Annotated in this window: 46 protein-coding genes (1 of these 46 cut by a window edge); 18 read left to right on the top strand and 28 right to left on the bottom strand. The window is 66.7% G+C overall.

Annotation, left to right across the window (positions count from 1 at the left end; genetic code table 11):
* The 4 genes in view from AC5JJ2_RS04285 to AC5JJ2_RS04270 are tightly spaced (at most 34 nt apart) and all read right to left on the bottom strand, a layout consistent with a single transcriptional unit that may run on beyond the window.
* Positions 1–1899, bottom strand: partial view of a DUF4340 domain-containing protein gene (locus AC5JJ2_RS04285; protein ID WP_495856721.1) — the 5' portion only. Its footprint begins 534 nt before the window's first position; only the first 1899 of its 2433 coding nucleotides appear in the window; its start codon is at positions 1897–1899; the stop codon falls past the left edge of the window.
* Between the two features lie 32 nt (positions 1900–1931).
* Positions 1932–4073: a hypothetical protein gene (locus tag AC5JJ2_RS04280; RefSeq protein ID WP_495856720.1), complete on the bottom strand. Its 2142-nt coding sequence runs from the start codon at positions 4071–4073 to the stop codon at positions 1932–1934.
* Positions 4074–4107: 34 nt separating this feature from the next.
* Complete coding sequence (locus AC5JJ2_RS04275; RefSeq protein WP_495856719.1) at positions 4108–5883, bottom strand: ABC transporter permease; 1776 nt, start codon at positions 5881–5883, stop codon at positions 4108–4110.
* A 26-nt stretch (positions 5884–5909) separates the two neighbouring features.
* Positions 5910–6857 carry an ABC transporter ATP-binding protein gene (locus AC5JJ2_RS04270; protein ID WP_495856718.1) on the bottom strand — a complete coding sequence of 316 codons (948 nt, stop codon included), beginning with the start codon at positions 6855–6857 and terminating at the stop codon, positions 5910–5912.
* 148 nt (positions 6858–7005) lie between these two features.
* Here AC5JJ2_RS04270 and AC5JJ2_RS04265 point away from each other — a divergent pair, with 148 nt between their 5' ends.
* Positions 7006–7236: a hypothetical protein gene (locus tag AC5JJ2_RS04265; protein ID WP_495856717.1), complete on the top strand. Its 231-nt coding sequence runs from the start codon at positions 7006–7008 to the stop codon at positions 7234–7236.
* A 219-nt stretch (positions 7237–7455) separates the two neighbouring features.
* Here AC5JJ2_RS04265 and AC5JJ2_RS04260 read toward each other — a convergent pair whose 3' ends face one another.
* Positions 7456–9159 (bottom strand): hybrid sensor histidine kinase/response regulator, encoded by a 1704-nt coding sequence (locus AC5JJ2_RS04260; RefSeq protein ID WP_495856716.1) that lies wholly within the window; start codon positions 9157–9159, stop codon positions 7456–7458.
* 94 nt (positions 9160–9253) lie between these two features.
* On the opposite strand from AC5JJ2_RS04260, the gene AC5JJ2_RS04255 reads away from it, so the two are divergent.
* Both AC5JJ2_RS04255 and AC5JJ2_RS04250 read left to right on the top strand, forming a co-directional pair.
* Positions 9254–10105: an alpha/beta hydrolase gene (locus AC5JJ2_RS04255; RefSeq protein WP_495856715.1), complete on the top strand. Its 852-nt coding sequence runs from the start codon at positions 9254–9256 to the stop codon at positions 10103–10105.
* Positions 10102–10617 (top strand): hypothetical protein, encoded by a 516-nt coding sequence (locus AC5JJ2_RS04250; RefSeq protein ID WP_495856714.1) that lies wholly within the window; start codon positions 10102–10104, stop codon positions 10615–10617. Before AC5JJ2_RS04255 ends, AC5JJ2_RS04250 begins: the two co-directional genes overlap by 4 nt.
* A 35-nt stretch (positions 10618–10652) precedes the next feature.
* Here the strand turns inward: AC5JJ2_RS04250 and AC5JJ2_RS04245 are convergent, their stop codons facing one another.
* On the bottom strand, positions 10653–11207 hold the full coding sequence (locus AC5JJ2_RS04245) for a Uma2 family endonuclease (RefSeq protein ID WP_495856713.1): 555 nt from the start codon (positions 11205–11207) through the stop codon (positions 10653–10655).
* 75 nt (positions 11208–11282) lie between these two features.
* Here AC5JJ2_RS04245 and AC5JJ2_RS04240 point away from each other — a divergent pair, with 75 nt between their 5' ends.
* The 7 genes from AC5JJ2_RS04240 (at position 11283) to AC5JJ2_RS04210 (ending at position 22145) form a co-directional block, all read left to right on the top strand.
* Positions 11283–14252 (top strand): PVC-type heme-binding CxxCH protein, encoded by a 2970-nt coding sequence (locus AC5JJ2_RS04240; protein ID WP_495856712.1) that lies wholly within the window; start codon positions 11283–11285, stop codon positions 14250–14252.
* A gap of 169 nt (positions 14253–14421) precedes the next feature.
* Positions 14422–16011, top strand: a complete 1590-nt coding sequence (gene ggt, locus AC5JJ2_RS04235; RefSeq protein ID WP_495856711.1) for a gamma-glutamyltransferase — start codon at positions 14422–14424, stop codon at positions 16009–16011.
* A 262-nt stretch (positions 16012–16273) separates the two neighbouring features.
* Positions 16274–17155, top strand: a complete 882-nt coding sequence (locus tag AC5JJ2_RS04230) for a DUF6263 family protein (protein WP_495856710.1) — start codon at positions 16274–16276, stop codon at positions 17153–17155.
* A gap of 154 nt (positions 17156–17309) precedes the next feature.
* Positions 17310–18191, top strand: coding sequence for a DUF6263 family protein (locus tag AC5JJ2_RS04225; protein WP_495856709.1), 882 nt, complete (start codon positions 17310–17312; stop codon positions 18189–18191).
* A gap of 178 nt (positions 18192–18369) precedes the next feature.
* Complete coding sequence (locus AC5JJ2_RS04220; protein ID WP_495856708.1) at positions 18370–18924, top strand: thioredoxin family protein; 555 nt, start codon at positions 18370–18372, stop codon at positions 18922–18924.
* A 47-nt stretch (positions 18925–18971) separates the two neighbouring features.
* A complete protein-coding gene (locus tag AC5JJ2_RS04215) occupies positions 18972–20687 on the top strand; it encodes a HEAT repeat domain-containing protein (RefSeq protein WP_495856707.1) in 1716 nt (571 codons plus the stop codon).
* Between the two features lie 66 nt (positions 20688–20753).
* Positions 20754–22145, top strand: coding sequence for a DUF1501 domain-containing protein (locus AC5JJ2_RS04210; RefSeq protein ID WP_495856706.1), 1392 nt, complete (start codon positions 20754–20756; stop codon positions 22143–22145).
* A gap of 59 nt (positions 22146–22204) precedes the next feature.
* On the opposite strand, the gene AC5JJ2_RS04205 is transcribed toward AC5JJ2_RS04210, so the two are convergent.
* From AC5JJ2_RS04205 to AC5JJ2_RS04175, 7 genes are all read right to left on the bottom strand, one after another.
* Positions 22205–22678, bottom strand: coding sequence for a hypothetical protein (locus AC5JJ2_RS04205; protein WP_495856705.1), 474 nt, complete (start codon positions 22676–22678; stop codon positions 22205–22207).
* A complete protein-coding gene (locus tag AC5JJ2_RS04200) occupies positions 22641–24203 on the bottom strand; it encodes a SpoVR family protein (RefSeq protein WP_495856704.1) in 1563 nt (520 codons plus the stop codon). The genes AC5JJ2_RS04205 and AC5JJ2_RS04200 overlap by 38 nt, the downstream gene beginning before the upstream one ends.
* Before the next feature lie 9 nt (positions 24204–24212).
* On the bottom strand, positions 24213–26603 hold the full coding sequence (locus AC5JJ2_RS04195; RefSeq protein ID WP_495856703.1) for a transporter substrate-binding protein: 2391 nt from the start codon (positions 26601–26603) through the stop codon (positions 24213–24215).
* 138 nt (positions 26604–26741) lie between these two features.
* Complete coding sequence (locus AC5JJ2_RS04190) at positions 26742–27035, bottom strand: hypothetical protein (protein ID WP_495856702.1); 294 nt, start codon at positions 27033–27035, stop codon at positions 26742–26744.
* A 2-nt stretch (positions 27036–27037) separates the two neighbouring features.
* Positions 27038–27388 carry a hypothetical protein gene (locus AC5JJ2_RS04185; protein WP_495856701.1) on the bottom strand — a complete coding sequence of 117 codons (351 nt, stop codon included), beginning with the start codon at positions 27386–27388 and terminating at the stop codon, positions 27038–27040.
* A 3-nt stretch (positions 27389–27391) separates the two neighbouring features.
* Complete coding sequence (locus AC5JJ2_RS04180; protein ID WP_495856700.1) at positions 27392–28495, bottom strand: DUF444 family protein; 1104 nt, start codon at positions 28493–28495, stop codon at positions 27392–27394.
* Positions 28496–28595: 100 nt separating this feature from the next.
* Positions 28596–29657, bottom strand: coding sequence for a lipoate--protein ligase family protein (locus AC5JJ2_RS04175; RefSeq protein WP_495856699.1), 1062 nt, complete (start codon positions 29655–29657; stop codon positions 28596–28598).
* A 209-nt stretch (positions 29658–29866) separates the two neighbouring features.
* Between AC5JJ2_RS04175 and xseA the strand changes: the two genes are divergently transcribed.
* Both xseA and AC5JJ2_RS04165 read left to right on the top strand, forming a co-directional pair.
* Positions 29867–31087 carry an exodeoxyribonuclease VII large subunit gene (gene xseA / locus AC5JJ2_RS04170; RefSeq protein ID WP_495856698.1) on the top strand — a complete coding sequence of 407 codons (1221 nt, stop codon included), beginning with the start codon at positions 29867–29869 and terminating at the stop codon, positions 31085–31087.
* A gap of 10 nt (positions 31088–31097) precedes the next feature.
* On the top strand, positions 31098–31364 hold the full coding sequence (locus tag AC5JJ2_RS04165) for an exodeoxyribonuclease VII small subunit (RefSeq protein ID WP_495856697.1): 267 nt from the start codon (positions 31098–31100) through the stop codon (positions 31362–31364).
* A gap of 20 nt (positions 31365–31384) precedes the next feature.
* On the opposite strand, the gene AC5JJ2_RS04160 is transcribed toward AC5JJ2_RS04165, so the two are convergent.
* From AC5JJ2_RS04160 to AC5JJ2_RS04135, 6 genes are all read right to left on the bottom strand, one after another.
* Entirely contained in the window at positions 31385–32005 is a 621-nt protein-coding gene (locus AC5JJ2_RS04160) for an MltR family transcriptional regulator (protein ID WP_495856696.1), read from the bottom strand.
* Positions 32006–32047: 42 nt separating this feature from the next.
* Positions 32048–33607, bottom strand: a complete 1560-nt coding sequence (locus tag AC5JJ2_RS04155; protein WP_495856695.1) for an N-acyl-D-amino-acid deacylase family protein — start codon at positions 33605–33607, stop codon at positions 32048–32050.
* A 127-nt stretch (positions 33608–33734) separates the two neighbouring features.
* Complete coding sequence (locus AC5JJ2_RS04150) at positions 33735–35006, bottom strand: PQQ-binding-like beta-propeller repeat protein (protein WP_495856694.1); 1272 nt, start codon at positions 35004–35006, stop codon at positions 33735–33737.
* A gap of 117 nt (positions 35007–35123) precedes the next feature.
* Positions 35124–35675 (bottom strand): chlorite dismutase family protein, encoded by a 552-nt coding sequence (locus AC5JJ2_RS04145; protein WP_495856751.1) that lies wholly within the window; start codon positions 35673–35675, stop codon positions 35124–35126.
* A gap of 203 nt (positions 35676–35878) precedes the next feature.
* Entirely contained in the window at positions 35879–38254 is a 2376-nt protein-coding gene (locus AC5JJ2_RS04140) for a PSD1 and planctomycete cytochrome C domain-containing protein (protein WP_495856693.1), read from the bottom strand.
* Positions 38255–38370: 116 nt separating this feature from the next.
* Complete coding sequence (locus AC5JJ2_RS04135; RefSeq protein WP_495856692.1) at positions 38371–39789, bottom strand: arylsulfatase; 1419 nt, start codon at positions 39787–39789, stop codon at positions 38371–38373.
* A 236-nt stretch (positions 39790–40025) separates the two neighbouring features.
* On the opposite strand from AC5JJ2_RS04135, the gene AC5JJ2_RS04130 reads away from it, so the two are divergent.
* Entirely contained in the window at positions 40026–40721 is a 696-nt protein-coding gene (locus AC5JJ2_RS04130) for a BON domain-containing protein (RefSeq protein ID WP_495856691.1), read from the top strand.
* A 223-nt stretch (positions 40722–40944) separates the two neighbouring features.
* Here AC5JJ2_RS04130 and AC5JJ2_RS04125 read toward each other — a convergent pair whose 3' ends face one another.
* On the bottom strand, positions 40945–41841 hold the full coding sequence (locus tag AC5JJ2_RS04125; RefSeq protein WP_495856690.1) for a DUF6585 family protein: 897 nt from the start codon (positions 41839–41841) through the stop codon (positions 40945–40947).
* A gap of 84 nt (positions 41842–41925) precedes the next feature.
* Between AC5JJ2_RS04125 and aroF the strand changes: the two genes are divergently transcribed.
* Entirely contained in the window at positions 41926–42939 is a 1014-nt protein-coding gene (aroF, locus tag AC5JJ2_RS04120; RefSeq protein ID WP_495856689.1) for a 3-deoxy-7-phosphoheptulonate synthase, read from the top strand.
* A 78-nt stretch (positions 42940–43017) separates the two neighbouring features.
* Here aroF and AC5JJ2_RS04115 read toward each other — a convergent pair whose 3' ends face one another.
* From AC5JJ2_RS04115 to AC5JJ2_RS04100, 4 genes are all read right to left on the bottom strand, one after another.
* On the bottom strand, positions 43018–43770 hold the full coding sequence (locus tag AC5JJ2_RS04115) for a hypothetical protein (protein WP_495856688.1): 753 nt from the start codon (positions 43768–43770) through the stop codon (positions 43018–43020).
* Positions 43771–43857: 87 nt separating this feature from the next.
* A complete protein-coding gene (locus AC5JJ2_RS04110; RefSeq protein WP_495856687.1) occupies positions 43858–45720 on the bottom strand; it encodes an MBL fold metallo-hydrolase in 1863 nt (620 codons plus the stop codon).
* A 12-nt stretch (positions 45721–45732) separates the two neighbouring features.
* A complete protein-coding gene (locus AC5JJ2_RS04105; RefSeq protein ID WP_495856686.1) occupies positions 45733–46356 on the bottom strand; it encodes a hypothetical protein in 624 nt (207 codons plus the stop codon).
* A gap of 27 nt (positions 46357–46383) precedes the next feature.
* Positions 46384–48354, bottom strand: a complete 1971-nt coding sequence (locus AC5JJ2_RS04100) for a DUF362 domain-containing protein (RefSeq protein ID WP_495856685.1) — start codon at positions 48352–48354, stop codon at positions 46384–46386.
* A 105-nt stretch (positions 48355–48459) separates the two neighbouring features.
* Here AC5JJ2_RS04100 and larC point away from each other — a divergent pair, with 105 nt between their 5' ends.
* Positions 48460–49641 carry a nickel pincer cofactor biosynthesis protein LarC gene (gene larC, locus AC5JJ2_RS04095; RefSeq protein WP_495856684.1) on the top strand — a complete coding sequence of 394 codons (1182 nt, stop codon included), beginning with the start codon at positions 48460–48462 and terminating at the stop codon, positions 49639–49641.
* On the opposite strand, the gene AC5JJ2_RS04090 is transcribed toward larC, so the two are convergent.
* Positions 49607–49879: a hypothetical protein gene (locus AC5JJ2_RS04090; RefSeq protein ID WP_495856683.1), complete on the bottom strand. Its 273-nt coding sequence runs from the start codon at positions 49877–49879 to the stop codon at positions 49607–49609. The genes larC and AC5JJ2_RS04090 overlap by 35 nt on opposite strands.
* Before the next feature lie 104 nt (positions 49880–49983).
* Here AC5JJ2_RS04090 and alaS point away from each other — a divergent pair, with 104 nt between their 5' ends.
* On the top strand, positions 49984–52833 hold the full coding sequence (alaS, locus tag AC5JJ2_RS04085) for an alanine--tRNA ligase (RefSeq protein ID WP_495856682.1): 2850 nt from the start codon (positions 49984–49986) through the stop codon (positions 52831–52833).
* A 2-nt stretch (positions 52834–52835) separates the two neighbouring features.
* Positions 52836–53411, top strand: coding sequence for a hypothetical protein (locus AC5JJ2_RS04080; RefSeq protein ID WP_495856681.1), 576 nt, complete (start codon positions 52836–52838; stop codon positions 53409–53411).
* Here AC5JJ2_RS04080 and AC5JJ2_RS04075 read toward each other — a convergent pair.
* Genes AC5JJ2_RS04075 through AC5JJ2_RS04065 form a run of 3 tightly spaced genes read right to left on the bottom strand, consistent with a single transcriptional unit; the run spans position 53375 to position 56175 of the window.
* Entirely contained in the window at positions 53375–54322 is a 948-nt protein-coding gene (locus AC5JJ2_RS04075; RefSeq protein WP_495856680.1) for a 4-hydroxyproline epimerase, read from the bottom strand. The two genes, AC5JJ2_RS04080 and AC5JJ2_RS04075, sit on opposite strands and share 37 nt — an antisense overlap.
* A complete protein-coding gene (locus AC5JJ2_RS04070; RefSeq protein ID WP_495856679.1) occupies positions 54319–55374 on the bottom strand; it encodes an RluA family pseudouridine synthase in 1056 nt (351 codons plus the stop codon). Before AC5JJ2_RS04070 ends, AC5JJ2_RS04075 begins: the two co-directional genes overlap by 4 nt.
* A gap of 39 nt (positions 55375–55413) precedes the next feature.
* A complete protein-coding gene (locus AC5JJ2_RS04065; RefSeq protein WP_495856678.1) occupies positions 55414–56175 on the bottom strand; it encodes a hypothetical protein in 762 nt (253 codons plus the stop codon).
* Between the two features lie 142 nt (positions 56176–56317).
* Here AC5JJ2_RS04065 and AC5JJ2_RS04060 point away from each other — a divergent pair, with 142 nt between their 5' ends.
* On the top strand, positions 56318–57550 hold the full coding sequence (locus AC5JJ2_RS04060; protein ID WP_495856677.1) for a peptidylprolyl isomerase: 1233 nt from the start codon (positions 56318–56320) through the stop codon (positions 57548–57550).
* Positions 57551–57671 lie beyond the last annotated feature (121 nt).

The following is a 57671-nucleotide window of genomic DNA, read 5'->3' as shown; positions in this document are numbered from 1 at the left end:
CGCCTTGTCCTCGGCCTCGTTGCCGAACTCGTAGGTCCGCTCCGGTTCCATTCCGTCGAACGCGATGGTCAGCTTCACCTTGGCCGTCGGGCCGACGCCGTACTTCGCCAACTCGGCCTCTGCCGGGTTCTCGGCCGCCACCCGCGACGGGGTCATGATCGCCACCATGCCGACGAACTCGCCGACCTTCCCGGCGTCCGCGACCTGGCCCTTCAACCGGTCCGGGGCGGCGAACTTCCACGAGTCCGGCGTCCCCTTGCCGTCGCTTTCCACGATGAATGTCTCGCCGCCGCGGACCAGCGTGAGCTTCTTCGCGGGCACGTTCGGGAACGGCTTCAGCTTCGGGTCGAGGTACGCCAGCCGGTCCTTCGTCACGACCGGCAGCACGGCCTCCGGCAGCTTCATGTCCGTGCGGATGCCGTCGGCCGTGATGCGGCGGACGAATACGAAGTCGGCCTCCTTCTTGCCGAAGATGACCGTCAGCGACGGCTTGCCGTCGCCCTTCAGTTTCGGTTCGGCCGGCGGCTTCGTCGGGTCGGCGGACGGTGCGGGCTTCTCCGTCCCCTCGTACCAGAACCGGAGTTCAGCCTTCCGCTCCGCGTCGGCGAACACCGCGTCGTAGGGGGCCGGCAGCACCTCCTTCGCGATCCGCGGCTTCGCCAGCGCCGTCAGCAACTCCTGCACGGCGTTGCCCGCGAACTGCGGGTCGGTCGGGCCGCCGTAGAGCGCCCACCGCGACTCGGCCGCCGTCGGCACGCGGCGGAGCTTCGTCGTCGCCGGACCCTGGACGATGTCGATCGCGTCGATGGTCAGCTGCTTCGTGTCCGGGATCAACGTCCGGTCGCGGAGGTCACTGGGGTCGAGGGCCACCTTCGCCAGCGCCGCCACCCGTTCCGGCACGGCCGACACCTTCACGACGCTCGTGTCGTTCGCCAGCTTGCAGTAGAACTTGTCCGTCTTGTCATCGACCCGCCGGCCGACGAACAGCACGTCCGCCGGGCCGTCCTTCGGCTTCACCTCGATCCGCAGCACGTCCTTGTCCGTCGGGGCGAGGCCGTACTTGTCGAGCGATTCCGGCTTCTCGATGTAGTCGTCGGCGCTTTGCGCCTGAAGCGCCGTGAGCGCGTTGACGAGCGGCCGGACGCCGGTGAAGACGCCGGGCGGGGCCTGCGGGTCGCCGGCGAGGTCGGCGAGGCCGTACCCGGCGGGGGCCGCGAACGTCCAGTCGCCGGTGCCGGGGTTGCGGACGAGTTTCGTCTCCTTGCCGGCCTTCGCGAGCGCGATCGACTCGGTTTCGGTCAGCAGGTCGTTCTCGCCGCGGAAGAACGCCCGCTGGCGGTAGTCGGCCAGCCACTTCGCGAGCTGCCACGACTTGCCGTCGGCCGTGCCGGGGCGGAACAGGCCGTCGATGTCCGACCGCAGCACCGCGACCGGGACGGTCCGCGCGTCGGTCGAGACGAACGTGACCGGGTTGCGGCCGATCGTCGTGTCGCCGACGTTGAGCGTCGCCGCCTTCGACCCGCTCTTGAGCGTCACCTTCAGGCCGGGCTTGTCCAAGCCGTGGACCGTCTTGTTCTCGGTCACTTCCTTCGACGCCGTCGGCTTCAGCGCCAGTAGGTCGGCGACGAGCTTCTTGACGGCGAACTTGTCGGCCTTGCCGCGGCCGGGTTCGGTGATGAGCCAGTCGTCCTTGCCGGACCGGGTGAACACGATCTTCTCCTCGGCCGGCTCGGACCGGACGAGTTCCACCGTGTCCACGTCCGCCTCCTTCACGTTGGCGAGCGGGACGAGCAGCACCTGGCCGAGCGGCGGGTCGTCGTTCATCAGCGACGACACGAGCAGCCCGCCGACCAGGAGGAAGAGCACGGCCAGGAGAATCCACGCCAGTTTGAAGTTCATCGCGAAACCCGAAAGGGGGCCAGGACGGTCGGTCACTTCCGGCGGACGACCCAGACGCCGGCCCCGAACCCGATGATCGTCAGCGCGGCGAGCACGACCGGCAGGACGAGCAGCCGCATGGCGTCCATGCTCGGGTTCGCCTTGTACGTGCCGTAGGGCTTGTTCACCACGTCCACGGTCGGCCGGTCGCGGAGCCAGTCGATGGCGGTCGAGATCATGGCGTGGCCGATGTTCGCGTCCGGGGAGGCGGCGAACTGGGCGGCGACCTCGTCGGTGAAGTAGAACACGGTCCCGAACACGACGACCCGACCCACGCCGCCCTCGGTCGCGACGGCCGCCACCGGCCGGCGGGTCGCGCTGATCTTCTTCTTGATCTGCACCTCTTCGGATTCGAGGAGCGCGTCCAACTCCTTGTTCGGGTCGGCCGGGCGGACCGGTTCCAACCAACTCGGCATCCGGTTGCCGCCGATCGTCGTGATGAGCGGGTACGTCTCGATGGTCGCGGTCGGCTCGGCCGGCGGCGTGAGTTCGAGCGGCCGGGCCGGGCCGACGGGGAACATCCGGCCGGGCGGCGGCAGGACGCCGGCGATCGGGTTGTTGGCCGAGACCGCCCGCAGGTCGGTCGTGCAGATGATGTTGTCCGGTCCGGTCCGCTGCGTCGGGACGTTCATCAGGAACGCCTTGACTAGCTTGATGTTGAACCCGGCCAGCACGTCTTCCAGCCCGGTGTCCTGCACGCCGTCGTTCTTCACGGTCGTGGTCGGCCCGGCGATGACGATCAGCTTGCCCTTCTTCCCGTTCGCCTGCGGTTCCGAGACGTACTTCTTCAACTCGGCCGCGAACGCCGTGGCGATGGTCTGCTTCGGGTCGGCGACGATCACGACCGTCGCGTCGGCCGGGACCTTCGGGGCTTCCTTCGCGAATGGGAGCGGCTTTACTTCAAAGTTCAGCTTCTCCAGGTAGCCCTTCAACTCGACGGCCGACTGGTCGCGGCCAAGGGCGTCCGGGCCGGGCGTGATGTTCAACTCGCCGCTGCCCTGGGTGAAGTAGACGACCGGCTTCGACTTGTTCTCGGCGAGGAACAGCAGCTCGCGGACGAGGACCTTCTCGCCCTCGAAGAACTGCCCGCTCGGCCGGCCGGTCCGCGGGTCGCGGTCCACGCGGACGATGTCCTCGTGCTTGACCGTCGAGTACCGCTTCTCGTCGTCGCCGAGGGCCAGGATGAGCGCCGTCTCGTTGAGGTTCGCCTGCGGGAACTTGGTGCGGAGTTGCTGGGATTCTTTCGTGGGCGGGTTGATGCCGTAGTTGCGGACGACGAACGCGGCTGGGTTCAGGTCCTGGAGGTTGGCGAGCATCACCTTGAGCTCGTCGTGCCCGCGGACGCCCTCTTCGAGGAACGAGTAGACCGTCACCTTCTGGTCGAGCGTGCCGATGAACTGCTCGGTGGACGGGCTGAGCGTGTAGAACCCGGTCCCGGTCGTGTCGAGACGGTTCGGCAGCTTCGTGCCGAAGAAGATGTTGACGACGGCGAGCGCGACGAACAGCAACAGGCCGGTGACGAGCAGGTTCGTGGCGTACACCAGCCGCCGGGCCGTCTGGCTGTGCCGCTCCTCCGGGCGGGTGAGCTGGGCCGCGAAGAACGCCAGCGCCCCGCCGACGATGAACACGAGGACCGGGACGAGGACCTTCCACAGGTCCTTCCCCTCCCGCGTGTCGAGCCACTTACTCAGCACGTCGTACTGGTCGATGACGAACCACAACCCGCCGAGCATGAGCAGCAGGCCGCTGCCGACGCCGGCGAGCAGCACGGCGACGCGGGACGCGGTCCGCCGCTCGTCCGCGGGCCGGCCCGGCGTCTGGTAGAACGCCCACAGCGCCCCGGCGAGGCAGCCGAGGCCGCCGACCGCGCCGAAGGCCAGCAGCACGAAGTGGTTCGTCCGGTTCGGGTCCGGCAATTTCTCGGCCGCTTCCAGCGGCTTCTCGGTGTTCTCGCCCTCCGGCTTCTCCTCCACCTTCTTCTCGACCGGCCGGTTCTGGTACACCTTGTACCCGCCGTAGGCGACCGGGACCGCCCAGAGGGCGGCCAAGATTAGCAGCAGGCGGCCGAGGTTGGACGGCGCGGCCAACAGCCATTTCGTGAGCGGGTCCAGCGGCCCGGTTTCGGTCGGTTGCATGGTGCGAATCACCTTCACGAGCGCGGTCGGACGGTTACAGCCACTTCCGGGCCTCGATCGACTTGAGCGTCAGGTACACCCAGAACACGGCCAGCGAAGCCTGGATGAGCAGGTCGCGGACCGGCAGTTGGCCGGACAAGGACCCGACCCACAGCCGCCAGTACGAGGCGTGCGCCAGCGCGCCGAGGATGTCCCGCACGACCTTCGGGAAGTAGTCCACCCGGCCGAGCCAGTTCAGCACGAACAGGGTGAGCACGCCCACGAACGTCAGCACGGCCGCGATCACCTGGTTGCGGGTCAGGCTGGAGAAGAACAGCCCCATGCCGACCATCGCCAGTCCGCTCACGCCGATGGCGATGTACAGGCTGAGCAGCGGCCGGTAGTCGAACGGCTGGCCCCCCTCGAACCGCAGGGCGATGAGGTACAGGCCGAGCGGGACCCAGCAGAACATGAAGAACAGCCAGCACGCGAACAGCTTGCTCAGCACGATCGTCAACTCGTTGACCGGGGCGGTGAGCAGCACCTCGATGGTGCCGGTCCGCTTCTCCTCGCTGAACAGCCGCATCGTCAGGGCCGGGACGAGCAGCAGCACGACGAGCGGGCCGACCAGCGAGCCGGGGTAGTACTCGGACAGGATCGGCTCCGCGATCGGCGGCGACTCGCCGAGCGGCCCGGCGGCGCGGGCGATGTTGAACACCACGAACAGCAGGTAGCCGATCCACGTCAGGAGCGACATGCCGAGCAGCACGATGTACGCGATGGGCGAGTAAAAGTAACTGGACAGCTCGCGGCGGGTCATCGTGACGAACGGGCTGTCCGACACGATGCCGAGGGACACGGCGAGGTACACGACGCCGAGGCCGCCGAGGAGCAGGCCGCTCGGCACGAGGAACGGCTTCGGGGCGGGCAGGGCGAACGTCGCGACGGCGGAGATCGCGAACACGCCGGCGAACCCGACGCCGATCACGGCGAGGCCGCCGCGGAGCCACGCCGGGAGGTTTTTGTTCAGCCCGGCCCAGGCCGCGAACCCGAGGAACGCCAGCACGATCGCGGCGCGGGCCAGCACCTTCCAGGTGTCGAACGCTTGGTACGCATTCTTCAGCGCCGGCGGGCCTTCGTACAGCAGCGTCGGGACGGCGGACCGGCCGAAGGCGTACAGGAGGGCCGCCCCGCCGAGTAGGCCGAGCAGCGACGCGACGAGGTGGCCGGGGCCGTCGGTCGTGTCCACCCGGCTGAGGAACGCGCTGACGAACCCGAGGCCGAGGATGCCGAGGAGGACGCCGGGGCCGACGATCGTGTCCGGGTTCGCGACGGCCAGCGCCACGCTGCCGAGGCAGAGGATCGCGCCGACGGCGAGCGTCAGCGTCAGCCCGTACCGGAGGAACTTCGCGTCCGTCTCGTGCCGCAGCGGGGTAACGAGGAAGACGAGGCCGAGGAACCCGAACAGCGGCGACCACGGCAAGAAGTGGTAGCCGAGTTCTTTCTTTGGCTCGCTGCTGTTCAGGAACGGGCCGGGGACGACCGCGGCGGCGACGGCGAGGACGAGCAGGCCGGCGGCGAAGTACATGTACGCCCGGCGGATCTCGACGGACGTGTCCCGCAGGGCGTGGTAGAACATCGCGACGAGGCCGGCCGCGGTCATCAGATACGCCCACGACACGGGGATGATCCGCGGCGCGGAAATGCTGGCGACGACGACGATCACGCCGAGCGCGGCCAGCCCCATGCCGGTCAACCCGACGAGTTGCGTCCCGGCCAACTCGTCGGTCCGCACTTCGGACGGGGCCTCTTCCAACGACCGCTCGCTCATGGATGCCTCAATCTCGGTGGGCCGGGTCAGTCGCCGCGAAGGGTGGACCGCATGTAGATGTCTTCGAGCTTCTCCCGCCGCAGCTCCAGCCGGCGGACCGGGTGGCCCTTCTCGTGCAGCCGGGCGGCGACCTTCTCCCGAACGTCGTGCCCCGGCTCGGCGTGGACCTCGACCGCCGCGAACCCGTCGGCCGGGGCGTCCGGCGGGATCGGCTTCGCCTCCAACACGCCCTTCACGCCGAGGACGAGCGGCTCGATCTGCTCGGCCGTGCCGCGGGCCTCGACGATGACCGTCGGCACGCTCGCGGCGATCTCGGACAGCTTGCCGTCGAACTTGATCCGCCCGCGGTGGATGATGATGACGCGGTCGCACACCTTCTCCACGTCCGGCAGGTGGTGGCTGCTGAACAGGACCGTGTGCTGGCCGCCGAGTTCCTTCACCGCCTTGAGCGTCTCCTCCTGCTGCACCGGGTCGAGTCCGGACAGCGGCTCATCAAGGATGAGTACCGGCGGGTCGGCGAGGAGCGTGTCGGCGAGGCCGACCCGCTGGCGGTAGCCCTTCGACAGCGTGCCGAGCAGCCGGCGGCGGACCTCGCGGATGCGGCAACGTTCCAGGCTGTACTCGATCCGCTTCGTGCGGACGGCCCGGTCAACGCCTTTGAGCTTGGCGCGGTATTGCAGGTACTCTTCGACCCGCATCTCGGTGTAGAGGGGGACGCTTTCCGGGAGGTAGCCGAGGTTCTTCCGCACGTCGTCGGACTGGTACATCACATCGAACCCGGCGACGCGGGCGAACCCGGAGCTGGCCGGGAGGTACGTGGTGAGAACCCGCATGGTGGTGGACTTGCCGGCCCCGTTGTTGCCGAGAAACCCGACGAGTTCGCCGCGGCCGACCTCGAAGTTGATGCGGTCCACCGCGACGACCGGGCCGTAATGCTTGGTGAGGTTTTGAACCTGGATCGCCGGCTGCGTCATGGAGGCAAGCTCGCGTCGGCCCTGGGAGGGTCTTGGTGCGAAACTATGTTAGGGCCGACGCGGGGGGCGACAAGCGGGCGAAGGGAGTTGGCGGCGAAGGCGCATCGCCGGTACGGTGAAGTACATTCTGTTCACGGGATGCGTGACGATGACACAGAAAGACGCCCTACGTGCTCAACTCAAACTGATGCGTCGGATGGTTACGTTTGAACGATTCGCGGTCGAATTGGAAAGCGGGGATCGTGTAACGGTCGAAAGCGCGGAGAAGATCGCGTTCGACCCGGTGGAGGGCGGGATCGACACCGTCGTCATCATCGCGAATCGGCAAACACACCTGACAAGTCTGAAAGAGATTACCCACGTTCGGTCTTTGGCCTGAAAGGCCAGGACATGTTAGCCCAGGGCAAGGAGCGGAGCGACGCCGCCCTGGGTAGACGCCCCACCCCACGCAACAAGCCCTGAAAGGGCGACAGAGTCTGTCGCCCTTTCAGGGCTTGTCCCGATTATGGGTTGCGGTCCGACCCAGGGCGGCGTCGCTCCGCTCCTTGCCCTGGGCTATATTCTCACGCCCCTTCGGGGCTAAGAACCGAGACCGCGCTTACGCCGTCGCCACGACCTGCGTCACCTTCTGCACGGCCGTCAACAGGTGCTCCGCCAGGAACGGCTTCCGCACGAACCGCATCCCCGGTTCCAACTCCTGCCCGGTCGTCGGGTAGCCGGACACGAACACGACCGGCAGCCCCGGCCGCGTACACCGCATCCGCTCCGCCAGCCGCCGGCCGGTCAGCCCCGGCATCACCACGTCCGTCACCAACAGGTCGATCGGCTCCTGCACCACGCGGGCCAGCTTCGCCGCGTCGTCCCCGGTCCGGGCCTCGATCACGTTGTACCCGACCGACTCCAGCGCCGCCTTCGCCAGCCCCCGCAAAGCGTCGTCGTCCTCCACCAACAGCGCCGTCTCGCCGTCGTGCGACGCGGGCAAGTCCACGAACGGGTCGGGGTCGTCGGCCGTCTCCTGCGCGGCGGGGAAGTAGACGCGGAACACCGTGCCCGTGTCCGGCTTCGAGTCCACCTCGATGTGCCCGTGGCAGCCGTTCACGATGTCCCGGATCGTGGCGAGGCCGAGGCCGGTCCCGACCGTGCCCTTCGTCGTGAAGAACGGGTCGAACACGCGGGCCAGCGTCGGGTCGTCGATCCCCGTGCCGTTGTCCGCGACGGACAGGCAGACGTACCGGCCGCACAGCCGGTCGGCCGGCCACCCCGGCTGGCCGGGCCGGACGGTCGCCACGGACGTGCGGACGCCGAGGACGCCGCCGCGGGGCATCGCGTCGCGGGCGTTCGCCACCAGGTTCAGAACGACCTGCTCGATCTGGCCGCGGTCGGCCCACACGTTCGGCACGTCCACCTCCGGCGTCAGCACGCACTCGACCCGCGACCCGGCGCTCGCGCGGATGAGCGGGGCGAGGTCGGCGAGGAGCGTGCCGAGGTCGAACGCCGTCGGCCGCGGGTCGTCCGGCTTCGCGAAGTTCAGCGCCCGGTGCGTGAGGGCGCTCGCGTGCCGGACGGCGGCCCGGATCACGTCGGAGTACTGCCGGCCGAACGTCTTCGGCGGCAGCCACTCGTGCAGCAGGTCGGCGTACCCGCCGACGACGGCGAGCAGGTTGTTCAAGTCGTGGACGACGTTCGCCGCCACCCGGCCGAGAGCTTCGAGCTGCCGGGCGTGGTCCGGCCGCTTCGGCGGCTCCTCGACCGGCACGGCCATCGGGATTTCGCCCGGCGTCGTCTGGTAGACGCTCACGACGTTCCCGCCCGCGTCCGGCGACATCGACACGAGGACGGGGACCGCCTTGCCGTCCCGGTCCCGCCGCTCGGTGACGGCGTCGCGGACGGGGACGCCCTGGGTCGCCTGCGTGACGTGCCGGGCGTGCTCGGAGAACCGGTCCGCCGGTAGGAACGCCGGCGGCCGGCCGACGACTTCCGCCGAGGTCCAGCCGAACGTCTCGGCCGCGGCGTCCGACCAGAAGATGACGTGCCCCTGCGGGTTCAGTACGACGACCGGGTGCGGGATCGCGGCCATCACGTCCGCGAGCAAGAACCGATCCGGGCACTCGGGGATGATGTACCGCTCGGTCGGCTGCTCCTCGGCCCGCTTCCGGCGGTCGGACATCGGCACGGTGTCGGACAGCCGGCCGATGAGCGTCGAGGCTTCGGCGAGCGGCGACTCGTGGGCGGACAGCCGGGCCGAGATGTCGGCCAGGCGTTGGCGGATCGGCGAGTAGTCGCGGGCGGTGGGCGTGGGCAAGGCAATCTCCCGCGGGGAGTTGAACCGCCGCGGCCGGCGTGTTACGCTGGCCGCGGTCCGGTCCTCCCCGCCGTACTGTCACGAGAGGTCGTTCATGCGCTTCGTCCTGATGAGTTCGTTCCTGTTCGCGGCCGCCCCGGTCCTCGCGGCCGACGCCTACAAGCTCCCGCCGGAGGCGACGCCGAAGGCCGACGTGCCGAAGGGCAAGGTCGAGAAGCTGTCGTGGACCAGCAAGGTCTTCGACGGCACGACCCGCGACTACTGGGTGTACGTCCCGGCCCAGTACAAATCCGACGGCCCGCCGGCGTGCGTCATGGTCTTCCAGGACGGCGGCAACTACCAGAACCCGACCGGCCAGTTCCGCAGCACGGTCGTGATGGACAACCTCATCCACGCCGGCGAGATGCCGGTGACGGTGGGCGTCTTCATCAACCCCGGCACGTTCGGCAAGCGGTCGAACCGGAGCTTCGAGTACGACACCCTGTCACCGCAATATGCGACGTTCCTGGAGAAAGAAATTCTGCCGGAGGTGCAGAAGGGGGTGAAACTGCGGTCGGATGCTGCGGGTCGCGCCATCTGCGGGATCAGTTCCGGCGGCATCTGCGCGTTCACGGCCGCGTGGGAGCGGCCGGACCTGTTCAGCAAGGTACTCTCGCACGTCGGCAGCTTCACGAACATCCGGCACGGCGACCAGTACCCCGGCCTGATCCGCAAGACCGAGCGGAAGCCGATCCGCGTGTACCTGCAGGACGGGTCGGGCGACCTGGACAACCTGCACGGGAGTTGGCCGCTGGCGAACCTGGCGATGGCCGCCAGCCTGCGGTACATGGACTACGACTACAAGTTCGTGTACGGCGACGGCGGGCACAACGGGAAGCACGGCGGCGCGCTCATGGCCGACTCCCTCCGCTGGCTGTGGCGGGACTGGAAGAAGGAGACGAAATGACCCGCGCGTTCGCGATCGTGCTGCTGCTCTCGGCGTCCGCGTCGGCCCAGGACATGCCGCTGCGGGACTGGACGAAGGGCGGCGAGGGTTGGGCGAAAGCCGACGGCGCGAGGCCGTCGGCGAAGCCCGCCATCGACGGCGCGACGGCGACGGTCGTGACGCCGGACGGCGGCACGATGTACGCCGGGTTCGCCGACAAGCGGTACCTGTGGGCGTACCCGATGACGGCCGGCAAGCCCGGCGTCGGCCAGCCCTACGCTTCTTTGCGCTGCCCGATCGGCAAGGACACGACGACGAGCGTGACGAGCCTAACGGTGGACCCGGCGGGCCGAATCTACGCGGCGACGCCGCAGGGCGTGCAGGTGTTCGACCCGACCGGCCGCCTGTCCGGCGTGCTCCTGGCCCCGGCGAAGGGGGAACTGTCGGCGCTGAGCTGGGAAAAGGATTCGCTGGTGGCCTGGGTCGGCGACCAGAAGTATTCGCGAAAAATGAACGCGGGCGGCAAGCAGTGAGGGCTGAAAGCCCGCGGACGAACGTCCGCGGGAAGTCACGCGAAGAAGTCCGCCACCCGGCAGCTGAACGCCGGCAGTACGTCGCCGCCGTCGATGGTGTCGGCCTCGTCTAACTCGACGCCCCGCATCGTGCCGGCGTAAACCATGACCGTGCGGGTTTCCGGATCGACGACCCACACGAGGCGGACGCCGGTGGAAATGTACTCCCGGACCTTCTCCCGAACGGCGGTGCGGCGGTCGTCCGGCGAGAGAACTTCGACGGCGAGGTCCGGCGGAATCTCAAAGTAATCTTCGGGTTCGGCCGGTTGACGGGCGATGCTCCAGAACGCCACGTCCGGGGCGCGCATGGTGTCGGGGTCGCGTTCCAGCCGGACCCCGGTGTCGTTCGACGCGACCCACCCCAGCCGCCGCTCGTCCACGAAGTTCCCGACCTTCCGGTCGATCCGCGAGCAAACGATCCCGTGTCGGCCTTTCGCGGGAGGCATGGTGACGATCTTCCCTTTCACGAGTTCGTGCCGCGACCCGTCCGCCGGGTTCGGCAACTTTACGAACTCCGCCGCCGTAATCAGCTTGGTGGCCACCGCTGACATGTCGCAACCTCTCGGGGTTGTGGTTATCATAGCGTCCACCGACCCGACCTTCCTACCCGAATCGGAACCCTCCCCATGCGCTGGTTGCCGCTTCTCCTCCTGCTCGGCCCGACGCTCCGCGCCGCGGACAAGCCGATCCCCACGGCCGACGCCGCCGCGAAGATGACGGCCCCGCCGGGGTTCAACGTCACGCTGTTCGCCGGCGAGCCGGACATCGTGCAGCCGATCGCGTTCACGTTCGACGACCGCGGCCGGATGTGGGTCGTCGAGTGCCTCAGCTACCCGAAGTGGCGGGCCGACGGCAAAGGCAACGACCGCGTCACGATCCTCGAAGACACCGACGGCGACGGCAAGCACGACAAAAAGACCGTCGTGATCGATAACGGCTGCAACCTCTCCGGCATCGAACTCGGCTTCGGCGGCGTCTACCTCTGCTCCACGCCGAACCTGATCTTCGTCCCCATCAAGGACGACAAGCCGGCCGGCGAGCCGCAAGTCCTGCTCGACGGGTGGAACCTGAAGGAGGCGAAGCACAACGTCTTCAACGGCCTCATCTGGGGGCCGGACGGGTGGCTGTACGGGTGCAACGGCATCCAAACGAAGTCGTGGGTCGGTGCGCCGGGCACGCCGCAGGACAAGCGGACGTACATGGACTGCGGCGTCTGGCGGTTCCACCCGACGAAGAAGACGTTCGAGGTCGTCGCGACCGGGACGACGAACCCGTGGGGCCTCGACTTCGACGAGTACGGCGAGATGTTCATCACGAACTGCGTCATCGACCACCTGTTCCACGTCGTCCCCGGCGGGCGGTATCAACGGATGTACGGCCAGGACTCGAACCCTTACGCCTTCGGCCTCATGAGCAGCGCGGTGGACTACAAGCACTGGGCCGGCGGGCACTGGACCGAGAGCCGGGCGGACAAGAAGACCGGGGCGCTGCAGAAGACGCACGACGACGCCGGCGGCGGCCACGCGCACAGCGGGGCGGCTATCTACCTCGGCGACAACTTCCCGAAGGAGTACCGGAATACGCTGTTCACCTGCAACATCCACGGCAGCCGCCTGAACAACGACGGCCTGGAGCGGACGCCGAGCGGCATGAAGGGGGTGCGGCGGCCGGACTTCCTGTTCGCGAACGACCCGTGGTTCCGCGGCATCTGCGTGAAGCAGGGGCCGGAGGGGGCGCTGTACGTCAGCGACTGGTGCGACACCGGCGAGTGCCACAACTACGACGTGGCCGACACGACCAACGGCCGCATCTACCGCGTGGCGTACGGCACACCGAAGAAGTACACCGAAGATGTATCCAAGTGGTCGGACCGATCACTGTTTCATCGCGCGGGTGGCAACGGGAACGTCTGGGAGTTTCGCCATGCTTTGCGAATCCTGCACGAGCGGGCGTCCGCAGGAATTCTGAATGCCGAAGTCCTCGATGACATTCGGAAGGAAACTCAAGGCATGCTTACCCACAAGGACCGGCCTTTTGACCCCGAAATGTTAGACCTCTTGTGGTGCAAGCACGTTGTACTTGGAGCGAAGGCGGAACTGCTGCCATACCTCGCAGTCCACAATGAACACGTTCGTCATTGGGCAATCCGCCTGAGTGTGGACGACATCGCATCGCTCAACTCCAACTCGAAGTTTGCCGACGTGCTAGTTGCGCACGCCGAAAAAGAGAAGTCGCCGTTCGTCCGCTCTACGCTCGCGTACGCGATGAGCCGACTGGCAGACGCGGATGCATTCAAAATTGCCACCAAACTATTCAGCCACACGGCCGACAACGCCGACGACAAGCTGACGCAGCTCTACTGGCTCGGCGTCCAGCCCGCCGTTCTTGCGAATCCGGCCGAGGCGTTGAAGCTCGTCAACACCATCGCGATCCGCAGAGTTCGCACGAACATCGTCCGGCTCGCGTTGTCGCTGCCAAACGCTGACGCCACGAAGCCGCTCGACGCAGTGTTCCCGGTTCTGACGGCGGCCGCGAACGACGAGACACGGCGGGACATCCTCCTCGGCATTCAACAAGCGTTCGAGGACCGCAAAGCCGTGAAGCCGCCGGAAAGCTGGAAGCCGATCTACGACACGCTCATGGCGAACAAGACCGAGGTAATCGTCGATCTGGCGAACGACCTCGCGCTGAAGTTCGGCGACGAACGGGCCGTCGCGATGCTCGCGTTCGCCGCGGCGAACGACAAACTCCCGGCCACCACCCGTGTGCGGGCCATCGAGAAATTGCTGCCCGCGAAGCCGTCGGGGTTCGCCGAGAGTTTGCAGAAGTGGCTGGGCGACCCCGCCGTCCGCGGCGCGGCGATCCGCGGGCTGTCCCGGTACGCCGACGCCACGATCCCGGCGAAGATTCTGGCCCTATATCCTTCCCTGCCCGCCGACGAGAAAGCCGACGCAATCCTGACACTCGCGGCGCGGCCGACGTTCGCCCTCGCACTGCTCGATGCCGTCGAGAAGGGCACGGTCCCGAAGGCGGACATCACCGCGTTCGCCGCCCGGCAGATCACGGCCCTCAACAACAAGGACGTGACGGCGAAGCTCACTGCCGTCTGGGGCACGGTGAAGGCCGCCACCGCCACGCGGGTCGAGCAGACGAAGAAGCTGAAGACGCTGTTGACGCCGGACTACCTGACGGCCGCGAACGCCGAGAAGGGCAAGGCCCTCTACACCCGGAGCTGCGCCGCGTGCCACAAGCTATTCGGCGAAGGCGGCGACGTGGGGCCGGAACTGACCGGCAGCCAGCGGGCGAGCCTCGACTACCTGCTGGAGAACGTCCTCGACCCGAACGCGGTCGTACCGTTCGACTACAAGATGGTGCAGTTCAACCTGCTCGACGGCCGCGTCGTGACCGGCCTCGTCAAGAAAGAGACGGCCCAGGCCGTGACCGTGCGGACGGCGAACGAGCAGATCGTCATCCAGAAGGACGACATCGAGAAGCGCACGCCGACGAACAACTCCGTCATGCCCGAGGGGTTGCTCGACGCGCTCAAGGACGACGAGGTCCGCGACCTCATCGGGTATCTTCAGAAGAAAAATTAGCCACAGAGGAACACAGATGAAAACAGATCAGCAGAAAATCATTTCATGGCGCGCCTCCGACGACGCAGGCCCGAGAAGTGCGCTCCGGTCTTTGAAATCTCTTGGGTTTTTTCTGATCTGTTTTCATCTGTGTTCGTCTGTGGCTAATTCCCAACCTCGGCCGCGGCCGGTGACGGTCGCGAATAACGGGATCGTCGCGACGAGCCACCCGCTCGCGGCTCAGGTCGGGCTGGACGTGCTGAAGAACGGCGGGAACGCCGTGGACGCGGCCATCGCCACGAGCGCCGCGATGGGCCTCATGGAGCCGATGTCCTGCGGCATCGGCGGCGACCTGTTCGCCATCGTCTGGGACGCGAAGACGCAGAAGCTGTACGGGCTGAACGCCAACGGCCGCGCCCCGCTGAAGGCGACGCGGCAATTGTTCAAGGACAAGGGGCTGGATGAAATCCCGATCACCGGCCCGCTGTCGTGGTCCGTGCCGGGGTGCGTGGACGGGTGGGATCAGCTTCAAAAGAAGTTCGGCACGAAGAACCTGTCCGAACTGCTCGCCCCGAGCGTCCGGTACGCGAAGGAGGGCGTCGCGGTCCCCGAGGTCATCGGCGGATACTGGCGGAACGCGGACCGCAACGCCGAGCTGCGGGCCGTGTACGCCCCCGGCGGGCGGTCGCCGCGGATGGGCGACGTGTTCAAGAACCCGGCCCTCGCGAGGACGTACCAGCTCGTCGCCGACGGCGGGCGGGACGCCTTCTACAAGGGGCCGGTCGCCGAGGCGCTCGTCAAGTTCTCGGACGCGAAGGGCGGGTTGTTCCAGTTGAAGGACTTCGCCGGGCACACGTCCGAGTGGGTCGAGCCGGTCAGCACCAATTATCGCGGGTACGACGTGTGGGAACTGCCGCCGCCGGGACAGGGGATCGCGGCGCTGCAGATGCTCAACCTGCTGGAGCCACACGACCTCGCGAAGCTCGGGCCGAAGTCGCCGGAGTTCTGGCACTTGATGGTCGAGGCGAAGAAGCTGGCCTATGCAGACCGGGCGAAGTTCTACACCGACCCGCTATTCGGCAAGGTCCCGGTGAAGCACCTCATCTCGAAGGAGTACGCGAAGGAGCGGGCGCGGCTGTTCGACCCGCTGAAGGCGCTGACCGAGGTTCCGGCCGGCGACGCAAAGCTCGGGCTGGCCGACACGATCTTCCTGTGCGTCGTGGACAAGGACCGCAACTGCGTGTCGCTCATTCAGAGTAACTACTTCGGGTTCGGGTCCGGCCTCGCCCCGGCCGACCTGGGGTTCACGATCCAGAACCGCGGCACGCTTTTCGCGCTGGACGAGGCGCACGCCAACCGGCTGGAGCCGGGCAAGCGGCCGTTCCACACGATCATCCCGGCGCTGGTGACGAAGGGCGGCAAGCCGTGGCTGACCTACGGCGTCATGGGCGGCGACATGCAGCCGCAGGGCCACGTCCAGGTGCTGGTGAACATGCTCGACTTCGGCATGAACGTCCAACAGGCCGGCGAGGCGGCGCGGATCGAGCACGTCGGGTCGGCGACGCCGACCGGCAAGCCGGGGTCGCCGGACGGCGGGACGCTGAAGGTCGAGGTCGGGATTCCCGACGCCGTCGTGGACGGCCTGCGGAAGCGCGGCCACGTCGTCGAGCGGGTCCGCACCAACGGCGGCGGGTTCCAGGGCATCGTCATCGACCCGGCGACCGGCGTGCTGCACGGCGGCACCGAGGTCCGCAAGGACGGGATGGCCGTGGGGTATTGACAAACCAGACTTCCGAAGTCCGGCTTCGACTTCGGAAGTCGAGCCGGCAACGACACCCGGCGAATGGTATGGCGATTTCGTAGGTGTGGGCAATGCCCACCTTACGTTACCTCACATTCGCTCGTCGCGCGGGATCGACTTCCGAAGTCGAAACCGGACTTCGGAAGTCGGGGTACTTCCCACGGACGGTCGCGTCGCCCAAATAATTCGCCCGACCCGGCGAACAACCCGTGACCGCCCCACATCCACACGGGAGTCCTTCATGACCGGTTTCGTCACCACCCTTACCGTGGCCCTGGCGCTGTCGTCGGGCCAGGCGGACGGCGTCGCGCTCCGCTGGAAGCTCAAGGAGGGCGACACGTTCTACGTCAAGCAGACCGACACGATGGAGCAAACCGTCGGCGTCCTCGGCCAGAACCAGGAGCAGAAGACCGACTCCACCACCGTCAGCCGGTTCAAGGTGACGAAGGCCGACGCCGCCGGGTACACGCTGGAACAGACGATCCTCGACTCGGTCACGGAAACGAACGTCATCCCCGGCGGCCTCGGCGACTTCGACAAGAAGATCAAGGGGACGACGTTCACCGTCACCCTGGACAAGGACTTCAAGGCGACGAAGATCGACGGCGTGTCGGCCGCGTTCGACAAGGTCGTGCAGGACAACCCGGCCGTCAAGCCGATCGTCGCGTCCATCTTGCACGACGAGACGGTCAAGAAGGCCGTGCAGGACCTGTTCCGCGTCGGCCCGGACAAGGCGGTGAAGGTCGGCGACGCCTGGAAAGTGGACGAGGTCGCGCCGCTCGGCGCGAGCGGGGAGCTGGCGACGGAGCTGGCGTTCAAGCTCGCGACGGCGAAGGACGGCGTGGCGGAAGTCGCGTACACCGGCACGGCGAAGTTCTCGCCGCCGAAGGAGCCGTCCCCGGACGTGCCGTTCACGATCACCAAGGCCGACTTCAAGTCCGACAAGTTCACCGGCACGATCAAGTTCGACACGAAGGCCGCCCGCATGACGGCGTCCGAGAGCACGATGACGCTCGCCGGGACGATGACGCTGAAGGTCGGCGAGATGGAGCTGGCGGCCGACATCAAGTCGAAGGCCACGTCGAAGACCGAAATCCTCGACAAGAACCCGGTCGTGAACTGACGGCCAACCCGTGGAACCCGGAGCGGGAGCGACGGGGTGTCGAACCACTCGACACCCCGTCGCTCCCGCTCCGGGTTCCACGTCTATCCTTGCCTTCCCCCCGGCCGCGGGTAGGTTCACCTTTGGTACTTCCCCATCGTTTCGGGAGCACGTCATGACCGGTTTCGTGGCCACCCTCGCCCTCGCCCTCGTCGCGTCGCCGGGGCAGGCGGACGGCGTCTCGCTCAAGTGGACGCTCAAGGCGGGCGACACGTTCTACGCCAAGACGACGACGAACCTGGAACAAACCATCGTCGCCATGGGCAACAACATCGACCAGAAGCAGGACCAAACCACCGTCCACCGGTACAAGGTCCTCGCGGCCGACAAGGACGGGTACAAGCTCGAGCAGACGATCCTCCAGGCCGTCACCGAGAGCAACCTCCCCGGCGTGGACTTCGCCGACCTCGGCAAGAAGATGAAGGGGGCCGTGTTCACCATCACCATGAACGACAAGTTCAAGGTGACGAAGATGGAGGGCGTGGCCGACCTCGCCAAGAAGCTCGGCGACGACAACCCGATCCTCAAGCAGGTCCTAGCCGGGATCATGAACGAGGAGGTGCTGAAGCGGACCGTCGAGGACGTGTTCGGCAGCGGCCCGGACAAGCCGGTGAAGGTCGGCGACACGTGGAAGCAGGACGAGACGTTCCCGCTCGGCCCGATCGGCGAGATGGCCGTCAAGATGAGCTACAAGCTGGAGAAGTCGAAGGACGGGGTGGAGGAGATCGCGTTCACCGGCGACGCCAAGTACTCGCCGCCGAAGGAGGCCGCCGAGGGGCTGCCGTTCACGATCAGCAAGGCCGACCTGAAGACGGACAAGTTCGCCGGCACGACGCTGTTCGACAGCAAGGCCGGGCGGACGAAGGAGACGAAGGCGGAGATGAACATGTCCGGCAGCATGACCGTGAAAGTCGGCGAGGCCGAGATCGGTATGGACCTGAAGCAGAAGCTGACGACGAAGACGGAAGTGACGGACAAGAACCCGGTCGTGGACTGACGGCCCGACTTCCGAAGTCCGGCTTCGACTTCGGAAGTCGATAGTCGCGGGGGCGTTCCTCACATCCCGTCGGCGCTGGCCCCGTTCGACTTCCGAAGTTGAAGCCGGACTTCGGAAGTCGGTATTTCCCACGGCCCGTGGCGTCCCGCCGCGGGCCGATTTCCTTTGAGGTTCCCCCATGCTCTCGTTCGACTTCTTCTCGTCGGCCCTGCCGTATGACGAGTTCTTCATGAAATTCGGCAAGCCGACCGACAAGCCGCGGTGGGATAACACCCGCGGCCGCGTCGTGCTCACCGACGATCAGCAGAAACTGCTCCAGCAGTTCAAGCGGAAGATGAATGTTCTCGTCCTGGCCGGCGCGTGGTGCGGCGACTGTGCCGGCCAGTGCCCGGCGTTCGAGCGGTTCGCCGAGGTCGCGCCGGTCCTGAACGTCCGCTACCTCGACCGCGACGCCCACCCGGCGGCCCAGGAAGAGTTGAAGATCAACGGCGGCAACCGCGTCCCGGTGGTCGTGTTCTTCAGCGAGGACGGGCTAGAAATCGGGCGGTACGGCGAACGGACCCTCACAACTTACCGAAAGCTCGCGGGCCAGCTCGGCGGCGAGTCGTGCGGCAGCGGCCTCGTCACCGGCGACACCCTCGCCGGGGTCGTGCAGGACTGGTTGAACGAGTTTGAACGCGCCCAGCACATCCTTCGGTTATCGCCCCGCCTGAGGCGTTTGCACGGGGACTAAACGTGCCATAAGGTAAGGGAGACGCTTTCGGTCGTTTCGAGGCCCAGATGTTCGGCTACCCCTGCCCGTTCTGCACCCAACGCCTGCTGGCCGCGCCGGAACGGGCGGGGCAACGCACGATCTGCCCGAAGTGCCTCAAGCCGATCGTCATCCCGAAGCCGGACGAGGGGAAGAAGCCGGAACCGGTGGCGGTGGCGGCGGTGGCGGCCGAGCCGGACGAAGTGCCGATCAGCATGATGCCGACCGGCCTGGACGATGACGACGAGTACATTTCCCCCGAGCCGAGCGACCCGACGCCGATGCCGGAACCCCGGCCGCCGGCCCGCATCGGGGCCGCGGCCGGGACGGCCGCCGACCCGATCCCGCTCCAACCCGCGGCCGCCGTCCTGGTCCGCGACCCGGAGTCGGTCGCGGACATGGCCGCGCCGGCGGAGACGAAGGACGAAGACCCGCCGCTGACGCCCGGCCCCGTTCCGATCCCGGCCCCGACGCCTTACGTCCCGCCGTCGTTCCCGGACACGTACTTCCCGCCGGTCGCGTACCCGGCCCCCGGGCCGCTCCCGGAGCCGACGAGCTTCCCGGCCCCGGACTACCCGGCCCCCGGCCGCATCACCGGCGACCACCCGGCCGCGGCGCTGCCGCCGCCGGGCGGGCACGCCGCCACGAACGGGCTGATCGTCTTCAACCCGACGGACGTGGAGGCGGCGGACATCGCGGCCGAGTTGACGCAGGCCATCGCCCGGACGATGAAGCCGGCCCCGGAGCCGCCGAGCGACCTGCGGCTGACGACCGGCCTGTGGATCATTCTGACCGCCTGCGGGTTCGCCCTCTGGCTGTTCTGCATGGTGTCCGACATGGAGCCGCTGAAGAACGTCGCGGCCGTCGGCGCGGTCGAGTTGGTCATCGGCTACCTGTGGGTGGCCGTCGCGTTCGGCCAACGGAGCGTCAAGCAGGGGTTCGTCACGCTCTTCCCGCCGGTGTGGGTCTACCGGGCCGCCAACCCGCCCTACGAACCGGGCTACCGGCCGCTGCGGTTCGTCGTGGCCGGCGCGGTCCTGCTGTCGCTGTACGTGATCGGCCCGAGGGTTCAGCCGTACCTGAACGCGTGGGTCGGCATCACCCCGGACGCGGCCCCGGCCCCGCCGGAGGCGGTCGAGTCGCCACTGTTGAAGCTGCTGGCGGCCGAACGGGACAGGAACACGCTGGCGATCAAGCAGCACCTGGCGTTCTTCGCGAAGACGGAGTCGCTCATCGCGCTGCCGGCCGCGGCGAAACCCAACGTGATCGAGCTGCTGCAGCGCCTCGCGAGGCACGAACGCGGGGAGGTCCGCGAGGACGCCCTGCGGGCGCTCGTGACGTGGGCGCAGGACGACGCGAAGCCGGCGGTCCTGCGGGCGGTGCCGTCCGACGACGGCGACGAGCGGACGGCCGCCTACGACCTCGTGACCCGCTGGGCCGACGCGGAAACGGTGAAGGTGCTGCTCGGCCGGATCGGCTCGCCGCACGCGGCGCAGGCCAACCAGGCGCTCAACGCGATCGGCAAGTCGGACCGCGGCCGGGCGGCGATCGAGGACGCCCTGCTACCGCTGTTGAAGGACCGGACGAACGAGTCGTGGCACACGTACCTGGCGCTGGCCGGCGAGTTCGGCGGGGCGAAGGCGGCGGCCGCGGTCGAGGAACTCCGCCGCGCGAGCGGCCGGGCGAGCGAGCGAGAGGCGCTGTCGCAGTGCCTCGCGACGATCCGGGCGCGGCTGCGGCGGTAGTTCCCGGTTCATTTCTTCGGCCGAGTTCGGTAGGATCACATCAGCCCCATCGTTCGAGGCCCTTTCATGCGCTCCCCGGCCTTCCGCCACCTGCCGACCCGCCGCGCCGTGTTGCGATCCATCGTCGGCGGGTCGCTGACCCTCCCGGCCATCCTCAGTCAGGCCCTCGCCGCCGGCGGGAAGGACCACCCGCTCGCCCCGAAGGCGTCGCACTTCCCGGCGAAGGCCAATCGGGTCATCTTCCTGTTCAGCACCGGCGGCGTCTCGCACATGGAGACGTTCGATTACAAGCCGAAGCTGTTCGAGCTGGACGGCAAGACGATGGTGGTCGGCGGCGGGCTGTCCAACCAGCAGAAGCCGCTGGTGAAGCCGCAGTGGAAGTTCCAGCCCGGCGGCAAGTCCGGCACGCTGGTCAGCGACCTGTTCCCGTTCGTCCGCGACCAGATCGACGACGTGTGCGTCATCCGGTCCATGAAGTCGGACGACAACGAGCACTACCAGGCGACGCTCGCGATGCACTGCGGGTCGTTCTTCTTCACCCGGCCGAGCATGGGCGCGTGGGTGAGCTACGGCCTCGGCACGGTGAACCAGAACCTGCCGTCGTTCATCGTGATTGCCCCCCACATGCCCTACGCCGGGACGCAGGTGTACGGCAACGACTTCCTCCCGGCCTACCACCAGGGCACGCGGGTCGTCCCCGGCGGCGACCCGATCCCGAACCTCGCCAAGCGGACGACGACGAAGAACCTCCAGGAGTTGGAACTGGGGTTGGCCGAGGCGTTCAACCGCGACCACCTGAAGGCGAACGGCAACGACTCGGAATTGGCGGCAAGGATTCAATCGTTCGAGACGGCGTTCAAGATGCAGACGGAGGCTCCGGAGGCGTTCGACCTGACGAAGGAGACGAAGGAGACGCTCTCGCTCTACGGCCTGAAGCCGGGCGAGACCGAGGGGTTCGGCTGGCAGTGCCTGATCGCCCGGCGGCTGGCGGAACGCGGCGTGCGGTTCATCGAGCTGATCGACACCGGGGCGTCCAACAACTGGGACGCGCACCAGGACATGGCCCAGCACGAGCCGCTGGCGAAGAAGATCGACCGGCCGATCGCGGCGCTGCTCCAGGACCTGAAGCGGCGGGGGATGCTCGACGACACACTGGTGGTGTGGACGACGGAGTTCGGCCGCACGCCGGGGCAGGACGGGCCGACCGGCCGCGGCCACCACAGCGCGTGCTTCTCGTCGTGGCTGGCCGGCGGCGGCGTGAAGGGCGGCATCACCTACGGCGAGACGGACGACATCGGCGCGACGGTGGCGACGGACAAGGTCCACGTCCACGACTTCCACGCGACGATCCTGCACCTGTTGGGCATGGACCACACGAGGCTGACGTACCGGCACGCCGGCCGCGACTACCGGCTGACCGACGTTCACGGGAACGTGGTGAAGAAAATCCTGGCGTGAGGGGTTCAAAAAGAAAGCCCGCGGACGAACGTCCGCGGGCTTCGGCTTCCCACGTCACATCAGTTCGCGATGTCGCCGACCAGCTTCGCCAGCGCCTCGTGCGTCACCGCGAACGGGACTTGCTCCCGCTTCGTGCCGGCCTTGCGGTCCGCCTGGTAGCGGCGGACGGTCGCCTTCGCCGTGCCGTCGAGGACGATCTCGTAGTAGCTAACGGCGGTCCCCTTCTTCGACGGCGTGTCGCTCCGCAAGACGGCCTCGCTCCGCTCGGCGTCCACCTCCAGCAGCTTGATCCGCTCCATGAGGCCGGACGACCGGGTGGCGATGCCGTCCGCCCACGCCCGCGGCGTCAGCCCCTCGGGCGCGTCCGCGGTGCGGGTGAGCGTCAATTCCCACGCCAGCGTGCCGACCACGTCGTTGTGGTCGGCCGTCAGGCTCACGGCCCACCCGTCGGCCGGGAACGCCTCGGCCCACGTGCCGCGGGCGGTCGGCTTCCACTCACTTAACTTTGGGTGCAGCTTTTCCGCGAGGGTCATAGTCGGCTCCGATGGCTTGATGTGTGTGGTCCGACCCGTCGAAACTCAGGAGCATCGGCTTGTCGTCCACGACGGTTTCCAGGTGGACCGGCCGGCCCCAGACGTACTGAATGTTCGTCAGCACGTCGCGGGCCTCGGGTAGTTTCAACTCTACCCCATTATACCCGTGCCGCAACAGCAACTCGCCGCGGTTGGCGTGGTTGCCGTTCAGCACGTAAATCCACGGTTTCCCGAAGTTCGTCAAGCTGAACAGCAACCGCTGCTTGACCTTCTGGAACTCCCGACTCTCGATCACGTAGTTCTTCGTCTGGTCCTGGTAGTTGAACGAGAACAGCTTGTTCTCGACGCAGAACTCCGGCGTGAGGAAGGTGTCGATGAACGTTATGTCGTTGTGAATCTTGCGGACCTCGAAGATTTTCTGCCGCCCGAGGCCGGTCTGCTTGTCCCAGTTTCGCTTTTTGTCCAGGTCGTCGCAGTTTTCCCACTCCGGCCCGAACTGCCCCATGTTCCATCGCCGCTCAATGTCGCGGAGGAGCTCGATGCCGACCTTGTACGGGTTCAGCCGCCGGGAGCTTGTGGCCATCGTCCCGGAATGGTGGTCGGCGTAGTCGATGAGTTCGGACGAGTCGAGCACCTTCTGGGTCATGATTGTGCTGTGCCAGAAACTGGCCCACCCCTCGTTGATAATTTTCGTTTGAGCTTGAGGATAAAAGTAATACGCTTCATCACGGATAATTGATAAAACATCTCTTTGCCAGTTTTTAAGCGGCGCGTGCTCGATGAGGAACATCAGCACGTCCTTCTCCGGCCGCTCCGGGAAGTGCGGCGGCGTCTGCTGCGTCTTCGCCTTCCGCTTCTCGTCCTCGGCCGCCCGCAGTTGGTCCGGCGGGTTCACGAAGTCCGTCAGGTAGTCCTTCGTCTTGAACCGGACCGGCTTGTCGTCGTCGTCCTCCTCGCCGTCCTTCGCGCCGTTGAGGTGCGCGTGCGGGTCGTCCCGCCGCTTGATGGCGACGGAGTGGATGTCGATCAGGTCGTCGATGGACATGCACTTGTCCAGGAACGCCTCGACCTCGTCCTCGCCGAACCGCTCGGCGTACCGCCGCAGCCGGTTGCCGTGGTTGGCGATCTCGTCCATCATCTTCCGGGTAGTGTGCCCGAAGTAGGCGTTATTCTTGAAAAAATCGCAGTGACCGTAGACGTGCGCCATCACCAGCTTCTGATCGACCGTGTGGTTGCACCGCATCAGGTACGCGTAGCACGGGTCGTTGTTGATCACCATCTCGTAAATCTTCGACAGCCCGTAGGAGTAGCTCTTGCTCAACTCCTCGTACTGCATGCCGAACGACCAGTGCGGGTAGCGGGTCGGGAACCCGCCGTAGGCCGCGATCTCGTTGAGGTCGTCCGCGTCCACGACCTCGAAGATCGTCTCGTAGAAGTCCAGGCCGTAGTCGCGGGCGTACCCCTCGATCTCGTCCTTGAGCACCCGCAAGTGCGGCGGGAGGTTCGTGTTGTACGGCCGACTCATCGCGCCCTCCTATTTGTCCGGCAAGCCCGGCAACTGCCACCGGTTCCCCCACCCGACATAGAACTCCGAGAGCAACTGCTCCCACTCCTGCTTCGTCCGCGTGTCCGGGAACGGGACCGGCCGGACGCTCTCCTTCGACTCGAACACCACCTTGACCTTCCCGTCCGATTGTACCCGGCCGATCCGGTACGGCCGCCACGCGTGCTGGTTCTCCTCGTCGATCTTGACGTTCGCCCCCGGTCCGGCGTGCTCGATCCCGCGGACGGCCTTCGCCACGGCCGCCGCGTCCGGCGACCCGGCGGCCGTCGCCGCCTTCCCCCACAGGTGGACGGCCGTGTACGCATGAACCATGTTATCCGTCGCCGCCCGGTCCGCCCCGTATCGGTCCCGCACCTTTTGCAAGAAGACGCGGTTCTCCTCCCGGTCGATCGCCTGGAAGTAGCTCGCGGCCAGGTAGTCCCCGGCCATGCCGGCCATGCCGCGGAGTTCGTGCTCGGTCATCGATACGGACATCGTCGGGATGTCGCTCGACCGGACGCCCCGCGCCCGCAGTTCCTTGAAGAACGCGAAGTTCGTCCCGCCGTGGATGACGTTGATGATCGCGTCCGGCTTCGCCACCTCGATCCGGTCGATCGCCTCCGACACGTCCTTCGACCCGAGCGGGAAGAACACCGCCTCGACCACCACCGCCCCGGTCTTCCGCGCCTTCAGCCGGTCCTTCACGAGTTCCAACCCGGCCCGCGGCGAGATCAGGTCCGACCCGACGAAGAACAGCCGCCGCTTGCCGAGCACCTCCGTCACGTAATCGACGGACGGCAGGAACTTCTGGTTGGCCGCCGCCCCGACGTACACGATCCGCGGCGACTGCTCCAGCCCCTCGTGGGAGGCCGGGAAGAACAACAACCCGTCGTTCCGCTCGACGACGCCGCGGACGGCCTTCCGGGACGCCGACGTTTGACACCCGAAGATGGCGACGACCTTCTCGCGGGTGAGCAGCCGCACGGCCTCGTCGTCGAACACCTCGGGGTCGGACTTCCCGTCCGCCGCGATCGCCTGCACCGGCCGGCCGAGGACGCCGCCCGTTCGATTCAATTCTTCGATGGCGAGCATGGTCGCGTCAATGATCGGCAGCTCGCTGACGGCCATTGTTCCCGTCCGCGAGTGCAAAACACCGACCTTGATCGGCTCCCCGGTCGGTATCGCGACGGACGACGAACCGCCCCGGCCGCCGGGCTTTAGCGCGAACCACGCGACCCCCGCCACGGCGACGAGCGCGGCCAACCCGCCGACCCAAACCGGCCACTTCCGCCGCGGTTCCGGCAGTTGTCCGGCCCGCCGCAGGGCGGCGGTGTCCTCCGGCTTCGTGTCGGCCTTCAGGCTGCTCCCGGTTTCCGCCGCGGCGACCGGCACGACCCGCGACGCGGGCTGTGGCGGCGGGGTTTCCACCGGGCCGAGCGGCGTGGCGAGCGCCGCGTCCAGGGTGGCGATGACCTCCTGCGCCGAGTCCGGGCGGTCGTTGCGGTCCTTCGCTAAGAGCCGATCGACCAATTCCGCGACCGGCGGCGGGACGGCCGGGTTCCGCTCCAGCACCGGCGGTGGCGTCTTCGACGCGAGGGCGAGGAAGACCTTCATCGTCGATTCGCCGGGGAACGCCATCTCGCCGGTGAGCATCACGTACAGCACGCACCCGAGGCTGAACAGGTCGGCCCGGTGGTCGATCGGGTCGCCGTTGGCCTGCTCCGGGGCCATGTAGTTTGGCGTGCCGATAACGAACCCGGTCGCCGTCAGGCCGGGTTCGCTCGTCAGCCGCCGAGCCAGCCCGAAGTCGAGGATGCGGACGCGGCGGAACGTCCCGCCGTCGGGGGACGATTCGAGCCAGAGGTTCGCGGGCTTGATGTCCCGGTGGATCAACCCCCGTGCGTGGGCGGCTTGAAGCCCGACGGCCGCCTGCCGGGCGATGAGCAGGGCCGTCCGCAGGCCGAGGCGCTGCGGCTTGTCGAGCCGGGCCTGGAGCGTCATGCCGTGCAGGTACTGCATGACCAGGAACGCGGTCATGCCGAGCGTGCCGACCTGGTAGATGGTCGCCACATACTCCGACTCGATGGCCGCCGCCGCCCGCGCCTCGCGGAGGAACCGCTCCCGGTTGTCCGGGTCGGCGGCGACCTCCGGCCGCAGCACCTTGAGTGCGACGGTCCGGTGCAAGTGCGTGTCCTCGGCCTCGAAGACGATGCCCATGCCGCCCTTGCCGAGGACGCGGATCACGCGGAAGTCGCCGAGCCGCCCGATCTCGTCCGGGCCGCGGGGCGGGTCGAGGAACGGCAGCTCGCGGGTCGCGGTGTCGGGCTTCGCCGGGCCGAAGATGATCGAGTTAGAAAGGTCGTCGTCGTCGGACGTGTTCATCGCTGTGTCCCCGTGCGAGGGCCGGGAAACCACCCATTGTGTAGCGTACCCGCACCGAAACGACCGATCCAGCATTCCGTGTCCGATTTAATGCCCGGTCTTCGGCGGAGACACGGCCGAAGATCGGGGATCGTCCAGCTACCTCTTGGTCAGGGTCACGATCAACCCGGACGCGAGTGAGAGAACCGCACCTACAAGGAGCATGATGAAGCCCCAAAGTCGACCGGCCCAGAGTTCGAGCCGCTTGATCTGGTCGTCGAGCCGTTGCTTCAGGAGGGCATTATCCTTTTCCAGTTCGGCAATGCGGTTCTCGCCATCACGAATCGAGGTTGTCGCGTCCGTCAGGGCCTGTTTGAGGTAAGCGAAGTCGGCCTTGAGGGTGAGAGCGATCCGTTCCAAGTCCTGGATGCGTTCCGTGTTCGTGTTGGCCAACGTTACACCCCCGCCTGAGTCGCGAGGTTCTGCCTTAGCTTCTGCATTTTTTGATTGAGGAACCGGTCCAGGATGCTGCTGTGAAGTTCGCGAACTTGGCGACGCAGGGCCTGTGGATCACCGTCAAAAGTTTGGGTACTTAGGTATTCGACACCGGAGCCGGCGATGTCGTCGGTCAATTCAAGCTCGATGACACGGTCCGGAGCGGTCCCGCCTTCGCTCAAACTCCACCGGAGTGAAACCCGATCCCCGGAAGCACCAACTGTCTGTTCGATGCTAGGGATCACGGCCTTGATCCGTTCTGGCAGCCCCGGAATTACTTCCGTATTCACTTGCTCTACGCGCTTTAACATGACTCACCTCCCCGTCTTCAAGAATTCCTTGATGCTCCCCAGGATCGCGTCGCGGTCCGGCACCTTCGTCGCCACGACGTTCTCGTGCTCGTCGAGCAGCTCGCTGATGTGCTCGAAGAACTCGCCGCTGCCGTAGGGGGACTCGACCTGGCCGTAGCCGAACAGGTTCAGCTTCGGGAGCATCTGCTCCTTCAACAGCGCCAGGCACTTCGGGTTGTCGTCGCCCCAGTTGTCGCCGTCGCTGAAGTGGAACGCGTACACGTTCCACTCGGTCGCCGGGAACCGGGCGTGCATGATCTTGTTCGCCAGCTCGTAGGCGCTGCTGATCTTCGTCCCGCCGCTCTCGCGGGTGTGGTAGAACGTGTGCTCGTCCACCTCGTGCGCGGCCGCGTCGTGGACGATGTACACCGTCTCCACGCCCTGGTAGTGCCGCTTGATCCACGTGTCGATCCAGAACGACTCGATCCGCACGATCTCCTTCTGCTCGTCCGTCATGCTGCCGGACACGTCCATCATGTAGATCACGCACGCCACGGCGTCCGGCTTCGGCACTTCCTTCCAACTCCGGTACTGCTTGTCCTCCCGGATCGGCACGACCAGCGGGTCGGCCGGGTTGTACGTCCCCGTGGAGATTTGCCGCTTGAGCGCCTTCTTGTACGTCCGCTTGAAGTGCCGCAGGCTCTCCGGGCCGACGTTGCGGATGGACGAGTACTTGTCCTTCTCGGTGACGACGTTCTTCTTCCCCTTCGGCTCGATGCGGGGCAGCGCGAGTTCCTCGCCGAGGATGTCGGCGAGTTCCTCCATCGTGAGATCGACTTCGAGGATGTGGCCGCCCGGCTGGTCGCCGGCCTGCGGGTCGCCGTCGCCGTCCTGCGGCTGGGTGAGCGGCTGGCCGGGCTGCCCGTCGCCGACGCCGACGCCGCCGCCGCCCTTGTTCCCGTACCGGAACTGCGGCGTGTTGATCGACGGCATCGGGATCGACACGAGGTCGTTCCCCTTCTTGCCGATCATCTCGCCGCGGCTGATGTACTTCGACAGGTTCGACTTCACCTTGCCGCGAACGATCTTGCGGAACCGTTGCAGGTCTTGTTCGATTTTTTGTCCCACGGCGGATGCCTCGTGCGTGGCGGGATGCCCGACTGCCTGAATTTTACCAGAACCGGGTCTGTCGAAGGGAGATGATTCGAGCGGACGGGCCATCGTAGCGTCAGGGGAACTCGTGCGTCCAGTCCGCGTGACCGTACTTCGTGCGGACCAACTCGGTCACCGCTGCGTGCTCCTCGGCCGTGATCGACGAGGGCGTCCCACCGTAGGTACGCTGGAACGTCTGCCGCAGATGCTCGACGATGACCACACGGGGAAGGTTCGCCTGCGAAACGAGCGGCGACACGACCTTCGCCGCGGACGCGACGGCGTTCGCCCGCGGCTTCGCCCGGCCGATGCGGAGGACGCGGGCCATCTCGTCGGAATCGAGGGCGTAGGCGATGGTGGTGTGGTGCAGCACCGTGCCGCGCCGCCGGGACTGGGCCGCGCCGCCGATCTTGCCGTCGCCGCACGCGATGTCGTTCACCGGGACGTGATGCGCGTCGATGCCGAGTTCCCGCAGGCCGCGGACGACCCAGGCGTCGCACACCTCGTAGCTCTGGCGGATCGTCAGCCCGGCGACCGCGTCTTCCGGCAGGACCAGCGAGTACGTGATCGTGCCGTGCGGCTGGACGAACATCGCCCCGCCGCCGGTCAGCCGCCGGACGAGCGAAACCCCGGCGTCGGCCATCGCTTCGCGATCGACCTCGTTTTCGACCGACTGACACCGGCCGATGACGACGGCCGGTTCCGCCCACCGCCAGAACCGCAGGCACGGCGACCCGGCGTCGCTGAGGACTTCGTCGAGCGCCGCGTTTAGCGCGGCGTCGAGTGGTTGCTCCGGGATGATGCGCCAGGGGAACGACTTCCAGCGCTCGGTGAGCGCGTCGATCTGGTTCGCCGTGAAGCTGCCGATCCGCGGGACGGGGGCGCAGTTGGCGGCCCCGTGAAGGGCGTCCGCGATTCGTTGCGCCAAGCCGACGGGGAAGGGGACGCCGAACGGGACGGCCGCCCGCACCCGCGCGGCTAGGGCAGCGACTTCCGCGTCGGCCGGCAGTCGTTCGAGCGCGGGCGAGAAGTCGTGGACCGGGCCGGCCACCTTCACGTCGGCGAGGCGGCCGTTGGTGACGGAAAAAGTGATCGCGACGATTTTGCCGTCGGCCAGGGGAACGTCCGCGTGGGGCACCGGCACTTACTCCTGATGAGGCAAGTATTCTATCAGTGACCGACTTCCGAAGTCCGGCTTCGACTTCGGAAGTCCAACGGGACCAGTACTCACGCAGAGGGGAGGTACACCCCCGCGGGCTCGACTTCCGAAGTCGAAGCCGGACTTCGGAAGTCGGGCGGTTCGCAACCCGCATTCTCAAGGCCGCCGTTCTCCGGTAATCTTCCCCCATGCCGCCGCCGGATCCCGCTTCCGTTCTCACCGTCTCCGCGCTCGCCGGGCAGGTCAAGGACTTGCTCGAGACCGAGTACGCGAGCGTCTGGGTCGCCGGCGAAATCTCGAACCTCACGAAGGCCGCGTCCGGCCACATGTACCTCACGCTCAAGGACGCGAAGGCCCAGCTCAAGTGCGCGTTCTTCCGCGGGATGAACCTGCGGCTGCGGTTCGACCCGCACAACGGCCTCGAGGTCCTCGCCCGCGGGCAAGTGAGCTTCTACGGCGAGCGGGGCGACTGCCAGTTTTACGTTCAGGAGATGCAGCCGAAGGGGATGGGCGCGGCCGAACTCGCGCTGCGGCAACTCAAGGAGCGGCTGCTGGCGAAGGGGTACTTCGACCCGAAGCGGAAGCGGCCGCTGCCGAAGTTCCCGCGGCGGGTGGCGCTCGTCGCGTCGGCGACCGGGGCGGCGATCCGCGACATGCTCGAGCTGCTCGCCCAGCGGTGGCCGATAACGGAGGTGGTCGTCCGCCCGTCCCGCGTGCAGGGAGACGGCGCGGCCCAGGACGTGGCGGCCTCCTTAAAGATGTTGAACTCCCTGCACGAACAGAAGAAGCTCCCGCTCGACGCGATAGTCATCGGCCGCGGCGGCGGCAGCGCCGAGGACCTGTGGGCGTTCAACGAAGAGGTCGTCGCGGACGCGATCTTCCAGTCGCTCGTGCCGGTCGTGTCCGCGGTCGGCCATGAGGTGGACGTGACGGTCGCGGACCTCGTCGCGGACCGGCGCGCGGAGACGCCGTCGGCCGCGATCATGGCGCTCGTTCCGGACCGCAAGGAACAGGCGGCGACTCTCCGCGAGTTCGGCACGCGGTTCGACAACGCGCTCGCCGACCGGTTCGCGTACCTGCGGCAGCGGCTCGACCAGCTCGCGTCCCGCCCGGCGTTGCGGAAGCCGTTCGCCCGCGTCCGCGAGGCCGAGCAGCGGCTCGACGACCTCGCGGCCCGGCTGCAACGGGCGGCGAAGGTCCGGCTCGACCGGGCGAATCAAAAAGTTGCCGCGGCCGCGGAGCAACTGGAGTCGCTCAGCCCGCTGAACGTACTGAAGCGCGGGTACAGCCTGACGCTCGCCGACGGGCAGGTCGTCCGCGACGCGGCGGCGCTCGCCGCGGGCGACGTCATCGAAACACGCCTCGCCGCCGGCACGGTCACGAGCCGGGTGGTAAAGGTCCAAGACTGAGGTTTTGCGAATGGCCGAGACGCCCCGATTTGAACAGGCGCTGTCCGAGCTGGAGCGCGTCCTGCGCGACCTGGAGGACGGCACGACGACGCTCGACGACGCCCTCGCCCGGTACGAGCGGGGCGTGCAGCTCCTGCGCGTCTGCTACGGCCAGTTGAAGGACGCCGAACAGAAGATTCAGCAACTGTCCGGCCTGACCGAGGACGGGAAGCCGCAGTTGACCCCGTTCGAGCACGTCGCGGCCGTGGAGAAGGTCGCGCGACGGAAGGCTAACTGAGCGAAAGACAAAGGAACACCCTATCGCTGCGCGGTGGATGGGAGGAAAGTTGCCGTTCCCTTGAACTTGACACCCATCATCATGTTCATGCCCGTCTCGAAGGATTCGGTCTTTATGCTTGGACCTGTGTACGATGAAGTGTTTTGAACTGCGAGGTCATTCAGTAGCTGCACAATGAATTCGATGGCTATGGCAAAGCGCCATCGTGGAGTGGAGAATTTTTCCCTGACGTTGTTTAAAACAGCATCTGAGAACCGCTTGCGGTTGTCTTTTGCAGTTATCCCTTCCAAAAACGCAGCAGCGGAGCAAAGGTTGTGTGTTCTATCCGAGATTGATTGATCCTTGAAATCAAGCTCATGATCCCAACTATGTGCAAAATCGTTCCGAATGCCTCGTACTGTGTCTAAATCTGCTTTCATATCGGCATCTATCCAGCCAAGTGAGTAGGCCATATTTATTTTGGCGCTAAATGAGCCCAACGGTCCCTGCACAGCGAACAGTTTCTTGTCTGGCACGTGTAATCTCTTCTCAAATATCTTCTTCAAGTACTCTTCGAGTAGTGCTGCTCCGAGAACGCCACAAGCTCTGTCCGTCTCTTTGGCGAAACGTTCAAAGAAGGCATCTTGTTCGGGGTACGTCATCGTGTGATGTCCTTTGCCAACGCTGTAGCAGCCAAAATCGTGTCAGCGGTGCTCAGTTTTCTTCAGAATCTTGCCCGCCAGCACGTCCGGCTTGTGCTTGCCGTCGTCGATCACCATCGCGCCGTTCAGGAACAGGTACTTCACGCCGGTCGAGAGCTGGTGCGGATTCTCGTAGGTCGCGTGGTCGCGGTACGTCTTCGGATCGAATACGACCACGTCCGCCCACTGCCCGGCCTTCACGTACCCCCGGTCCTTGAACCCGAGGACGTCCGCCGGCAGCCCGGAGCACGAGCGGATCGCGTGTTCGAGCGGGATTGTCTTCTCCTCGATGGAGTAGAACCCGATCTTGCGGGCGAACGTGCCGTAGCTCCGCGGGTGCGGGACGCTCTTGTCCGCGACCTTCGCGCTGCCGTCGCTGGCCGTCGCCACCCACGGCTGCTTCATGTAGACGCGCACGTCCTCCTCGTTCATCGCGTGGTTGACGATCTGCGCCCCGCCGGTCGTCTCGATCTCGATCACGATGTCCAGCACGTCCCGCTTCTCCGCGGCCGCGATCTCGGACAACCGCTTCCCCTGCCACGCCGGCTTCTTCGAGTAGGTCGCGATCTGAATCGCCTTCCCGTTGTCCCGCTCGCTGATCGCCTCGGCGAGGTCGGCCTTCAGTCTCGGCCCGGTCTGCGGGTCGCCGTACCGGGCGACGTATTCCTTCGTCGAGCCTTCGCGGTACTTCGTCGGCACGATGGTTGCCCGCAGGGACGTGCTGCTGGCCGTGTACGGGTACTGGTCGGCCGACACCGCTTGCCCCGCCTTGCGGGCCGTCTCGATGAGCGCGACGGCCCGTGCCGACAGCCCGTGTGCCGCCCGGCCGCTCGCCTTGATGTGCGAGATGTGGACAGGACAGCCGCCCTCCTTGCCGATGGCAATCGCCTCCTCGATCGCGCCGAGGAGGCCGCCGCCCTCGTTGCGGATGTGGCTGGCGTAGTGCCCGCCGTTCTTGCCCGCGATTTTCGCCAGCGCGATCAGTTCGTCCGTCTTCGCGTAGGTTCCGGGGTTGTAGATCAGCCCCGTCGCCAGGCCCCACGCCCCGGCCTGCATCCCCTTTTCAACCAACTCCTCCATCTTCTTTAACTCGTCGGCCGTCGGTTTGCGGTTGGCGTTGCCCATGACCGCTTCGCGGACGCTGTTGTGCGGAACCTGGTGGACGACGTTCGCGCCGACGCCGCCGGCCTCGATGTCCTTGAAGAACTTCGCCACGTCCGTCGGCCCGCTGCCGCAGTTCCCGGTCACGATGGTGGTCACGCCCTGCACGGCGTAGCAGGTGTTCGCCCGCAGCGTCTTCGACACGACGGCCGAGTCGCTGTGCGTGTGCAGGTCGATGAAGCCGGGGCAGACGATCAGGCCCGTGCCGTCGATGACGGTGGTGTTCGGCCCCACCTCGACCTTGCCGACGGCCGTGACCTTGCCGCCGTCGATGGCGACGGCCGCCTTCACGCCTGGGGAGCCGGAGCCGTTGTAGACGGTGGCGTTCTGGATAACGACCGGCTTGTCGGCGGCCACCGCCTGGGAGGCGAAGAAGAATGCCACGAGGAACGAATATCGCACGGCACGCTCCGGGATGATGTGGGAGGGGAGGTGGAATGATTTTGCATTTTTCATTTCGACTTTTGAATTGGTTCAAGAATGACCGGAACAATTCAAAAGTCGAAATGAAAAATGCAAAATGAGAAATCTACTTCGCCTTCACGTCGAAGCAGTGCAGCTTCTCCTGGTCGCGGACGTACAGCTTGCCGTCCGAGACGACCGGGTGCGGCCAGCTCGCCTTGCCGCTCTTCTCCGGAATGTCAAACCGGCCGGCCAGCTCGAACCCGCCGGGCGACGCCCGGACCAGCGCCATGACGCCGTTCTGGTAGCGGAAGTACAGCATCCCGTCGGCGTAGGTCACGCACCCGGACCCGGTCCCCTTGCCCGCGCCGTTGTCCTCCTTCCAGACGACGGTGCCGGTCTTGAACTCCACGCACGTCGGCAGCCCGTTGTTGTGCCCGCGGCCCATGTATAGGTGGTCGCCAACCAGCACCATGCCGCCGTGGTGATTCTGAACGTCCCGCGCGCCGAGGTACTTCTTCTCGTTGACCTTGAACTCGTCGCCGACCTTCTCGATCTGGATCAGGGCCGACCCGCCGTCGCCGTATCCAGTGGAGCAGAAGACGTGGTCACCTTTCACCACGACGGTCGGGATGTTGGCGATGCCGTTCATGACGCGGGTGTACTGCCAGAGGAGCTTGCCGGTCTTCGCGTCGATGCCGACGACACCGCCGGACTTGCCGAGCAGGGTGACGTACATCGGGACGCCGTGAATCTCGGCCTTGACCGGGGAGGAGTAGCCGCCGGCCGAGCCGGGGTTCGCGACCTCGGCCTTCCAGATCACGTCGCCGTCGGCCGCCTTGAACTTCACGAGGGCGGCGGACGCCGACCCCGGCGTGCCGACGACCGCGTCGCCGTCCACGAGGACCGATTCGGAATAGCCCCAGTTCTGGACCTTCCCGCCGAAGTCCTTGACGTAGTTCTTCTTCCAGACGAGCTTGCCGTCGGCCGCGGTCAGGCACGCGAGTTCGCCGCCCATGCCGACGACGAACAGCTTCCCGTCCGCGTAGGTCGGCGTGCTGCGGCCGCCCTCGCCGTACCCGACCTTCACCGCCTCGGCGAACGGCGTGCTCCACGCCGGCTTCCCGTCGGCCTCGTTCAGTGCCCAGACCTTTTCCTCGTTGCCGAACTTGCCGACGCCGTAAATCTTCCCGGCCGCGATCGACGGTGTGCCGTACCCGCCGCCGAGGTCCGCGGCCGTCCAGAGCTTCGTCGGGCCGCCGTCCGGCCACTTCTGGAGGAGGTTCTTTTCGCCGCTGACGCCGTCGCGGTTCGGGCCGCGCCATTGCGGCCAGTCGGTCGGCTTGAGCGGGGCCGCGGCGGCGAGCGCGAGCGTCAGCAGCAGGGAGGACGGAATCATGAGAGCGGTTCTCCGAACGTGGCATCAGGCAGAAGTGCTAGTGTACGAGGGGGCGGTCAGAATTGAACGGCCCCCGGCGGCGGAGGTTCTACCGGGGGCCGCAATCTCACGAGTCGTTCACCCGCGGACGAGGCGGATGTCCACCTCGCGGTCCACGTACTTCCACTCCGCCGTCGCCCGGAGCGCGGCGACGAGGTCCTCGAAGGCCGCGGCGTCTGCAGCCGTGTAGTCGAACAACGTCAGGAAGTCGAACGGCTCGGGGCGGTCCAGGTCGCGGCAGTGGTGCAACCGCCGGGCGACGGCCGGCAGGTACTTCAAGCCGACGTGCGTGTGCCGGGACTGGTCCTCGAAGACGGCCCGCCGCTCGTCCTGGGTCAGCGCCCACCACGCCGCCGACTTGCGGATCGGGATGAGGGCCGCGTGCGTCGCCTCGGGCCGGCCCAGGGCGGCCTGCTTGGCCACGAGTTGCGTCTTCTCGGCCCGCGTCGCGTACCGCTCGTTGCTCGTGACGCCCCGCAACAGCCACCCGCCCGGCGGCTCCGCGGCCGGACCGTTGACGATGTCCAGTGCGGCGACGGTTGGCAGCGCGTCGCCCACGACTGCCTTCATGCCGATTACGGACCACGCCCCGCCGGTCCCGCCGACGAACGAAAACAGCCGAGGGTTCATGGCCACTCCGGGTTGCGGCGGGTCGGTCCGTCGGAAGGCGTTCCACACGCCCACGGCCGCGCCGCCGGTCGCGGCCGCGACGGCCGCGCCGAGAACGAACGCCCGCCGGCTCGGGCCTTTGGGTCGGGACAGGTTATCGGGAGAGGGTGTCATTCCCGCTTTGATGCCCGGCGGGCCTGGCAGGTTACGGGCGCGGGGAAAACTTATTCCACGTACACGAACTCGTTGAGCCGGAAGAGCGTGCGGGCGAAGCTCTCCCACGCCGCCTCCGGCTTCGCCGCCTCGCTCACTTCCTTCACGAACGCCACCGCCCGGTCCGTCTCCGCCGGCGTCGCCGCGCGGCCAAGCGCCGTGCGGTACGCCCACTGCACGCGGTCGCGGTCGTCGGAGCGGGCGGCCGCGATCCGCGCGGCGAACGCCTTCGCCTGGTCGTGGACGAACGGGTCGTTCAGCAGGTAGAGCGATTGCAGCGTCGTCGTGCTGGTGACGCGGCTGGCGGTGCTGGCCCCGGTGTCCGCGCCGTCGAAGATCGCCAGGTACGGGTGGCGTGCGATCCGCTGGGTCATCAGGTAGACGCTCCGCTTCGTGTGGTCGTACACGGCCCGGAACGGCTTGTGCTGGGTGAAATCCCACTTCGTCGGGTCCGGGAACGGGTGCGGGCCGCCGGGCGTGCGGTCGAGCGTCCCGCTCACCGCCAGGAAGGAATCGCGGATCGACTCCGCGTCCAGCCGGTGGCGGCGGAATTTCCACAGCAGCTCGTTGTTCGCGTCCTTCAGGCTCGCCCCATCGACCTCGCCGACAGACGCCAGCCGGTACGCGCGGGTCAGCATGATCTCCTTGTGCATCGCCTTCAGCGACCAGCCCCTCTCGATGAACTCGCGGGCGAGGTAGTCGAGCAGTTCCGGGTGCGTCGGCTTCGTCCCCTGCTTGCCGAAGTCGTTCGGCGTGGCGACGAGGCCGCGGTGGAAGTGGTAGTGCCACAACCGGTTGGCCATGACGCGGGCCGTCAACGGGTTCGCCGGCGACGCGATCCAGTCCGCCAAGTGTTTGCGGCCGCTCGTCTTCTCGTCGGCCGGCAGGGGCTGCCCGCCGAGGACGGAGATGAACCGCCGCGGCGACTTGTCGCCGGGCTTCTCCGGGTCGCCCTTGTACTGGATCGCGGCGTCGCCGACCTTCTTCCCCTCCGCGACGGCGTAGGCTTGCGCGAACGGCAGCGGCGACTGCTGGAACTTCTCCTTCTGCTTCCGCTTCGCCTCGATCTTCTTGCCGATCTCGTCCTTCTTGGCCTTCTCGGTGGCGTCCTTCTTCTCCTTCTCCAGCGCCTTGATCTCGGCGTCGAACTTCTTCTCCTCCTCCCGTCGTGCCGCGAAGACCTTCTCGGCTTCCTCCTTCGCCACGAGCGGCACGAGGTCGCGCTGCCGCTTCTCCAGCTCGATGCCCGGCCACGGGTAGCGGGTGCTGGCGAAGAACCCGTACAGGGCGTAGTAGTCCTGCATCGTCAGCGGGTCGAACTTGTGGTCGTGGCAGCGGGCGCAGTTGAGCGTCAGCCCGAGGAACGCCCGGCCGAAGTTGTCGATCGTGTCCTCGATCGTCAGGTGCTGCGGGTAGTCGTCCACGCGGGAGCCGAACCGCCGGGCGTTCGCGATGTACCCGGTCGCGACCGTCCGCCGCCGCCGTTCCGTCTCGTCCTCCCCGCCCATCAGGTCCCCGGCCAGTTGCTCGCGGACGAACTGATCGTAGGGCATGTCGCGGTTGACCGCGTCGATCACCCAGTCGCGGTAGCGGAACATCTGCGGGATCGGGTAGTCGGAGTTGTCGCCGGCGGTGTCGGCGTACCGCACTACATCCAGCCAGTGGCGGCCCCAGCGTTCCCCGTAATGCGGGGACGCCAGCAGGCGGTCAATCACCCGCGCGAACGCCTCCGGTGAGTCGTCTTTCAGGAAGGCGTCGATTTCTTCCGGCGTAGGCGGCAGGCCGATCAGGTCGAACGTCGCCCGGCGGATGAGGACCCGCTTGTCCGCGTCGCCGACCGGCTTCAGCCCCTTTTCTTCGAGCTTTGCGAGGAGGAAGTTGTCGATGTCCGACGCCGGCCAGCTCGCGTCCTTCACGGCGGGAACGGCGACCTTTACCGGAAGCGGTGTGAACGGCCACCGCTGCTTCGCCGCCGCGATGTCGATCTGCGGCCGCTCGACCGTCCCGCCGTCGTCCGGGGCCGGCGCGCCGCGCTTCACCCACGCCACGAGGTCCGCGACCTGCTCCTTCGCGAGCGGCTTGTCCGGCGGCATCGCGGCGATACCTTTGTGGTCCCGCCGCACGGCCTGAATCAGCGGGCTTTTATCCGGGTCATTCGCTACAACCGACGGTCCGCTGTCGCCGCCCTTCACCCACCCGGCTTTCGAGTCGAGGCGGAGGTTACCCTTCACCTTGTCGGCCTTCTCGCCGTGGCACTTGTAGCAGTGGTCGGCGAGGAGGGGCCGGATTCGCTTCTCGAAGAACTCGATGCCGTCGCGGTCGTCGGCCCGGAGCGGGGCGGCGAGGAAGGCGACGGCGACCAGAACGCGGGAGAGCGTCACCGGCATGGGTGAGACCTTGATAGTAGTAGGCACACTCCGTGTGCCGTTTGTTCGGCGTCTCGTTCACTTCGTGGGAGTCGCCGCGATCCATGGCAGACGGCACACGGAGTGTGCCTACTACTTTAATCCTTCTTCCCCGCCGAATCGACTGACGGAAGCGGGAAAAGTCTCGACGGCACGTGTTCCTTTTCCATGATCGCCGCCACCCGCTTCACCACGTCCGGGTTCGCGGCCGCCACGTCCTTCGTCTCGTTCGGGTCCTTCGCCAGGTCGTACAGCTCGATCGCCGTCAGCTTCGTCGCCAACTTCTGCCGCGTCGCCTTCCAGTGGCCCATCCGCACCGCCTGCTGGCCGCCGTAGGCCGGGAACTCCCAGTACAGGTACTCGCGCTTCTTCGCCTCGCCCGTGCCGGCCAGCACCGGCCACAGGCTGATGCCGTCGATGTCCGCGGGCGGCGCGATCCCGGCGAGGTCGCACAGCGTCGGCAGCACGTCCCAGTTCGCGGTCGGCAGGTCGCTCGTAGTTCCCGGCTTGACCTTTCCCGGCCACCGGGCCACGAACGGTACGCGGATGCCGCCCTCGTACAGGCTGCCCTTCCAACCCCGCAGTTCGCCCTTCGACTCGAAGAACGGCCCGTCCGACCCGCCGAACAGCCCGACCGGGCCGTTGTCGCTGCTGAACATCACGATGGTGTTCTCGTCCAGCTTGAGTTCCTTCAACAGATCGAGGACGCGGCCGATGCTGCGGTCCATCCGCGTAATCATCGCCGCGAGGCCGGCCCGCGGGTGGTCGTGCGGCAGGTACGCCTTGCCGGTGTACGGCTTGTCGTCGAACTTCCCCTTGTACTCGGCGAGCGAGTCCTCGGGAACCTGGATCGCGACGTGCGGGATGATGAACGGCAGGTACAGGAAGAACGGCTCCTGCTGGTGGTCCTTGATGAATTTGAGCGCCTCTGCCTCGAACAGGTCCTGCGTGAACTGCTTGCCGGTCGGCGAGTCGGAGTTGCCCTCCAGTGTCACCATCTCGCCGTTGCGGTAGACGTAGGCCGGGTAGTGGTTGTGGGCGTGGGCCTGGCACTCGTAGCCGAAGAAGTAGTCGATCCCCAGCTTCTTCGGGTCGCCGCTGTTCTCGTGCGAGCCGAGGCCCCACTTGCCCATCGCGGCGGTGGCGTACCCGGCCTGCTTGAACAGCTTCGGCAGCGTGACCGTGTCCGCCGGCAGCGGGTTCTGGCCGCTCCACTTCTGCATGGGCTTCCACTGGCCGTTGTTGCGGATGTACGCGTGGCCGGGGTGCTTGCCGGTCATGAGGCAGCACCGCGATGGGGCGCACACGGCGTTACCGGAGTACGCCTGGGTGAACTTCATCCCCTCGGCCGCGAGCCGGTCGATGCTCGGCGTCTTGATCTTCGTCTGCCCGTAGCAGCCCACGTCCCGCCACCCGAGGTCGTCGGCGAGGATGAAGACGACGTTCGGCCTCTTCGCGTCTGCGGGGGCGGATGAAGCCAAGATCAGGGCGAGAAACAGAGGGATGACGAATCGCATGGCGGGTCGCCTCGGGAGGGGAATCTTGAATCATTCTGCGAACTTTCCCCGGATTCCGCCGCCGCCGCGGGAAAGATTGCACGAGTTGCCGATTCGCGTCCGATGAAGCCCCAGGAAGTCGCAATTTTCCCAACAGTCCAACTTCATCGGGCCGGGGGCTTGTGACGATTAGTTCGGTACTGCCCCGGCGTGTGCCTTCGTGTGGCCGGACGGTTCAGAGTCCTGGAGGGTCTAACGTGAACGTGCGCTCCCTGTTCCTGTCGGCCGTGGTCGCCGGTTGCGGTCTCGGGACCGCCGCCGCGGCCGAACCGGCCAAACTGCCCCAGCCCGTCAGCAAGGCGACGATCACCGCGAACCAGAAGCTCGCGGACGCGGTCGCCAACCAACTCACCGCCACCGGCGCGGTGCAGCACGCCGACGTGTCGATCTCCGTCTCGGAAGGCGTCGTCACGCTGACCGGCACGGCGCGGGACGCGGCCACCCAGTCGAAGGTGATCGACGACGTTCGCCGCGTCGCCGGGGTCAAGAAGGTCCGCGACGGGCTGACGACGCAGTCCGCGAACCTGCTCATCAAGGCGCAGGCGACCGGGCCGATCGCCCCGCAGATGATCGCGGCCGTGCCGCCGGGCGGCACGCCGGTCGTCGAGCCGACGCCGCTCGGCGCGGTCGGCATGGGCATGGGCGGGGCCGAACTGCAAGGCCCGCCGATGCCGCCCTACGCGTGGCCGACCTACGCCCCGCACAACAACCTGTCCCGCGTCGCGTACCCGCAGGCGTACCCGTACAACGCATTCCCGTTCATCGGGCCGTTCTACCCGTTCCCGAAGGTCCCGCCGGGCTGGCGGAAGGTCGTGCTGGAGTGGGAGGACGGGCACTGGTGGCTCGGCCGCCTGCAAACGCCGCACGACTACTGGCGGGTGCGGTTCAACTAAGGCGGGACGCGACAATCACAACCCCGGTCGGGCACGGACGCCCGGCCGGGGTTTTTCGTCGTCGGGAGTCGCGAAAATGATCCACGGAATCCACCCCCACCCCTCGCCGGAATCATTTCAAATGTCCGGAATCATTTTTGAGAATGACGCAACTCGTTGCCGTGTATAAATTTGAACACCTATTCGCCGTCCGGAATCATTTCGCCGCCGCCCGGAATCATCGCTACGAAACCGCCGTCTCCTGATTCTCCTCCGGCTCCTCGCTCCCCTCCGCTTTCTTCGGCCCCATCACCGCGAGCAGGCCGAACAGCAGGTGCAGGTTCGGGATTTGCGAAATCTCCTTCAGCCACCACGTCCGCCAGCTGCCGGCCTTCTTGAACGTCACCATCTTGTGCGCGACCGTGATCTCCTTCACCTCCGACCACGGCAGCAGCTTCCCACCCTGCCGCAACCCCTCCGCCGTGGCGCTCAACTCCCCGAACGCGAACGGCTCCCCCTTGTTCAGCGCCTCCAGCACCCGCGGCCACAGGACGGCGAACGTGCCGCACTGCACCCGCTCGGCCAGGTCCGGGTAGTCGGCCACGGCCGGGGTGAACCGCGTCTTCGGGACGTGCGCCCCCTCGATCTCGAACCACGCGTTCCAGACCTGGATCATCGGGACCGTCAGCGGCAGCCAGCACGCGGTCAGTTCGCCCTCGGAGGACCACAGGTACTGCGGCTCGGCCGCGTCCGCCCGCAGCCGGACGGTCTCGATCGCGTCCCACGGGTACGACTCTACCTCGTTCGGAGTGATGCGAAGCATCCCGGTCGGGAAAAGGGCGATCCGCAGCCCGCGGTGGCGGTAAATGAACCAGAGCAGCCCGCCGCCGAGGATCGGGGGGCCGAACAGGAAGTGGAACTCCCAGTGCCCGAACCGGGCCGGCCCGTGGACCCACCAGAGGTAGTTCGCGACCAGCCCGTAGGCGACCAGCAGCACGCCGACGATGACCTTGACCCGCCCCCACCGGCCGCCGGCGCGGAACACCGCTTCCGGCTCGCCGAGTTCCTTCGTGGCGAAGTCCACCTCCTCGTCGGGGGCGAGGTGCGGCTCGTCCTCCGCGTCCGGTTCGAGCAGACCCATGCAACCGCTCCGGGGGTGGGGGTGGACACGCTGTATAATAGCCGTTCGTTCCGACCCCAACGCCGATTTCGACCCCGGTGAAGTATGCTCGTTGTGATGCAGGCCCACGCGGCCGCGGCCGACATTGAGGGCGTCGTCGCCGCCATCCGCGACCTCGGGCTGACGCCACACGTCCTGCCCGGCGCGACCCGCACGGCCGTCGGCATGACCGGCAACACGGCCGCCGTCGACGCCGGGCACTTCGAGGTCCTCCCCGGCGTCGAGGAGGCGATCCGCGTTACCAAGCCGTTCAAGCTCGCCAGCCGGGAGATGCACCGGGACAACACGACCATCGCGCTCCAACAAGCGGACATCGGGCCGAAGACGTTCACCGTCGTCGGCGGGCCGTGCTCCGTCGAGAACGAGAAGATCACGTTCGAGACGGCCGAGTTCCTCCTGTCGAAGGGGGTGAAGCTGCTCCGGGCCGGGGCGTTCAAGCCGCGGACCAGCCCGTACAGCTTCCAGGGCATGGGGCTGGAGGGGCTGAAAATTCTGCAAAAGGTTCGCGAGAAGACCGGCATTGGCATCGTGACGGAGTTGATGGACACGGAGCACGCGGCGGCCGTGGAGGAGGCGACGGACATCATCCAGATTGGTGCCCGCAATATGCAGAACTTCAGCCTGTTGAAGCGGGTCGGCAAGTGCCGCAAGCCGGTGCTGCTGAAGCGGGGGCTGAGCGCGACGCTGGAGGAGTGGCTGATGTCCGCCGAGTACGTGATGGCCGGCGGCAACTACCAGGTGATCCTGTGCGAGCGGGGCGTGCGGACGTTCAACGACCACTCGCGGAACACGCTCGACCTGTCCGTGATCCCGCCGGCGAAGACGCTGTCGCACCTGCCGATTTTCGTGGACCCGAGCCACGGGACCGGCAAGCGGGCCTACGTCCCGGCGATGGCGCTGGCGGCGCTGGCGGCCGGGGCGGACGGGCTGCTGATCGAGGTCCACCCGGACCCGGACCACGCCGCGAGCGACGGCCAGCAGACGCTGAACTTCGAGATGACGGAGAAGCTGCTCGGCCAGTTGAAGGCGCTGGCCCCGGTGCTGGGGCGGAAGATGTAATGGGTGGAACCCGGAGCGGGAGCGACGGGGTGAAGCACTTCACCCCGTCGCTCCCGCTCCGGGTTCCACATCCGTCGGTCAATCGTCGATCGCGAACTCGGTCTCGTCGACCTTCTCGAGGTTCTTGATCTCCGTCACCTTCGCCGACAGGAATACCGTCCCGTCGCCCAGGGACGTGATCTTCATCGGCTGCATCATCCCTTCGACCTTCTTGTACTCGGCGTACAGGGTCTCGCGCTGCCCCCGCTTCTCCTCGTTGCCCGGCAGCAGCCCCTCGTGGCTCGACTTCACCAGCAGGTGCGTTTCCTTGTCGAAGTAGAGCTTCACCGCCTTGTCGTGGTCGAGCACCTTGACGCTCACCACGTCCGCCTTCTTCTTCTCGACCTCCTCGTCCGCTTCCGCCTTCAATTCATACTTCTTCTCATCGAGCAGCGGCACGAGCCGGCTGATCTCCCGCAGCTTGGCCGCGAGGAGGACTTCCTTCTGCTGCGCCTCGCTCAGCGGCCGGTCGATGTCCATGCCGTTGGCCTTCAGCGTCGTCTTCGCCTTCTTCCCGTTTGTCACCTGGACGGTCTCGACCTTCATCCCCTGGATCGTCATCGTCATCTCGGTCTTCAACTTGTTCGGGGCGTGCGTGACCGTGGCGGTCATGTCGATGGCCATGCCCTGGATGGTCAATTCGCCGGTGATCGTCGTCTTGCCGGCCGTGTACTTGGTCAGCACGTCCTTGCCGCCGTGGGCGACGATCGCCTTCTCGATGACCGCCTTCGGGTCGGCGTAGGCCGGGGACGCGAGAACGGCGGCCGCGAGGCCGAGCAACAGGTGACGCATGAGAAGCCTCCGAATCGGGGGAAATGGGTGCGAACGCACCGGGGGATTCGACGGGGACGTGATACGGATTGGCGACCGCGTGCGGAATTATTCGACATCGACGGCGAAGAACGCGTCCGCCACCTCGGCCCCGTCCGCGTCTCGAGCACGGACGGCGAAGACGTGTCGGCCCTTCTTCGCGTCCGCCGGCACGGCGAGCGTCAGTTTGTCCGCCAACACCGCATCCGGCACGACGCCGCGGCCGTCGAGCGCGACGGTGAGCTTCTGGCCGGGTTCGACCCGCACCTTTGCCGTGACCGTCTGCCTCGGCTTCGCCTTCACCAGGACCGGCTCGACGCTAACGCGGTGCGGGTTCCAGTCGAGCCGGTGCTTGCCCGAGACACACACCTTGTCACACTGCTCGGACGCGAAATCACCCCACAGACTTCGTAGCTGGTAGTCTTTCTCGTTGAACACATACGGCCCGCCGTGTTCCGCGAGAATCCACTCTGGCTTGATGGCGAGAACCTTGTCCGCGCTCTTGCCGTAAACGCTCGGGAAGCTGCGGTTCATCCCCATCCACCCGCCGCTGCCGCTGAACTGCTTCACGTGGAAGAAGTTGTCGGCCGTGAACAGGCACTTCTTGCCGTCGATGGTCGCCTCGATGGCACAGGTGAACTCCGACTGGCCGGGGAAGTGGTGGAAGCGGAACGCGTACTCCCGCCACGTCGCGGTGTCGCCGTCCTTCAGTTCCTTGTCGAAGGTGATGGGCCGGGAATCGAGGAACGGGGCGCGGTACTTGAACGGCTCCTTCAGCGGCTCCGCGACGCGGTCGAGCGCCCAGACCTTGTAGGCGTCCTTGCCGGGGAGCGTGTAGACGCCGTCGAAGTGGTCGTAGTGGGCGTGGCTGAACGTCACGACTTCGACCGGGCCGAGGTTCTCGTCCTTCCGCAGCTTCGCCACCTGATCGACGGCCCGCTGGCCCCACGGGTCGAGCACGAGGCAGGCGTTCGCCTCCTTCGATGTGAGGACGTAGGTGTTGCCGGTGAGCCACAGGTGCGGCGACACCCGCGCCCACGGCTTGTCCCCGCCGCTGGCGATTTGCTCCTTCGGCACGAGGAAGTCGTACTCCCGCGCGTCCTTGCCGACGAACTTCTCGAAGCTTTTCGCGTCGCCGGCCATTTTCAACCGTTCCTCGACGACCGTAAGCCAGTCACCGAGGGATTGCTTCTCGTCCCATTCGCTCCCGCGTGATGGGAATAGCTTCGATGGCTTCAGTCCCGCGATGCGGTGAACTGACTCGGCGGCGGGCTTCAACCCGGCGTCGGTCCAGTGGTCCCAATCCGTGGTGAAAGGCGTCCATAGTTTGCACTTCGTCGAGACGGCATCGCCGGTGAAGACGAGCGGCCCGGCGGGGCGTCCGGACTTGTTCACGGCAAACGCGACGTGGTCCCGCGAGTGGCCCGCCGTCGGCACGACGGTCAGCGTCCACGGGCCGAGGGTAATCTGATGCCCCTTCTTCAACGTGTACTCGATGCCGTCGAACCCGACCGGCACGACGAAGTAGCTCGTCCGCGAGTCGCGGAGCGGGATCGACTTCTCCCAATACTTCGCGACCGCGTCCGGGGCCAGCCACTCGGCAGACTCGGGGGCGGCGAGGACCGGAACCTTCGCGGCGAGGTACTTCCCCACCGCTTCGACCGTGTCCCGGTGGTGGTGCGTGAGCAGCACGGCCGTCGGCTTCGCCGGCAGCTTCTCCGGCGGCAGCGGCGCGTCGATCAGCACGACCGCTTCGCCCGCGGTCAACAGGTACGAGGCGGGGGAACTGGGCGAGCGCTGGACCATCAGCCCGTCGGCATCGAAGACGACGCTCCAGTCCGCCGCGGGCTTAGGCGGCTGCGTCCGCCCGACCCACGCCGCGAGACCGACGAGCAAGAAGCAGGACACCGCGAGGGGAAGGCGGGCACGCATGGGGGTCGCCTCTCAGGCCGCGACCGGGGCGGCGGGGGTGATGCCGGTGATGTGCAGCAGGATGCCGAGGATGCGGTCGGGGTCGGCGAACGGGTAGTCGGTGAGGTCGAATTCCAACACTGACCCGTTCAACCGGAGGAACCGCCACTCGCTGCCGTTGGAAACGGCCCCGTACACCGTTTCGATGTGCGGGTTCCGCGTCCGGTTGAACCGCTGCGCGGCGACCATGGCGGCGGCGCACTGGCCCAACCCGCCCATGACCTGCTCGTTCTTCGCCTCGACGATCATCATCACCGGAGCGACGACGTAGTCGAGTTGCGGCGGGCGGCCGATGATGAAGTCGCACACGCCGACCAAATCGACCGACGGGTCCACGTCGAACCGGGTGCCCGAATAGAGGGCGATCCCGTAATTACTCCGTTCCCACAGTTCGAGTAACAGGGGTACGACCAGCATTTGCGTCCGGGCCGTCTCCGTGTTCACGGTCGTGGCCAACCCGGCCCGCCGGAAGAACCGCTGGCGAAAATCGGCCGCCAGCGGGAAGCTCGGCACGTCCGGGAACAAGGCCGGCCGCGATTCCAGGGTGATGCCGAATTCTTCTTGCACCCGAGCGAGCGTGAACTGGTGGTACGGCATGGTCTGTCCTTGCGCGTGCGTTGCGATTCATTTTAGCGGCACGGGCACTTTGTCCTTCGGAATGTACTGCTTCTCGATCCCCGGCGGCGGCTCGAACGGCTGCGCCAGGCTCGCGATGCTCTCGCCGAGTTGCGGGATGAGCGCCTCCTGGATGTTCCCTAGTCGCTTTTGGTGGGCGAGCACGATCGTCGGGATGCGCTCGACCGGCAGCTTCATCAAGCGGCAGCACGTCGCGTCCACGGCCACCAGGTCGATGCCCATGACGAGCGCCCCGAACGGCTTCGCCGTGCCGTTCAGCGGGCCGTCCCCCTCCATGCCGATGATGCCGTCCACGATGGCCAGGTGCGGCGTGTTCGTACACGCGATGTCCACGATGCTGTTCGGGATGCCCCGCCAGTGCAGCTCGTTCTTCGGCCACCCGTAGCAGATGCCCGGCAGCGTGCCGAACAGGTTCTTGAGCGACAGCGTCGCCCCGGCCCAGTGGTGCGTCTTCAGCTTCGGCAGCGACACGAACACGTCCGCTTCCGCCACCGTCCGCGCGATGTACAGGTGTTCCAGGCCGGTCAGCCGGCCGAAGTTCAGCATCTTGCGGGGCTCGTCGTGGTTCACGTCCACGAACCGGACGCCGTGCTTCCGCAGCACGTCGCCGAGGCCGCTCTCGTTTACGAGGAACTGCACGTTCCGCCAGTGCCCCGGCCCCTCCGCGACGACGACCTCCCGCGCCCCCTCGGCCTTGAACAGTTGGATGACGGCATCGACGAACCGCGGGTCGGTGTTGATGACCTTCCCCTTGTGGTACTCGACGAGGTTCGGCTTCAGCACGACCTGCTTGCCCTGGACCGGGACGTGCTCGCGGAAGTGGCCGAACTGCGTCTTGAGCAGGTCGAGCATCTTCGCCTCGTCGTACTCCGGGCATCGGCCGACGTGGACGGCCGACGTGCGGGGCAAGGGGCGGGTGTTCGCGATCATCTTCGCGGTGAAGCTCTGGAAGTACGTCTTCACCCGCTCGCCGAGCGGCATCCGCTCCTTCTTCGAGACGGCCTTGTTGGTGCGTTCGAGGAACATCGGGTCGCCGCTCGCCACCGTCGGCGCGTCGGTCAGCTTGAACGGGTTCCGCGATTCGATGTCGAGCGCCAACGACGCGAGTGCCAGGCGAAGCGGGCCGGCGGCGAGGCCGTTCCCGGCGGCCGTCTCCATCGTCAACGACTCGCGGATGCGGTCGTCCAGCTTCGGCAGGCTGGTCCGCGTCCCGTCGTCGGTGGCGTGGGTCGCGAGGGCGATCTTGATCCACGCGAGGTGCTCGAGGTCCGTCGTCTGCTCGCCGTGGACGCGGAGGTAACCTTTGGCGGCTTCGACCCGCGGGTGGTCGATGCCCTGCGTCGCGAGCAGCAGCACGGCCGTCGGGCCGGGGATCGGCTCCGTCATCCGGCCTAGCACGGTGCGGTTGCCGTAGTTCGCGCCGCCGGTGTCGAACGCCCGGTCCATCAGAAGCCGAAGTCCTTCCTGCACGCGCGGGTTGTCGCCGCGGTCGGCCTTCCGCAGCGCGAGGCACGCCCACGAGGTCGGCTCGACCCACGAGAAGTTGTCCTCGCCCCACGGCCAGCCCATGAGCCGGGAGTCGATGTCCATCATGTCCTCGACTTCCGGGTCGGTCTTGATCGTCCGGCCCTCGATCGCGAACAACCCGTCGGCGAGGCTGTCCGCTTCCTTGCCCGCGGCCAGCCCGTTCGCCCAGGTGAAGAGCGCGAGGGACGTGGTCCACACGGCCTGCGGGCGGCCGCGCTGGAGCCGCACGGTTTGGCCGCGGCCGGTGGAAACGAACTGGTTCGCGACGAACTTCCGGGCGGCGTCCCACGCCGCGGAATTCTTACCGGACTCCGGGGCGAGCGCGAGCAGCGCCAGGCACGTCGGTTCGAGGTGCGCGGGCTGCCCCGGCCGGTAGCCCCAGCCGCCGTCGGCGGTCGCCAGGTCCCAGAGCTTCTGCCGTGCGTCGATCATGGGTCGTCCTCGAAGGTAGGGGTAATTTAGCCCACGAACGCGGTCGGTGCGGGGCCGGAACGACCGCCGCCCGGAACCATACACTTCCTGTTAGGAGGACAACCGGTGCGCGTGGCTCATTTCGACTGTTTCAGCGGCATCAGCGGCGACATGGTCCTCGGGGCCGTCCTGGACGCGGGCGTAAGCCCCGACGCGATCCGCGCCGCCCTCGACTCGCTCGGCCTGCCGATCCAACTCGAAATCGAGAAGGTGAAGCGGTGCGGGTTCGCGGCGACGAAGGTGACCGTCAACGCCGAGGACCAGGAGGACTACCGCTTCCTGCCGGATGTGGAGGCGATCCTCGCGAAGGCCGCGCTGACGCCGAAGCAGCGGGAACTGGCGACGACGATCTTCCGCAAGGTAGCCGTCGCGGAGTCGGTCGCCCACGGGATGCCGCTGGAGCGGGTCCACTTCCACGAGGTCGGGGCGCTCGACAGCATTGCCGATATTGTCGGCGCGGCCGTCGGCCTGGACCTGCTCGGCGTGGACCGCTTCACGAGTTCCCCGGTGGCGGTCGGCAGCGGGACGGTGAAGTGCGCCCACGGCATCATGCCTGTCCCGACGCCCGGCACGGCCGAGTTGCTCAAGGGCGTCCCGATCGCGAAGTGCCCGGTGAAGGGCGAACTCGCGACGCCGACCGGGGTGGCGATCCTCACGAGCGTGGCGACGGAGTTCGTGGACACGCCGACGATGGTGATCGAGCAGATCGGCCACGGCGCGGGCACGAAAGACCCCATCGAGCAACCCAACATTCTCCGCTTATTGGTGGGCAAAGCCCACGGACGAACGTCCGTGGTGAGCGAGTCCGACACCGTCACCATCCTGGAAACGAACCTCGACGATTCCCCCGGCGAGATCATAGGCTTTGCCATCGAGCAACTCTTCGCGGCCGGCGCGCTCGACGTGTTCACGGTCCCGATCCAGATGAAGAAGCACCGCCCCGGCGTGCTCCTGACGGTCCTCGCCGAACCGGCCGACGTGCCGAAGCTGGAAACAATTCTCTTCCGCGAAACCGCGACGTTCGGCGTCCGCCGGACGACGGCCGCGCGGTCGAAGCTGGCCCGCGAGGCGGTGACGGTGGAAACCCCGTGGGGACCGGTGAAGGCGAAGCGCGGCACCCGCGACGGGCTGACGGTGGTAACTCCGGAGTACGACGACTGCGCCCGCGTCGCGCGGGCCGCCGGCGTGCCGCTGCGAGAGGTGTATGAGGCGGTCAGGCGGTCAGCGTCGGCGGGTCGCCGGGCTTGATTGGCTTTGCGGGACGTATGATCGGTTCCAATCTCGAAATAAGGCGGCAATCGATTTTGACGGTGCGTTGGAATCCTTCATCCTCGGAGACGCGGTCTAAGCCGACGATCACGGACGTGAGCAGAACAATGCACTGGTCCGGGTGGGCGATCACGTAACTCGATCCGTCCACGACGTACATCTTGAACGGCTCGAACGGCACATGCTTCAGTTCCGCGACGATTTCATTCGGGGCCATGTCGGTCCTCCTCGCCCCAGTCTACCACCCGCCCCTTGAACTTTCGACGCGTTTCCGTGTCTATTCCCGTGTCCGATTTTCTCCCACACGTAGCCGAGAGCGTCATGCCGACGTCGAGCGAGATCCGCCAGCAGTTCATCGACTTCTTCTGCCAGAAGCGCGGGCACGCGTTCGTCCCGTCCTCCCCGGTCGTGCCGCTCGACGACCCGACGCTCCTGTTCGCCAACGCCGGGATGAACCAGTTCAAGCCGTACTTCCTCGGCACGGAGCGGCCCAAGCACGCCCGCGTCGCGAACACGCAGAAGTGCATCCGCGCCGGCGGCAAGCACAACGACCTCGACGACGTCGGCAAGGACACGTACCACCACACGTTCTTCGAGATGCTCGGCAACTGGAGCTTCGGCGACTACTTCAAGACGGACGCCATCGCGTGGGCGTGGGAGCTGCTCACCGACGTGTGGAAGCTCGACAAGGACCGGCTGCACGTCACCGTCTTCGAGGGCGACCCGGCGAACAACATCCCCCGCGACGACGAGGCGGCGGAGATTTGGAAGTCCGTCGGCGTGCTGCCGGGGCACATCCACCTCGGGAACAAGAAGGACAACTTCTGGGAGATGGGCGAGACCGGGCCGTGCGGTCCGTGTACCGAAATCCACTACGACAGCACGCCGGACAAGTCGGGCGCGAAACTCGTCAACGGCGGGTCGGACCAGTGCGTCGAAATCTGGAACAACGTCTTCATCCAGTTCAACCGCAACCCGGACAAGAGCCTGACGCCGCTGCCGGCGAAGCATGTCGATACCGGGATGGGGTTCGAGCGCATCACGAAGGTGATCCAGGGCAAGGCGAGCAACTACGACACCGACATCTTCACGCCGCTGTTCGAGGCGATCCGCACTGTCACGAACGCGGACCCGTACACGGGGAAGCTCGACGACCTGAAGGACACCGCGTACCGCGTGATCGCGGACCACATCCGCACGCTGACGTTCGCGCTGACCGACGGCGCGACCATCGGCAACCTCGGCCGCGACTACGTGCTGAAGCGCATCCTCCGCCGGGCGGAGCGGTATGGTCACCAATTCTTTGAGACTGGGAATAGTCCCTTCCTATACAAATTGGTCCCTGTTGTTGTTGGCCAACTTGGCACTGTTTTTCCAGAATTGTCTCGCAATCCAGATAAGGTGGCTAAGCAGATTCGAGACGAAGAGGAAGCGTTTTTGCGAACACTCTCCTCCGGGATGCGGCATTTCCGACGGATTGCCAGGGAAGCTATTGGTCTTGAGGCCGCTAAGAAGCGTCACGCGACTTACGCAGGATGGACAGAGGGATCCATCGAAGCGATAAACTTTAAGACACAGGACGGCCAAGATTTCTCGATTAGCTATCCAAAGTCGTTGAGTGATATCCACGACTTTATTACTCGTGAATGCCAGTCTACTCCCGTGATTTCAGGCTTTTCGGCGTTTCAGTTGCATGATACCTACGGTATTCTCATAGATATTACTGAGCAGGTTGCTAAAGAATGTGGACTGACGGTTGCCAGTGCTGAATTTCATCAAGTGATGGAGGCGAGTAAGACAAAGTCTAGAGAGGGAGCGAAGAAGCACAATGTTGTGGCGATAAGAGGAAATCTTCCGTCTACAAACGACGAGGCAAAGTATTCGCAGGACGGTACAGTTCCTGCTGAAGTGGTAGGGTGGGTGATCGAGAACGAATACCATACTTCAGGAGAGCTGGCAGGCGTGATCAGCTGTGCAATAGTACTAAATAATACAAATTTTTATGCGGAGCAAGGCGGTCAAGTTGGGGATACAGGCGAGCTTTACACTTGGGGCGTTCCGTCTGTGAAGTTCCAAGTCGATGATACGCAACGGCTGGGTGATACTATTCTTCACTTCGGAACTTTGTTGAGTGGAGTAGTGCGGGTTGGGGATCAAATAAAAGCACATAGGTGGAGAGAACGTCGCACCGATGTGATGCGGAACCACACGGCCACGCACCTGCTGAACCTCGGCCTGCGGACCGTCCTCGGCGGGCACGTCGAGCAGAAGGGGTCGCTGGTGGACGAGGCGAAGACGCGGTTCGACTTCAGCCACGACAAGCCGCTGTCCGCGGACGACGTGCGGCAAGTCGAGGCGTTCGTCAACCAGCGGATCGGCCGCGACCTGCCGGTCACGGCCGTCGAGCTTCCGCTGGAGCAGGCGAAGACGATCGACGGCGTGCGGGCGGTGTTCGGCGAGAAGTACCCGGACCCGGTGCGGGTCGTGATGGTCGGCCCGGAGAAGCCGGAGGACGCGAACTTCGACGACTCGGTCGAGTTCTGCGGCGGCACGCACATGGCGCGAACCGGCGGCATCGGGTACTTCAAGATCACGTCGCAAGAGCCGGTCGCGAAGGGCGTCCGCCGCGTCACGGCCGTCACCGGCCGCGTCGCCGCCGACGCGATGACGCAACTGTCCACGATGGTCACCACGCTGACCGACCGTTTCCAGTGCAAGCCGGAGGAACTGCCGACGCGGGTGGGCGGCCTCGACGAGGAGATCAAGAAGCTGACCGAACACCTGAAGCGGGCGGTCGCGATGACGCTCGACGGCCTGCTCGACGCGGCCCCGGCGGTGAACGGCACGAAGGTCGTCGTCGGCCAGCTCCCGCCGGCCGGCGCGGAGGTCGTGCGGGCGCAACTGGACCGTATCAAGCAGAAGGCGAAGTCGGCGTTCATCGTCCTCGGCTGGGACGAGGGGGACAAGGTGCCGCTGATGGTGTCGCTGACGCCGGACCTGGTGAAGAAGGGCCTGAAGGCGGGCGAGGTCATCAAGCCGGTGGCGGAGTTGATCGGCGGCAAGGGCGGCGGTAAGCCGGACTTCGCCCAGGCCGGCGGCAAGGACGCGGCGAAGCTGCCGGAGGCGCTCGCGAAGGCGACGGAACTGGGCCGGCAACTGCTCGAGGCGTGAGGATGGGATTGTTCGACTTCCTCCGCCGGAAGGCGGCCGGCGGGCCGCGGAAGCCGCGGGCGGCGCACTACGCGATGGCCCACCACGCCCTGCGGCGGTTCGCGCTCGAGGACCCGATCTACTACCTCGGCGCGCTCGCGTCGCCGGACGCGGGGAAGTTCCTGGCGTCCGTGTTCGAGGTCGCCCGCAAGGAGGCCGCGGCCGGCGGCGAAAAGCCCGACTTCACCGCGGCGGACGTTCGCCCCTACCCGTGCCGCATCGCCGACTTCCCGACGGTGATCGTTGCCATGCCCCCGGCGAAGTTCATGGCCGAGGCCCACTTCACGGCCCTCGTGATGCTCACCACGGGGGCCGTCACGACCGTCGAGGAGGCGAAGGCCGTCGAGGCCCGGTACTTCACGCTGGAGGCGGGGTTCTCGCTCGACGACCGGCCGCGGACGGTGTTCTGCGAGTGGACGAAGGACGGGAAGCATCTCAACTTCGGCGACGGGCCGTCGGCGACGGTGGAGGCGTTCGGGGCGCGGGTCCACAAGGCCGTCGCTCAGGCCAGCCCGTCCGGGAACGGGTCGCCCGCCTGACACAGCAGCGTCAGCTCCGCCGTGACGAACGCCGTGCCGGTGACGCTCGGCACGACGCGGTTCCCATCGCCGGGGGCGTACCGGCCCTCGAACACGCTGCCGATGACGCTCTCCTGCCGCCACGTCTCACCCGGCTTCAACTTCCCGCTCGCAGCGAGGCACGCGAGCTTCGCGCTCGTGCCGGTCCCGCACGGGCTGCGGTCGTAGGCCCGGCCGGGACAGAGGACGAAGTTCCGACTGTGGTTCGCGGGATCGCCGGGCGGGCCGAATAGCTCGATGTGGTCGATCTCGCCGCCGTTCGCCCCCGTGATGCCGGCCTTCGTCAACGCTTGTCTGATGCGCCACGCCACGTCGGTCAGGCGTTCCACGTTCTTCGCGGAAATGGTTTCGCCGTGGTCGCTGACGAGGAAGAACCAGTTCCCGCCCCACGCCACGTCGCCGGTCACGCGGCCGTAGCCCTCGACCTCGACGCCGACGTTCGCCGCGTACCGGTAGCTCGGCACGTTCGTCACCGTCACGCGGTTGGTGTCGTGGAGCGTCGCGGTGACGACGCCGACCGGCGTTTCGATCCGGTGCTCGCCGATGTCGATGCGATTCAAGTAGGCCAACGTCGCCATGAGGCCGATCGTGCCGTGGCCGCACATGCCGAGGGTGCCGACGTTGTTGAAGAAGATGATGCCGGCGGAACACGTCGGGTCGGTCGGCGGGACGAGCAGGCCGCCGACGAGCACGTCCGAGCCGCGCGGCTCGTTCACGACGAACGAGCGGAAGCCGTCGTGCCGCTCGCGGAAGATGCGGCACCGCTCGGCGAGGCTTCCCGTCCCCAGGTCCGGCCCGCCCGCGACGACGATCCGCGTCGGCTCGCCGCCGGTGTGGGAATCGACGGCCACGACCTTCCGGGTGACGCTCATTTCGATTCCCGCAACTTCGTCAACAGTTCTGCGAAGTCGGCGGGCGGCGGCACGTCGTAGGTCAGCCGCTCGCCGCTGACCGGGTGCGTGAATCCCAGGCTCGCCGCGTGCAGCATCGGCCGTTCCGCGCCGCTGCCGTCGGGGAGCGGCGAACCGTTCAAGGGGCGGTCGTAGACCGTCTCGCCGCACAGCGGCGTCCCGGCTTCGCCGAGGTGGATGCGGACCTGGTGCGTGCGGCCGGTTTCCAGCCGGCACTCGACGAGCGCGAACGCCCCAAGTTGCTCCTGCACCTTCACGAACGTGACGGCCCGCTTGCCGTCGGCGGCCGTGCCGCTGCCGCGGCGGCCGTCGCCGCGGTCCCGGACGAACACGCTGTCGAGCTTCGCCGCCTTCGCCTCCCCGCGGACGAGGGCCAGGTACCGCCGGTCGGTGGTGTGCTTCTTGAACTGCTCGGTAAGTGCCTTCTCGGCATTCCGCGTTCGCGCGAAGACGATGACGCCGGACGTGTCGCGGTCGAGCCGGTGGACGGCGAAGACCGGTCGGTCCGGCGTGCCGAGCAGCCCCGGCAGCAGCCCGCCGAGCGTCCGCGTGAGGAACCGCTGCCCGCGGCCGAACTCCGCCGCCTCGTCCGCGTGCCGCATCGTCGTCAGCCCGGCCGGCTTGTTCGCGACGACGACGTGATCGTCGGCGAACAGGAGGGGGACTTCCAAACTCGGAACGCGGAGGTCGGAACTCGGAACGTTCCGAACCTTCTTCTCAGGCTCCTTCCGTGGGGGCTTCGGGGCGGCCTGCTTCGTGGGTTTCGGTTTTTCGTTCCGCGTTCCGACCTCCGCGTTCCGCGTTAGGTCCAAAACGCCTTCCGCGACGGTGATCCGCTTCCCGGCCTTCACCCGGAACGCGGCGTCGGCGACGATCTGCCCGCCGACGCGGACGTGCCGGCGGTCGATGACCCGCTTCGCCTGCGACCACGACAGCCCGAGCCGGGCCTTCAGCACGGCGGCGAGCGTCTGGCCGTTGTCGCGGCGGTCGGAGGTAATCACAACGGGCGGCATTTCGTGGAACCCAGAGCGGAAGCGACGGGGTGACGGGACTCAGTCGTCCACCGGGAACTCGGCGGCGTCCACCTTGTCCAGGAACTTCAACTCGGTGACGGTCATCGTCATGTATTCCTTCTTGTCGTGGTTCACCACCACCTTCGTCGGCAGCGTCGCGGCGTCGAACTTCTTGAACTCGGAAAGCAACGTCTCCTCGTCCACCTCGACCACGCCGCCCGGCCCCGGCGCGAGGCCCTTCCGCTGCATCTTCACCAGGTAGTTCGTTTTCTTGTCGAAGAACAACTTCACCTCGCGGAGGCCGTTGCCGGTCACGACCACGACCGCCGCCGGGCTGCCGTTCACGTCCGCGTCCTTGTCCGCCTTCAGCGTGTACTTCTTCGCGTCCACCAGCGGCGTCAGCGTGCTGACCTCCTGCACCAGCGCCGCCTGGATCGTCTCGTCCTTCACCCGGTCGTTGAGCGGCTGCTCCGTCCCGGCCAGCGTCGCCCGGACCTTCGCCTTCTTGCCGTTGAGGATTTGCGTCGTCACCAGCTTCAGCTTCGCCAGCTCGCCGGTCACCTCCAGCTTGTACTTGTCGGGAAGGGAGTAGATCGCGGTCGCGGTGTACTCGACCTTCTGGTTGTTGCCGACGTTCATCGTCCCCTTCGAGAGCGACTTCGCCACCTTCGTCTTGTTCAGGGCGGCCGTCCCGCCGTGGGCCTCGATCGCCTTCTTGACGGTCGCGGCCGGGTCGTCCTGGGCGAGCGCCGGGGCCGAAAGCACCGCCACGAGCCACAGCGCGGGGAGCAGGTTGCGCATCTTATCTCGTCTCCGAAGGTTGCCCGCCGATCCGCCTTGCGGTAGCCGGCCGGGATGTTATATCCGGTTGGCGCGAAGGATCGCGCCGCTAACTGCCGAAGATACCGGACGTGCGGGGTTCCGCGAACTGGGGAGAACTGGCATGGCTGCCGTCCCGCTCCGTCGATGCGTGTGGCTGGTGCTGCTGGCGGCCGGGTGCGCCGCGGGCCAGAGCTACAAGATCGACCAGGGGCCGATCCCGGACTGGATGACGCCGGCGAGCGGCGAGGCGAAGGCTCGGAGCCAGTCGCCGGACGAGCCGAAGGCCCCGACCGGGAAGATCGTCATCACCGAGCAGCTGCCGGACCCGCTGGCCGACCCGAAACCGGCGGCGAAGGCGACCGTCCTGCCCGCCAGCCTGGGCAGTAGCGGGACGCTCTCGAACCCGCTACGGGACAAGCAGGTGCAGGTGGCCGCGTTCATCGGCACGGACGTGGTCATCACCGACGACGAGGTCTGGCAGATGGTCCGCCAGCGCGCCCCGGAGTACATGGAACTCTTCGGCAGCGAGCAGGCGCAAAAAGAGAAGACGATCTACAAGGAAGAACTCCGCAAGCTGATCGAGCGGGAGCTGATCGTCCTCGAACTCTACTCGCGGATGAAGAAGAACAAGGCCGAGGACAAGATCGAGGGGCTGAACGACCACGCCCGCGAGCAGGCCGTCCGCCGGCTGAAGGACTACCGCGTCAACCGGAAGATTCCCTCGGAAGAGGACTTCATCAAAATCCTGCGGGCACAAGGGCTGACGTACAACGGCCTCCGGCGGCAACTCGAGCGCGACACGCTCGTGCAGATTTACCTGGAGCAGATGCTCAAGGACAAGGCGAAGTTCGTCACGCTCAACGACCTGTGGGACTACTACACGGCGAACCCGAAGGAGTTCGTCGTGGACGAGAAGGTGAAGTGGCTGGACTGCTTCGTGAGCTTCCAGCGGTTCGACACCCCGGCGGCGGCGAAGGAGTACGCCGAGGGCCTGTGGCGGGCGGCGGCCGTCGGCGGGGACTTCGTCGAGATCATCAAGAAGTCGAGTCACGGCGACAGCGTCCTCCGCAACGGCGAGGGCCTCGGCACGAAGCGGGGCGACTTCCAGCCGGTGGAACTCGAGAGCGTGATCCTGGAGATGAAGGAGGGGCAGCTGAGTTCGCTGCTCCAGACGGCGACGGGGTATCACATCGTCAAGATCGTCGAGGCGCAGAAGGCCGGGACCCGCGAGTTCGACGGCAAGGTGCAGACCGAGATTCGCAACAAGCTGACGAAGCAGTTGCAGGAGAAAGAGTACGCGAAGATGATCGACGAGTTCTGGCGGCGCTACCGCCCGAAGGTCGTCGGGCAGTGACAACCGCACAGCGGGGTAGTGGCGGGGGAAGGGGGGGGGGGGGGTTTTTGGGGCAAAAAAAAACCCGCCCCCAGTTACCCCCCCCCCCCCCCGGACGCCCCACCCGCGGGGGGGTGTGCGC

The organism is Limnoglobus sp. (genome assembly GCF_059499385.1).
The sequence above is the reverse complement of the archived record's forward strand: the minus strand, read 5'-3'. Positions and strand labels throughout refer to the sequence as shown.

Coding starts and splice junctions, on each gene's coding strand:
- AC5JJ2_RS04280 (WP_495856720.1), bottom strand. CDS start 4,073: ATGCAACCGACCGAAACCGGGCCGCTGGACCCGCTCACGAAATGGCTG.
- AC5JJ2_RS04275 (WP_495856719.1), bottom strand. CDS start 5,883: ATGAGCGAGCGGTCGTTGGAAGAGGCCCCGTCCGAAGTGCGGACCGAC.
- AC5JJ2_RS04270 (WP_495856718.1), bottom strand. CDS start 6,857: ATGACGCAGCCGGCGATCCAGGTTCAAAACCTCACCAAGCATTACGGC.
- AC5JJ2_RS04265 (WP_495856717.1), top strand. CDS start 7,006: ATGACACAGAAAGACGCCCTACGTGCTCAACTCAAACTGATGCGTCGG.
- AC5JJ2_RS04255 (WP_495856715.1), top strand. CDS start 9,254: ATGCGCTTCGTCCTGATGAGTTCGTTCCTGTTCGCGGCCGCCCCGGTC.
- AC5JJ2_RS04250 (WP_495856714.1), top strand. CDS start 10,102: ATGACCCGCGCGTTCGCGATCGTGCTGCTGCTCTCGGCGTCCGCGTCG.
- AC5JJ2_RS04245 (WP_495856713.1), bottom strand. CDS start 11,207: ATGTCAGCGGTGGCCACCAAGCTGATTACGGCGGCGGAGTTCGTAAAG.
- AC5JJ2_RS04240 (WP_495856712.1), top strand. CDS start 11,283: ATGCGCTGGTTGCCGCTTCTCCTCCTGCTCGGCCCGACGCTCCGCGCC.
- AC5JJ2_RS04230 (WP_495856710.1), top strand. CDS start 16,274: ATGACCGGTTTCGTCACCACCCTTACCGTGGCCCTGGCGCTGTCGTCG.
- AC5JJ2_RS04225 (WP_495856709.1), top strand. CDS start 17,310: ATGACCGGTTTCGTGGCCACCCTCGCCCTCGCCCTCGTCGCGTCGCCG.
- AC5JJ2_RS04220 (WP_495856708.1), top strand. CDS start 18,370: ATGCTCTCGTTCGACTTCTTCTCGTCGGCCCTGCCGTATGACGAGTTC.
- AC5JJ2_RS04215 (WP_495856707.1), top strand. CDS start 18,972: ATGTTCGGCTACCCCTGCCCGTTCTGCACCCAACGCCTGCTGGCCGCG.
- AC5JJ2_RS04210 (WP_495856706.1), top strand. CDS start 20,754: ATGCGCTCCCCGGCCTTCCGCCACCTGCCGACCCGCCGCGCCGTGTTG.
- AC5JJ2_RS04205 (WP_495856705.1), bottom strand. CDS start 22,678: ATGACCCTCGCGGAAAAGCTGCACCCAAAGTTAAGTGAGTGGAAGCCG.
- AC5JJ2_RS04200 (WP_495856704.1), bottom strand. CDS start 24,203: ATGAGTCGGCCGTACAACACGAACCTCCCGCCGCACTTGCGGGTGCTC.
- AC5JJ2_RS04195 (WP_495856703.1), bottom strand. CDS start 26,603: ATGAACACGTCCGACGACGACGACCTTTCTAACTCGATCATCTTCGGC.
- AC5JJ2_RS04185 (WP_495856701.1), bottom strand. CDS start 27,388: ATGTTAAAGCGCGTAGAGCAAGTGAATACGGAAGTAATTCCGGGGCTG.
- xseA (WP_495856698.1), top strand. CDS start 29,867: ATGCCGCCGCCGGATCCCGCTTCCGTTCTCACCGTCTCCGCGCTCGCC.
- AC5JJ2_RS04165 (WP_495856697.1), top strand. CDS start 31,098: ATGGCCGAGACGCCCCGATTTGAACAGGCGCTGTCCGAGCTGGAGCGC.
- AC5JJ2_RS04160 (WP_495856696.1), bottom strand. CDS start 32,005: ATGACGTACCCCGAACAAGATGCCTTCTTTGAACGTTTCGCCAAAGAG.
- AC5JJ2_RS04150 (WP_495856694.1), bottom strand. CDS start 35,006: ATGATTCCGTCCTCCCTGCTGCTGACGCTCGCGCTCGCCGCCGCGGCC.
- AC5JJ2_RS04145 (WP_495856751.1), bottom strand. CDS start 35,675: ATGAACCCTCGGCTGTTTTCGTTCGTCGGCGGGACCGGCGGGGCGTGG.
- AC5JJ2_RS04140 (WP_495856693.1), bottom strand. CDS start 38,254: ATGCCGGTGACGCTCTCCCGCGTTCTGGTCGCCGTCGCCTTCCTCGCC.
- AC5JJ2_RS04135 (WP_495856692.1), bottom strand. CDS start 39,789: ATGCGATTCGTCATCCCTCTGTTTCTCGCCCTGATCTTGGCTTCATCC.
- AC5JJ2_RS04125 (WP_495856690.1), bottom strand. CDS start 41,841: ATGGGTCTGCTCGAACCGGACGCGGAGGACGAGCCGCACCTCGCCCCC.
- aroF (WP_495856689.1), top strand. CDS start 41,926: ATGCTCGTTGTGATGCAGGCCCACGCGGCCGCGGCCGACATTGAGGGC.
- AC5JJ2_RS04115 (WP_495856688.1), bottom strand. CDS start 43,770: ATGCGTCACCTGTTGCTCGGCCTCGCGGCCGCCGTTCTCGCGTCCCCG.
- AC5JJ2_RS04110 (WP_495856687.1), bottom strand. CDS start 45,720: ATGCGTGCCCGCCTTCCCCTCGCGGTGTCCTGCTTCTTGCTCGTCGGT.
- AC5JJ2_RS04105 (WP_495856686.1), bottom strand. CDS start 46,356: ATGCCGTACCACCAGTTCACGCTCGCTCGGGTGCAAGAAGAATTCGGC.
- AC5JJ2_RS04100 (WP_495856685.1), bottom strand. CDS start 48,354: ATGATCGACGCACGGCAGAAGCTCTGGGACCTGGCGACCGCCGACGGC.
- AC5JJ2_RS04090 (WP_495856683.1), bottom strand. CDS start 49,879: ATGGCCCCGAATGAAATCGTCGCGGAACTGAAGCATGTGCCGTTCGAG.
- alaS (WP_495856682.1), top strand. CDS start 49,984: ATGCCGACGTCGAGCGAGATCCGCCAGCAGTTCATCGACTTCTTCTGC.
- AC5JJ2_RS04080 (WP_495856681.1), top strand. CDS start 52,836: ATGGGATTGTTCGACTTCCTCCGCCGGAAGGCGGCCGGCGGGCCGCGG.
- AC5JJ2_RS04075 (WP_495856680.1), bottom strand. CDS start 54,322: ATGAGCGTCACCCGGAAGGTCGTGGCCGTCGATTCCCACACCGGCGGC.
- AC5JJ2_RS04070 (WP_495856679.1), bottom strand. CDS start 55,374: ATGCCGCCCGTTGTGATTACCTCCGACCGCCGCGACAACGGCCAGACG.
- AC5JJ2_RS04065 (WP_495856678.1), bottom strand. CDS start 56,175: ATGCGCAACCTGCTCCCCGCGCTGTGGCTCGTGGCGGTGCTTTCGGCC.
- AC5JJ2_RS04060 (WP_495856677.1), top strand. CDS start 56,318: ATGGCTGCCGTCCCGCTCCGTCGATGCGTGTGGCTGGTGCTGCTGGCG.